Source organism: Candidatus Sarcina troglodytae (assembly GCF_015708635.1).
GTDB classification, from domain to species: Bacteria; Bacillota; Clostridia; order Clostridiales; family Clostridiaceae; genus Sarcina; species Sarcina ventriculi.
In genome coordinates this window covers 403,700-461,370 of record NZ_CP051754.1, presented here as the reverse complement: position 1 = coordinate 461,370, position 57,671 = coordinate 403,700, and the positions used below count along the sequence as shown (strand labels likewise).

General features: G+C 25.8%; 49 protein-coding genes (1 of these 49 cut by a window edge). 9 read left to right on the top strand and 40 right to left on the bottom strand.

Features of this window, described 5'->3' with window-relative positions:
- Positions 1-216: 216 nt before the first annotated feature.
- The 17 genes from HH195_RS12510 to HH195_RS01955 form a co-directional block, all read right to left on the bottom strand.
- Positions 217-366, bottom strand: a complete 150-nt coding sequence (locus HH195_RS12510; protein WP_243278531.1) for a hypothetical protein — start codon at positions 364-366, stop codon at positions 217-219.
- A gap of 149 nt (positions 367-515) precedes the next feature.
- Positions 516-689, bottom strand: a complete 174-nt coding sequence (locus tag HH195_RS12505; RefSeq protein WP_243278530.1) for a hypothetical protein — start codon at positions 687-689, stop codon at positions 516-518.
- 446 nt (positions 690-1,135) lie between these two features.
- Positions 1,136-3,604: a heparinase II/III domain-containing protein gene (locus HH195_RS02025; protein WP_196371392.1), complete on the bottom strand. Its 2,469-nt coding sequence runs from the start codon at positions 3,602-3,604 to the stop codon at positions 1,136-1,138.
- A 71-nt stretch (positions 3,605-3,675) separates the two neighbouring features.
- Positions 3,676-5,142 (bottom strand): lipopolysaccharide biosynthesis protein, encoded by a 1,467-nt coding sequence (locus HH195_RS02020; protein WP_243278529.1) that lies wholly within the window; start codon positions 5,140-5,142, stop codon positions 3,676-3,678.
- A gap of 11 nt (positions 5,143-5,153) precedes the next feature.
- On the bottom strand, positions 5,154-6,365 hold the full coding sequence (locus HH195_RS02015; RefSeq protein WP_196371391.1) for a glycosyltransferase family 4 protein: 1,212 nt from the start codon (positions 6,363-6,365) through the stop codon (positions 5,154-5,156).
- Between the two features lie 8 nt (positions 6,366-6,373).
- Positions 6,374-7,675: an O-antigen ligase family protein gene (locus HH195_RS02010; RefSeq protein ID WP_207750876.1), complete on the bottom strand. Its 1,302-nt coding sequence runs from the start codon at positions 7,673-7,675 to the stop codon at positions 6,374-6,376.
- 29 nt (positions 7,676-7,704) lie between these two features.
- Complete coding sequence (locus tag HH195_RS02005; protein ID WP_196371389.1) at positions 7,705-8,610, bottom strand: glycosyltransferase family 2 protein; 906 nt, start codon at positions 8,608-8,610, stop codon at positions 7,705-7,707.
- Between the two features lie 15 nt (positions 8,611-8,625).
- Positions 8,626-9,561 (bottom strand): glycosyltransferase, encoded by a 936-nt coding sequence (locus HH195_RS02000; RefSeq protein ID WP_196371388.1) that lies wholly within the window; start codon positions 9,559-9,561, stop codon positions 8,626-8,628.
- 37 nt (positions 9,562-9,598) lie between these two features.
- Complete coding sequence (locus HH195_RS01995; protein WP_196371387.1) at positions 9,599-10,666, bottom strand: glycosyltransferase family 4 protein; 1,068 nt, start codon at positions 10,664-10,666, stop codon at positions 9,599-9,601.
- A 12-nt stretch (positions 10,667-10,678) separates the two neighbouring features.
- Entirely contained in the window at positions 10,679-11,158 is a 480-nt protein-coding gene (pssE, locus tag HH195_RS01990) for a PssE/Cps14G family polysaccharide biosynthesis glycosyltransferase (protein WP_196371386.1), read from the bottom strand.
- Positions 11,155-11,616: a PssD/Cps14F family polysaccharide biosynthesis glycosyltransferase gene (pssD, locus tag HH195_RS01985; protein ID WP_196371385.1), complete on the bottom strand. Its 462-nt coding sequence runs from the start codon at positions 11,614-11,616 to the stop codon at positions 11,155-11,157. Before pssD ends, pssE begins: the two co-directional genes overlap by 4 nt.
- Before the next feature lie 15 nt (positions 11,617-11,631).
- Entirely contained in the window at positions 11,632-12,984 is a 1,353-nt protein-coding gene (locus HH195_RS01980) for a UDP-glucose dehydrogenase family protein (protein WP_196371384.1), read from the bottom strand.
- 10 nt (positions 12,985-12,994) lie between these two features.
- Entirely contained in the window at positions 12,995-13,654 is a 660-nt protein-coding gene (locus tag HH195_RS01975; RefSeq protein WP_371811684.1) for a sugar transferase, read from the bottom strand.
- Positions 13,655-13,815: 161 nt separating this feature from the next.
- Positions 13,816-14,529 carry a CpsD/CapB family tyrosine-protein kinase gene (locus HH195_RS01970; RefSeq protein ID WP_196371382.1) on the bottom strand — a complete coding sequence of 238 codons (714 nt, stop codon included), beginning with the start codon at positions 14,527-14,529 and terminating at the stop codon, positions 13,816-13,818.
- 19 nt (positions 14,530-14,548) lie between these two features.
- Positions 14,549-15,229: a YveK family protein gene (locus HH195_RS01965; RefSeq protein ID WP_196371381.1), complete on the bottom strand. Its 681-nt coding sequence runs from the start codon at positions 15,227-15,229 to the stop codon at positions 14,549-14,551.
- A gap of 481 nt (positions 15,230-15,710) precedes the next feature.
- Complete coding sequence (locus HH195_RS01960; protein ID WP_196371380.1) at positions 15,711-16,691, bottom strand: LCP family protein; 981 nt, start codon at positions 16,689-16,691, stop codon at positions 15,711-15,713.
- A gap of 19 nt (positions 16,692-16,710) precedes the next feature.
- Positions 16,711-18,099 carry a lipopolysaccharide biosynthesis protein gene (locus tag HH195_RS01955; RefSeq protein WP_196371379.1) on the bottom strand — a complete coding sequence of 463 codons (1,389 nt, stop codon included), beginning with the start codon at positions 18,097-18,099 and terminating at the stop codon, positions 16,711-16,713.
- A 211-nt stretch (positions 18,100-18,310) separates the two neighbouring features.
- On the opposite strand from HH195_RS01955, the gene HH195_RS01950 reads away from it, so the two are divergent.
- The gene (locus tag HH195_RS01950) at positions 18,311-19,330 is read left to right on the top strand and encodes an LCP family protein (RefSeq protein WP_196371378.1); all 1,020 of its coding nucleotides are present in this window, start codon (positions 18,311-18,313) and stop codon (positions 19,328-19,330) included.
- 87 nt (positions 19,331-19,417) lie between these two features.
- Here HH195_RS01950 and secA read toward each other — a convergent pair whose 3' ends face one another.
- Positions 19,418-21,778 (bottom strand): preprotein translocase subunit SecA, encoded by a 2,361-nt coding sequence (gene secA / locus HH195_RS01945; RefSeq protein ID WP_196371377.1) that lies wholly within the window; start codon positions 21,776-21,778, stop codon positions 19,418-19,420.
- Positions 21,779-22,056: 278 nt separating this feature from the next.
- Between secA and HH195_RS01940 the strand changes: the two genes are divergently transcribed.
- A complete protein-coding gene (locus HH195_RS01940; protein WP_243278553.1) occupies positions 22,057-23,334 on the top strand; it encodes an MBOAT family O-acyltransferase in 1,278 nt (425 codons plus the stop codon).
- Between the two features lie 31 nt (positions 23,335-23,365).
- Complete coding sequence (locus HH195_RS01935; RefSeq protein ID WP_196371375.1) at positions 23,366-24,856, top strand: alginate O-acetyltransferase AlgX-related protein; 1,491 nt, start codon at positions 23,366-23,368, stop codon at positions 24,854-24,856.
- Positions 24,857-24,920: 64 nt separating this feature from the next.
- Here HH195_RS01935 and HH195_RS01930 read toward each other — a convergent pair whose 3' ends face one another.
- The 18 genes from HH195_RS01930 to yidA all read right to left on the bottom strand — a co-directional run bounded on the left by HH195_RS01930 (position 24,921) and on the right by yidA (position 44,589).
- The gene (locus HH195_RS01930) at positions 24,921-25,730 is read right to left on the bottom strand and encodes an SLAP domain-containing protein (RefSeq protein ID WP_196371374.1); all 810 of its coding nucleotides are present in this window, start codon (positions 25,728-25,730) and stop codon (positions 24,921-24,923) included.
- 14 nt (positions 25,731-25,744) lie between these two features.
- Positions 25,745-26,716 (bottom strand): hypothetical protein, encoded by a 972-nt coding sequence (locus tag HH195_RS01925; RefSeq protein WP_196371373.1) that lies wholly within the window; start codon positions 26,714-26,716, stop codon positions 25,745-25,747.
- Between the two features lie 126 nt (positions 26,717-26,842).
- Entirely contained in the window at positions 26,843-28,903 is a 2,061-nt protein-coding gene (locus HH195_RS01920) for a hypothetical protein (protein ID WP_196371372.1), read from the bottom strand.
- A gap of 169 nt (positions 28,904-29,072) precedes the next feature.
- On the bottom strand, positions 29,073-29,948 hold the full coding sequence (locus HH195_RS01915) for a glycosyltransferase family 2 protein (protein ID WP_196371371.1): 876 nt from the start codon (positions 29,946-29,948) through the stop codon (positions 29,073-29,075).
- Positions 29,945-31,303, bottom strand: a complete 1,359-nt coding sequence (locus HH195_RS01910; protein ID WP_196371370.1) for an O-antigen polymerase — start codon at positions 31,301-31,303, stop codon at positions 29,945-29,947. The genes HH195_RS01915 and HH195_RS01910 overlap by 4 nt, the downstream gene beginning before the upstream one ends.
- Positions 31,303-32,394 carry a glycosyltransferase family 4 protein gene (locus HH195_RS01905; RefSeq protein WP_196371369.1) on the bottom strand — a complete coding sequence of 364 codons (1,092 nt, stop codon included), beginning with the start codon at positions 32,392-32,394 and terminating at the stop codon, positions 31,303-31,305. The genes HH195_RS01910 and HH195_RS01905 overlap by 1 nt, the downstream gene beginning before the upstream one ends.
- 30 nt (positions 32,395-32,424) lie before the next feature.
- Positions 32,425-33,489 (bottom strand): acyltransferase family protein, encoded by a 1,065-nt coding sequence (locus HH195_RS01900; RefSeq protein WP_196371368.1) that lies wholly within the window; start codon positions 33,487-33,489, stop codon positions 32,425-32,427.
- Between the two features lie 28 nt (positions 33,490-33,517).
- A complete protein-coding gene (locus tag HH195_RS01895; RefSeq protein WP_196371367.1) occupies positions 33,518-35,236 on the bottom strand; it encodes an O-antigen ligase family protein in 1,719 nt (572 codons plus the stop codon).
- 10 nt (positions 35,237-35,246) lie between these two features.
- A complete protein-coding gene (locus tag HH195_RS01890) occupies positions 35,247-36,158 on the bottom strand; it encodes a glycosyltransferase family 2 protein (RefSeq protein WP_196371366.1) in 912 nt (303 codons plus the stop codon).
- Between the two features lie 23 nt (positions 36,159-36,181).
- Complete coding sequence (locus HH195_RS01885; protein WP_243278528.1) at positions 36,182-37,036, bottom strand: glycosyltransferase family 2 protein; 855 nt, start codon at positions 37,034-37,036, stop codon at positions 36,182-36,184.
- Positions 37,037-37,065: 29 nt separating this feature from the next.
- Entirely contained in the window at positions 37,066-38,118 is a 1,053-nt protein-coding gene (gene rfbB / locus HH195_RS01880; protein ID WP_196371365.1) for a dTDP-glucose 4,6-dehydratase, read from the bottom strand.
- Between the two features lie 73 nt (positions 38,119-38,191).
- The gene (gene rfbD, locus HH195_RS01875) at positions 38,192-39,070 is read right to left on the bottom strand and encodes a dTDP-4-dehydrorhamnose reductase (RefSeq protein ID WP_196371364.1); all 879 of its coding nucleotides are present in this window, start codon (positions 39,068-39,070) and stop codon (positions 38,192-38,194) included.
- Positions 39,071-39,156: 86 nt separating this feature from the next.
- The gene (rfbC, locus tag HH195_RS01870) at positions 39,157-39,720 is read right to left on the bottom strand and encodes a dTDP-4-dehydrorhamnose 3,5-epimerase (protein WP_195923957.1); all 564 of its coding nucleotides are present in this window, start codon (positions 39,718-39,720) and stop codon (positions 39,157-39,159) included.
- 17 nt (positions 39,721-39,737) lie between these two features.
- Positions 39,738-40,649 carry a glucose-1-phosphate thymidylyltransferase RfbA gene (gene rfbA, locus HH195_RS01865; RefSeq protein ID WP_055258171.1) on the bottom strand — a complete coding sequence of 304 codons (912 nt, stop codon included), beginning with the start codon at positions 40,647-40,649 and terminating at the stop codon, positions 39,738-39,740.
- Positions 40,650-40,668: 19 nt separating this feature from the next.
- The gene (locus HH195_RS01860; RefSeq protein ID WP_196371363.1) at positions 40,669-41,586 is read right to left on the bottom strand and encodes a glycosyltransferase family 2 protein; all 918 of its coding nucleotides are present in this window, start codon (positions 41,584-41,586) and stop codon (positions 40,669-40,671) included.
- A gap of 6 nt (positions 41,587-41,592) precedes the next feature.
- Positions 41,593-42,633, bottom strand: a complete 1,041-nt coding sequence (locus tag HH195_RS01855) for a mannose-1-phosphate guanylyltransferase (protein ID WP_196371362.1) — start codon at positions 42,631-42,633, stop codon at positions 41,593-41,595.
- 12 nt (positions 42,634-42,645) lie between these two features.
- The gene (locus HH195_RS01850) at positions 42,646-43,305 is read right to left on the bottom strand and encodes a sugar transferase (RefSeq protein WP_196371361.1); all 660 of its coding nucleotides are present in this window, start codon (positions 43,303-43,305) and stop codon (positions 42,646-42,648) included.
- Positions 43,306-43,788: 483 nt separating this feature from the next.
- A complete protein-coding gene (gene yidA / locus HH195_RS01845) occupies positions 43,789-44,589 on the bottom strand; it encodes a sugar-phosphatase (protein ID WP_196371360.1) in 801 nt (266 codons plus the stop codon).
- A 218-nt stretch (positions 44,590-44,807) separates the two neighbouring features.
- Between yidA and HH195_RS01840 the strand changes: the two genes are divergently transcribed.
- The 4 genes from HH195_RS01840 (at position 44,808) to HH195_RS01825 (ending at position 50,836) form a co-directional block, all read left to right on the top strand.
- Complete coding sequence (locus HH195_RS01840; protein WP_196371359.1) at positions 44,808-45,653, top strand: PRD domain-containing protein; 846 nt, start codon at positions 44,808-44,810, stop codon at positions 45,651-45,653.
- A 227-nt stretch (positions 45,654-45,880) separates the two neighbouring features.
- Positions 45,881-47,563: a PTS transporter subunit EIIC gene (locus HH195_RS01835; RefSeq protein ID WP_196371358.1), complete on the top strand. Its 1,683-nt coding sequence runs from the start codon at positions 45,881-45,883 to the stop codon at positions 47,561-47,563.
- A 187-nt stretch (positions 47,564-47,750) separates the two neighbouring features.
- A complete protein-coding gene (locus HH195_RS01830; protein ID WP_196371357.1) occupies positions 47,751-49,061 on the top strand; it encodes a hypothetical protein in 1,311 nt (436 codons plus the stop codon).
- Positions 49,062-49,243: 182 nt separating this feature from the next.
- Positions 49,244-50,836 (top strand): peptide chain release factor 3, encoded by a 1,593-nt coding sequence (locus HH195_RS01825; RefSeq protein WP_055258155.1) that lies wholly within the window; start codon positions 49,244-49,246, stop codon positions 50,834-50,836.
- A 100-nt stretch (positions 50,837-50,936) separates the two neighbouring features.
- Here the strand turns inward: HH195_RS01825 and HH195_RS01820 are convergent, their stop codons facing one another.
- Positions 50,937-51,770: a Cof-type HAD-IIB family hydrolase gene (locus HH195_RS01820; protein WP_196371356.1), complete on the bottom strand. Its 834-nt coding sequence runs from the start codon at positions 51,768-51,770 to the stop codon at positions 50,937-50,939.
- Between the two features lie 196 nt (positions 51,771-51,966).
- Here HH195_RS01820 and HH195_RS01815 point away from each other — a divergent pair, with 196 nt between their 5' ends.
- Positions 51,967-52,188 carry a hypothetical protein gene (locus tag HH195_RS01815; protein WP_058992740.1) on the top strand — a complete coding sequence of 74 codons (222 nt, stop codon included), beginning with the start codon at positions 51,967-51,969 and terminating at the stop codon, positions 52,186-52,188.
- A gap of 88 nt (positions 52,189-52,276) precedes the next feature.
- On the opposite strand, the gene HH195_RS01810 is transcribed toward HH195_RS01815, so the two are convergent.
- Together HH195_RS01810 and HH195_RS01805 are read right to left on the bottom strand one after the other, a co-directional pair.
- Positions 52,277-53,578, bottom strand: coding sequence for a M18 family aminopeptidase (locus tag HH195_RS01810; RefSeq protein ID WP_196371355.1), 1,302 nt, complete (start codon positions 53,576-53,578; stop codon positions 52,277-52,279).
- Between the two features lie 90 nt (positions 53,579-53,668).
- On the bottom strand, positions 53,669-54,913 hold the full coding sequence (locus HH195_RS01805; RefSeq protein WP_196371354.1) for an SH3 domain-containing protein: 1,245 nt from the start codon (positions 54,911-54,913) through the stop codon (positions 53,669-53,671).
- 319 nt (positions 54,914-55,232) lie between these two features.
- Between HH195_RS01805 and HH195_RS01800 the strand changes: the two genes are divergently transcribed.
- Entirely contained in the window at positions 55,233-56,411 is a 1,179-nt protein-coding gene (locus HH195_RS01800; protein ID WP_055258144.1) for a cation diffusion facilitator family transporter, read from the top strand.
- Between the two features lie 117 nt (positions 56,412-56,528).
- Here HH195_RS01800 and HH195_RS01795 read toward each other — a convergent pair whose 3' ends face one another.
- Positions 56,529-57,671, bottom strand: partial view of a YfhO family protein gene (locus HH195_RS01795; RefSeq protein WP_196371353.1) — the 3' portion only. The gene runs 1,464 nt beyond the window's last position; the window shows 1,143 of its 2,607 coding nt (coding positions 1,465-2,607); its start codon lies beyond the right edge, outside the window; it ends in the stop codon at positions 56,529-56,531.

The following is a 57,671-nucleotide window of genomic DNA, read 5'->3' as shown; positions in this document are numbered from 1 at the left end:
CTCCTTTTCCCTATACATTATTTTATTAATTTATATGTACTACTCTTTTCTTTAATTCAAATATAAATGATTCTACTAAGTTATTTTTTTAATTATCTTCATTTCAAACTATTTATTACCTAAAAACACAATACAACTCACAACAAAACATAATAAATCATAAAATCCACATATAAAACAAAAAGACTCTAGGTAACATACCTAAAGTCTTAAAACTTATCTCTCATAAAACACATAATACTTTTTATTCTTTCCCTCAATGACTTTTGGATTATTATTTTCTTTAAACCAAAACTTAATTTTATCGACAACATTTAAATTATATTTATTAACAGTTCCACTCCAAGCCCCATTGCTTTCCCACACAACTTTAAAATCATCTTTAACTAAACTATAAGAACCTGTTTTTCTAATCTCAGGAATAACCTCAAGTCTAATCCACTTTTTAAATCTAACACCAATAGGCTTATCCGTGTATTGAAGAAAACCATATAAACCATCTTCATAGAAAATAGCTACGGTTCTAGTTTTTTACTAATTATATTATTTACCGCTACATCTGTGGTAATGGGAAATTCTTTCAATTTATATCCCTTTAATACTTCATATTCAAAACCCAATTCAAAATCTGCTCTTTTAATACAATCTTGAATAGTTTTAGTTGAATCAGCATATTCAAGAACCTTCACAACTTAATTAGCAATAAAGCAAATTCTATCATTCCATAAAAAGTATGTATATCTTTTCCTTAAAAATTCTTAATAAATAAATCATTCATTCTATGACAATCCTCTAAACATTTTTCTTTAAACTTATTTTGAATATCTTCATCAACAGTGGTTGTAAATTATTTTTTTGACATAATACTCACCTTCCATAAATTATATATGTAAATATACAGCTATCTATACATTTTACATATTAAATTTATATAATCCTAATATATATTTAATATGTAAGAATATCTAAAACTTAAAAACAAAATTTGCCACTCCCTTAGATATGGTAGAGACATTTGTATAATAATTATCTCTACTCATAAAAATTTATATATCTTTATAATAAAATTAATTATACATAATAGACGATAAACTCCCTATTGTAGCTAAAATATTAAAATCTTCTTAATTTTATATTACCATTCACTAAGTTCCTTTATTCCTGGAATGCTATTCGGAATTTTATCATTATTCTCTAAGGGAACCATCCATATATTTATAGTTCCTGATTTACTATTTCCCTTAGTTACTAACTTCTTAACACCTGTATTTACAGTCTCACCTAAATTTATTTCATTAAAATAACTTTCAGCCTCTACAACTTCTAAACTCATATCTTCATCAGTTATAAGTTTCACATAAAATTTCTTATTATCTTGATACAACACAGCAGCTTTCCCATCACCAATTATCTCAATTTCTGCTTCAGTATGCATCTGCCATACTACTTCACTTTCCTCACTAAGTTCATACTCATCCCTTATTAATAATTCTTTTCTATTGTTTAATAGTTTAAATCCTCTATTAATATTTATAGCTTCATTATATGCTGACGTAATATCAACTATTGCAAAGGGCTCATCTTTTTCATTTAAATTTTTATCAATAATAGTAGCTTTAGCTTCTACAAATTGATCTGCTAACGAATTTGGATTAACTAAAAGTGTATTATGCCCTTCTGCTTTTTTTCTATAATAATTCCATCTTAATCCATTATTACTCATATCCCAATACCCTGGTAAATTATAGTTCTCACTTCCTAAATCAATAGCCCATCTAACTCCTAAAGCCTCAAAAACAAAACTTCCTATATCTAAATCTCCATGAGGCGATCCATTTTCGCCTCCCTTCAAGCCTAAAAATAGTCCATTCTTATCATTCCAACTACTTCTCATTGTTACTAATGATTGCTTTTCATAATACTTGTCTAGATTATCCAATTCTTCTCCTTTATAATATTTTTTATCGTACCAAAGTAAATCATATACTGATACCTTTCCTACCTCTTGCATATAGTATTTATGATACCAAGTCAAATCGCTATTTTTAAACCTCTTAGCAAACCAAAGATTCATATATCCATATGGTAAACTAATATTATTATCAGAAAAATTGAAAGTCCCTTTGTTTCCTGTCATGTATATTGGAAATTCACCTGTTTCTCTTAACCCGTAAAATTCTGTAAAATTAAATTTATTTTTAACAGCACTATCTAGCATAGCAAAATAATATACTAAATATCTAGTTCCATAATTCCAATAAGATAGTCCTTCGATATATGCACCATCTGAATAATATTGTATTAAACCATTTTTTACTGATTTTAAAGATTCCTTAACAACATCTAAAGCTAAATCACCAAATTGTGAATCTGATAATGCTAGGGCCAATGCCGTAAATCCTCCGTTACACACAGAATTCCAATTAAACTCATTTTCAACAAAAGAATGAGATGAATTTTGATACATCGGTAAAACAATATCTAATGCTTTTCCTTTAGCTGCAATTTCTATAATGCCCCTTTGCTCATTACTTAAATAATGATATAGCCAATCATACCCTATAGCAATTCCAAAAGATATATTTGCAGTATCTAGAAGATGGTCATCACTCCAATCTTTATAATTTAAACAAATATTTTCAATCTCTTTCCATGCCCTTTCTGCATATATCGTATCTTTAGTTATTTTATACATAAAACTTAAATCTATGATATATTCAGCAGCTAAAGTTTTTAATCTTACTCCATCTGGCTTTTCATAAGCAATAATATCCTTTTTTAATATTTTATCAGCTTCTTCTTTAAATGTCTCAAACCAACTTATTAAATTCTCATCTGTCTTGATATTTTTCTTTAGCTTATTAAACTCGCTTTCTGTTGCTAAAAGTTTTGGGTGAGCTTCTTCCACCCTAATTTCTATATCATCCTCTACACCTATTGATGATAAGACATCTAAATCACCATCTTCTTTAGCATTTTCATATGGATTTATTATAATATCATCTATCCACACATCACCACTTGCATTATCATAAAGATATTCAAAGTGCAGATTACTTAACTCTTGTTGTGGTAACTCTAGTATATATTCATATTTAATCCAATCTTGATTTTTCGAAATTGGAATATTTACTACTGGATAATTTTCAATTTTATTTCCTTCAGCATCATTATATTGAAGCCTTATCTTTAATCCATCTCCAATAAAATTTTCACTTTTTATCCATTGCGTAATCCTTAGTGCTTTTCCTTGAATATAAGTTGGTATTTTAGTAATACTTTGACTTAGAGTTCCCCTTGAGTTTTCACTTTCTTTATTACTAAATAATTTTATCGAATTTTTTCCTAACTTTGATATCGAACTATCTATAATAGCAATAAATTCTCCATTACTATTCCAAATTCCCCACTTAAAAGGCTTATCATTGGTATTTCCCTCTTCAAAACTTAAATTTTCAAATAAGCTATTATCATTTTTCCAAATCTTTTCATCTTTAAGTTCTAAAATCACTTGTTTTGAATCTTTAATTATAAAAACTCTTATTACTCCAACTAACAATATCACTAATAAAACTATATATTTATAAATTACCTTCAACTTCATACCGATATCCTCTATATTTATCATTTAATAATATTATTGCTTTTTATCATTTTATTTAGTATTTCTAATAGTTAAGACACTTTTTCAATATCTCTCACATCAATACCTTTTCTTTTAAATATTATATTTTTAACTAGCAAATATTCTTTTGTAATGACTAATCCTATTAGATAACATATAATACCTACTGATAGTTTTATTATTACACTTAATAATATATTTGAAATACTAAAATTATTTAATAATAAATATCCTAATATCATAATACCTCCTATAATAGGGATATTTTTCAATTCAATTAGAAATTCTACAAAATTCCTATTAAATACTTTAGTTATAAGTACATAAAAACACTGAATAAAATTAAATAAAAATGAAATTGATACTCCTATTGCTAAACTTACAATATCACCTTTTATTATTCCAAACATTATTGCAGATACTGTAAATATAGAAGATATAACTCCAGTTGAAAATAATTTATCCACTTCTCCTGTTGCCTGAAATATTGATCCTATACTAGATAAAATCATTTGTACCACTATAGATAATGATAATATTTTAAAAATTGGAATTGCTATATCCCAATTAGAACCATACATTATTCTTATTATCTCTTTTGAGGAAAAAAAGCAAAATACTGATATAAAAATTCCTATATAAGCTAAAATTTTCACTACTTTCATATATGATTCATATATTATTTCTCTATTATTCTGATATTCTGATAATACTGGATGTAATACAGGTGTAATAACATGGGTTAAATTTTGTATTGGATATAACATAAGTTTATATGCTTTATCATAATAAGCTAGACTATTAGCTCCTAAAAATTTTCCTGTTAATATATTATCTAAATTTCTAGTAAAATAATTTATAAAATTAAACGAAAATTGATAAGTTGAATAACTTTTTATTTTTTTTATGGAATCAATTTCAAATCCTTTCTCAATTTTAAGGCCACAGAAAATTAGAGAAATAATAAATATAAAGCAGCTTTTCAACACAGAATCAACAACTAAAGCATAATATGATAATCCGTAAAATGCTAGTGCAATAGTTATAATTCCAACTATTATATTTACACTAATATTTATAATTCCTGCTAATTTAAAATTCTTATTTTTAAGTATTACGGCATTTGGAACTATTTTTAATATATTAAACATTACAGAAAATGCAAGCATAAATCCTAACGTAACATAAATTTTATTGGAATAAAAAAACGATATAAAATAAGAAAAAATATAAAATAGAATTCCTATTATTACCGAAGCAATTATAGAAAATTTAAATATATTTGATATATCTTTATTTTCTAATGTTTTATCTTGAATTATTGCTGGTCCTATTCCCATATCACCTAAAATTGTGAAAAATGTTGTAAAAACTGTTATTACAGCTACTACACCAAATTCCTCTGGGCCTAATAATCTTGCTAATATTGAATTTATTATTAACTGAACTATTATATTACTATATTTGGATATGAATGTTATAAACATTCCTCTTCTTAAGTTAACATCACTAGTCAAAATTATCCTCCTTAAACTATTAAATGATTCTTTGAATCAATAATGTTTTCTTCTAAAATATTTCTCCATTTATTTACTATATTATCTATATCAAAATTTTTTGCTCTCTCTATTGCTTCCTTAGACATTTTCAATCTTATTTGTTCATTATCAATTAAATATATTATCTTTTCTGATAATTGATTTATATCTTCTTTAGAAACTAATACTCCATTGACTCCATTTTTATTTATAATTTCCTTGGGTCCTGAATTTTCAAAAGCAACTACTGGTAAACCACATTCCATAGCTTCAGTTATAACTAATCCAAATCCTTCCCATCTAGAGGTAGATACAAATATTGATGATTCCAAATAATAGCTTTTAATATTTGTAGTAAAATTTTTTAACTTAACTACATCATTCAAATTTTCTTCTCTAATTAATTCAACTAGCTTGTCTTTATCTTTACCTTCTCCAACTATAGTTAATGTCCAATCCTTTCTTTTTATGGATACTTTTTTAAATGCTTTTATTAATAAATCTAACCCCTTTTGCTGCTCAAGCAATCTTCCAACAAATAATATATTCTTTTTTAAACAATTAGATTTTTCCTTTGATTGAAAGCTTAAAGGATTATATATGGTATTACACTCTATACCCATACTATTTTTATATTCAAACTTATCTTGATTTGTAAGAACTACACATTGATTTAATTTAGGTATATACTCTTTAAATAGCTTGTCTTGTTTCCAGTAATATTTATTTATATTATTAAAATAGGCATCATAAGAATTGTGTTGCCATCCTATAGTTTTGGCATTTATCCTATCTGATATAATTGCTAATAAAAGACTATACCTTCCTTCAACCCCTATTACATAATTATACTTATTTAAATTTATATAGTTTGTCAAACTTTCTTGTAATTCCTCTGGATAATACACATTTTTCAAAATATTAGGTGAAATTTTATGATTTATTATATTACTTTTCTCATTTAACTTCTTTATAACCTTAGAATATAACTTATCACTAATAGTTTTTTTATTAGTTTTTAGCCCAAGTTGAACGTGTATATCTTCATTTAAACTATATAAATTTCTATTTAAATTAACTTCCTTATTAATACATAATATATCAACTTCACAATATCTATTTAATTCATTAGCAAGTACTGATACAACCCTTTGAACTCCTCCCAAATTAAATATTGTTGACGTAATAAAACAAATTTTCATAATTATCCTCAATTTAAACAGCAATTCTTCAGCTGTATATTTTTATTTTTATAAATAATTAAATAAATTAATAAATAATAAAATATATTATTTATCAAGTAATATTGATTTGGATTATAATTACAACAAACAAAGTTTGCTAAAAATAATCCAATCACAAATGATTTTTCTATATTTTCTTCAACACACTTCAATGCCTTTAATAATAAAAATATATTTAATATTAAGAATAAAATAAATATAAACACTCCTTGTTCAGCTAAAATATTTATATATTGAGAATGTATATCTATATCTTTATATCCTAAATTATAATATGCATAATATTTATATTGCCCTGGTCCTATTCCTATAAAAAAAGTATTATTAGGAATAATTTTTTCAAAAATATTATTAAATTGTATATCTCTCCACATTGAAGTATTTCCTCTTTTAATAAAAAGAATATTATATATTTGTTGTCCAAATGAAATTATAACCAATAATGATATGAAAATACTTATTATTAATATTCGTACTTTTTTCAAAATATATTTTATAGTGTTCCATTTAGTGAATAACAAATATACTAATAATTCTATAAATATAGTTAAATACCCTATTCTTGTTAATGTTAATATGGAAAATATAACTGTAAATATTAGAGCTATCAGATCAATTTTTTTTCTATTCTTTATATAATTAAAAAATACTATTGAAAATAATATAGCGGAAAAATTCCCTCCTGAATTATTAGTACCGGCAAAACCTACTATTCTCTTTACTATATTAGATCCATTTCCATAATATATACTTTGACTAAACATTCCAGGCAAAAGCTTCTTTCCAGTAATATACTGAACTATACTTAAGCTCCCATTAAAAATGGCTATATAATTAATAAAATTTCTTATATTATCAAAATCAATATATCTTAAACTTTTATATGTTTTAGATATTAAATATATACTAAAATACATGATAAAAATATTTAAAAACTTAGCAACATCATATATTTGTTCTTTTGTCCAATAAATTAATGTATTTGCTAGTATAATTAATAATATCAATTCATCAAATGTTAATTTAAATGATTGAATATTTGATATAGATATAACTATAGTAATCATTATAAAGAATACTAATGGTATATATACATAACTTACTTCTTCTATAATAAGCTGGCTACTATTCATATATATTGATATATTACTACATATACCTAACATTATAAGTATTATATTTATATACTTATATTTATTTTTCAAAAAAAACATATTCATTATTAGAACTAGAAAACAACTTATTAATACAATTAAATAACTTTTCAATTCATATCCCCACCATATTTCATTCGTAATTAACGTAAATTATTATATATTTTTTCACCCACTTTCATAGCAAAAAAATTCTTATATGCTTCTTTATTCATTGGATTATTAATAAATGCTTTACTATAAAATTCTTTTGCTTGATTAAATTGATTGAATCTTCTATAAATCCTAGCAATATTTAAATTTTGATAACAAACTATTTTATTTTTATATTTTCTATATTTAATATCTTGACTCAATATATTATTAACCTTATCTATTATATATTTATGACCTTCCAATACTCTTTCCATATTTCCTGAAATACTTTCTGAATGAATATAATATTTTAAAAGGGGCTCATCAATCTTTGCTATTTTATGCTTTTGAGCTACATTTATATAAAAATCCCAATCCTGACAACTCACTAATCCTTCCTTAAACATTCCTACATCATCAAATATTTCTTTTTTAACAATAATAAGGGACGTACTTCCTATTATATTTTCACATAATAATCCATAATAATTATCTCTATACTTTTTTGACTTGTGAATTTTAGATTTTCCAGTTTTACAATCAATCAAATACATATTTGAATAAACTATTCCTATACTTTTCTCTTTTTCAAAAATTAGTGTACTTTTCTCCAATTTATTTTCTGTCCATTCATCATCACTATCTAGGAATGCTATATAATATCCCTTTGCAACTTTTATTCCTGTATTTCTAGCTACACAGGCTCCTTTATTTACCGAATGTTTAATATACTTTATAAATGAATATTTTTCCATGTATGATTTTATTACTTTATACGTATTATCTGTAGAATTATCATCAACTATTATTATTTCTATATTTTTATATGTCTGGTTTAATACACTGTCTATAGATCTTTGTATTAATTTTTCTCTATTGTATGTTGGTATAATTATACTAACCAATTTATTCATATAACCCCCACTAATTTATCGTAATAAACATATTGATTTCATAATATAGTTATATACTTGAATTCTTTTAAATTTAGACTTAATTAATATATTTATTGCATTAACAGTTCCTCTAATTATTTTTTTAGATTTTATCTGTTTTTTTGCTACTTGAAATCTTTCATGATTTAATAAAAATTCTTCTATAGATTTTTTTTTAATTTTTTTAATATCTTGTTTTACATTGTATTTTTTTGAATCTTTTAAAGCTTTCTTATAATTCTTACTTATAATTTGAGAATTGATTTCTTGATATGCTCTTTTTGATTTTGTTATTCCACTTTTTCTTACTCTATATTTAACTAAATAGTCATCCATATATTTCACTTTATATCCATTTATAATTGCTCTACATAAAAAATCATAGTCTTCAGCATAACTTACATCATTATATTTTACTAATTGGTTAAGAATTTCTCTCTTAAACATCCATGTTGGATGAATAGATACATTCCCATACTTTAAGCATTGTTTTAACATACAATCATCTTTTAATACACTGCTTTTTTTATTGGTAATATCCAAACCATTTTCATCAATAAAATTTACTCTTCCCATAACAAAATCTACATTAGTATTTTTTATATAGTTAACTTGCTTTTCTATTCTATCTCCATAACTTATATCATCAGCGTCCATTCTAGCTATATAGTTTCCTTTACTGTTTTTCAAACCTATATTCAATGACTTTGTTAATCCAATATTTTTATTATTAAATATAATTTTTACTTTAGAATTATGTTTATATTTACATAGTAAATTCACCAATTCAATATTATTAGGATTATCACAAATTATAATAAACTCTATATTTTTGTAACTTTGATTTAATATCGAGTCTATACATAATCTTATCCATTCGCTTTTTTCATTATAACAGGACATTATTACAGATACTAAAGGTAAACTCATATAAATTCCCCCTTATGTCACTACTCATAAAGAAAAATTATATTTTATATAATTTTTTATGATTTTCTATATAATTTTCTTTATTAAACATATTTAAATAAGTTTTATTTGCATTTCTTTTTAATCTATTTAATAGTACTTTATCTTCATAAATCCTAATTATATTACTACTAAATCCATCAATATCTTTAACATCTACTAAAAAGCCATTATATCCATTTTTAATTTCTTCATTAGTTCCATCAATATTTGTACCAACAACTGGTATACCCTGTGAAAATGCCTCAATTGGAGCTAATGGAAGACCTTCAATATAAGAACATAATAATAATAAATCTATATATTTTAAATGGTCTATTACATTATTTTTACTTCCTAATAAATAAACATAATTATTTAATCCTTCTTTTCCTATATAAGCTTCTAGATTACTTCTTTCAGGACCATCTCCAATTAAAACAAACCTTATATTTTTATTACTCTTTATTGTTTTTTTAGCAATCTTAACAAAATCATACACACCTTTATAATTAATTACCCTGCTAACTTGAGCTACTACAAAGTATCCTTTTTTCTTTAAATCTAACAATCTATAATCTATGTTCCCTAACCCTCCTTCCACATCTACTGTATTATATATTGTAGTTATTTTTGTTTCGTCTAACTTTGATTTTTTTACTAATATTAACTTTGCACTTTCGCTTACCGCTATTATTTTAATATTTTTTAATGCTATATTAGTAAGTTTAAACTTATTTTCTATACATAAATGTTGCGTATGAATAACCTTAACTCCTGTTATTATACTTACTATTTTTGCTAACAATGCTGTCATTCTATGATGACTATGAATTATATTAATATTCTCTTTTTTTACTATATCCAATATTTTTTTTATGTTAAATATAATATTATGTGGAAGTTTGTTTTCCATATTATATAGGGTGTAGTATTTTACATTTAATTTTTCAAATTCCCCTAAAAGTTCACCTCCACTACTTGCTATTACTATTTTATTATCTCCCCTTAGTTCCTTAGTTAGTTTTAATATACATTTTGTAACACCACCAACACTCATAACATTATTTAAGTATAATATATTCATCTTTTTCTCCTATCAGGCAAGTATATAATTTTCAATTGAACTTATTATATTAGTTGTATTTGAAACATACTTCTTAAATTCAATTTTTTGTATTTCTCTAATAGCTAATTCTAAATTTTCTATATTAATTACTGATTTTATAAATTGCATATTTTCAAACTGCCGAACTATTTGTAATTGATGATTATCAACATGTTCATTAAATTCTTCTAATCTAGGAACCGCTATTACTTTTTTTCCCTTCTTAACAGCCCCAACTATAGCACCAGTTCCACCATGAGTTATTACTATATTACTGTTATCCATCATTCTTTTAAATTCATCTCTATCTAAAAAATTTTTATATTCATAATTTTTAGGTATATAATCACTATATCCTATTTGTGCAAAAACTTCTTTTTTTGTTATCATGCCTTTTTCTATTAAACTATCTACTTCCCTTAATAGTCTATTAAATTGAAACTTTTGAGAACCTAAAGTTATAAATATCAATATATCCCACCTTCATATAATGCATTAGGATAAAATTCTTTCATTTCTTCCCATTGAACATAAAATCTATCTGCAAATTTATAAACTAATTTTCCTGTTAAAGTTGGCGAATTCACCTTAGCAAAAGATTCTATAAATATAATTTTTCTTTTAAATATTTTTGAAATTAAGCATATTGGTATTGTAGCTAATGCTCCTGTTGATATTACTACTTCTGGTTTTTCTTTTATAAATATAATTATTGATTTAAATGAATTTATAATCATATTAAATAAAAATTTAAACTCTCTTCTATTAACCTGTTTCAAATAATAAGTATTAAACTTACTATTTGAAACAGAATATTTAGTTTTTTCAGTTACTATAAAACTATCATGCTTCTCCATAAGAGGTTTTAACATCATAAGCTGTTCAAAATGACCACCACTTGAAGCAATAAAACACACCTTTTTTTTCATCTTTAATTCCCTATCTTATATTATTGTTGCTGCAACTTCTTCTAAGACTATTCTATCTATTAAATTGATTACTGCTTGTCTTCCAACTGAATAATAATCTAAAGTTCTATTCTTTATATCATCTATGCTATAACAATTTCTACCGTCAAATATTATTGGTGTATTCATAAGTTCAACATATTTATCTAAACTTAAATTTTTTATTTCATCCCATTCTGTAAATATAAATACCATATCTGCATTATCTATTGCTTCTTCTGGAGTTTCTTTATAGTCAACTTCTGTTGGAAATAGTTTTTTAAAATTATTTACTCCAACTGGATCATAAGCTATTATCTCTGCACCCTCATCTAAAAGTCTTCTTATATTAGATATTGATGGAGCTTCTCTTAAATCATCAGTTCCTGGTTTAAATGTTAATCCTAAAACAGCTACTCTCATACCTTTTAAACTACCAAATCTTTGTTTAGCTTTTCTAAATAGCTTGTACTTTTGATTTTCATTAACTTCAATAGTTGCTTTTATAGTTTTAAGTTCATATCCATTATCATTTGCTAACCAATGAAGTGCTTTTGTATCTTTTGGAAAACATGAGCCTCCATATCCAAGACCTGCATTTAAAAATTTATCTCCTATTCTCTTATCATAGCTCATTCCTTTTGCTACATCCTCAACGTTAGCTCCAACTAACTCACAAAAGTTTGCTATTTCATTCATAAATGAAATCTTAAGAGCTAAAAAATCATTTGAAGCATACTTTATCATTTCTGCTGATCTTCTATTTGTTACAATTATTGGCTGATTAAATGGTTCGTATATACTTCTTAATATCTTTTTAGCATTTTTAGATTCAACACCAATAGCTATTCTACTTGCCTTTAATGTATCTCTAACTGCTGTTCCTTGTGCTAAAAACTCTGGATTTGAAGCAACTTCTATATTTATATCATTTACTTTATGCTCTTTTAAAAAAGCTTCAACTTTATCATTTGTTCCTATTGGAACTGTTGATTTTACAACAACTAAACAATCCTTCTCTGCATTTTCAGCTATTTGTTTGCAAACCTGAAACACATAATCTAAATTAGCCGAACCATCTGCCCGCTCCGGCGTTCCAACTCCTATAAATACAACATCTGCGTCTTTATATGCATTTTTATAATCAGTTGTAAAATCTAATCTCTTAGCTTTATAATTCTTTTCTAAAAGTTCATCAAGTCCTGGTTCATATATAGGAGACATCCCCTTTTTCATAATCTCCACCTTTTTTTCATCTATATCTACACAAGTTACATTATGTCCAACCTCTGAAAGACAAGCACCTGTAACTAAGCCAACATATCCTGTTCCTGCTACCACTAATTTCATGTTTTCCCCCTTAACTTGCACTTTTATCACCCAAAAGTACAAAAACTGTTTTAAATATAAGTTTTATATCGATAATTAAATTTCTCTCTTCCACATATTTAATATCAAGATTCATCCAATCTTCAAATCCAATATTATTTCTTCCATAAACTTGCCAATAACATGTAAGTCCCGGCTTAACACTTAATCTCTTTAGCATCCATGGCTTAAACTGTTCAACTTCTTTTGGTAAACTTGGCCTTGGTCCAACCAAACTCATCTCACCCTTTAAAACATTTATAAGTTGTGGAAGTTCGTCTAAACTTGTTTTTCTTATAAACTTTCCAACCTTAGTTACTCTAGGGTCATTTTTCATTTTAAACATTGGGCCTGATCTTTCATTCTGTTTCAACAAATTTTCTTTAAGCTCTTCAGCATTGTGAACCATACTTCTAAATTTATACATTTTAAACTCTTTTCCATTTTGCCCAACTCTTTTTTGTGAAAAGAATATACTTCCCTTTGAATCTTCTATTTTTATAAGAATAGCCACAATTATTAATATTGGACTTAAAACTATTATTCCAACAATTGCTCCAACTATATCAATAAATCTTTTTAAAATTAAATACCACTTTGATATATTTGAATCTTCAAAATTACTCTCTAATTGAATACTTGAATTATCCAATACTATACTTGCTGCTATTTCATCTTTAGCATCTTCACTAATATGCTCTTGCACCTTTTATCCCCCTTACTTAAACCCACTCCTTATATTTTCACTTTTGTTTACTAATTTTAAGGTACAATAACTTTTAATATCCCCTTAAATTCAAATTAATTAAAATTTTACCCTAAAGCCTTTCCTAAAGACATTACTTTCTTTTTCTTACTCTTTTTATGTTTTTTATTTTCATTTTCATGGTAATGAAAATAATTATTTTTGCTTTCTTCTACCCCATTAAAAACTGTTCCTATAACATTTGCCTTTACTTTATCCAAAAGCTTTTTAGCATTTATGACATTATCTTTTTTAGTTTTTTTTGCTTTAACCACAAGTATCGTGCCATCTACTTTGGTTGAAAGAATTTGTGCATCAGTAACTGCTAAAACTGGAGGCGTATCAAAAATTATATAATCATAAATTGGCCTAAGCTGTTTTATTAAACTTTTCATATTCTTTGATCCCAACATTTCAGATGGATTAGGTGGCAAATTTCCTGTTGTTATAACATCTAAATTTTTAGAAATATTTCTTATAACACTATCTATTGAAGCCTTTCCCACTATTACTTCAGAAACTCCCATTCCATTTGATATTACAAAACGTTTATGAATAGATCCTCTTCTCAAATCACAATCCATAAGTAATACTTTCTTTTCATTTTGTGCTAAAGAAAGTGCTAAATTCCCTGCCGTTGTTGTTTTTCCTTCTCCAGGCTCTGAACTTGTTACAACTATAGTTTTTAGACTTTCATTAAAAGCTGAATACTCAATATTGGTTCTAAGTGTTCTATAACTCTCCGCCGCCATTGACATTGGCTTTTTTTCAACTATAAACATATTTTCCTCCCTAAATTAATTATTTTGTTTCTGTAAGTGGAATATTTCCTAGCACAGGAATATCTAATGTTTTTTCCAAATCATCTTTATCTTTAAATGAATTATCTAAATATTCAAGTAAAAATACCACTCCAATACTTACCATAAGACCTAAAACAAAAGCTATTGCAATGTTCATTTTTTTATTTGGCGAAACTGGTGTTTGAGATACTTGAGATGCTTCTACAATCTGTATCTTTCCATTTGGTATAAGCATTTTAGCTTCTTGTATAAAAGCAGTTGCTATTACTTGAAGCACATTATTAACTTGATATGGGTCATTTCCCTTGTAACTTATTTTAATTATCTGAGTATCATTATTTGAACTTACGGTTAAATTATTAATTACTTCTTCTGAAGTTAAATATATTCCATTTGCCCCTAGTGCATTAGCTATCAAATCATTAGTTTTAACAAGTTCAACATAAGTTTTTACAAGTTTTTGATACATCTGTATATCGTTATTACTATAATCTCCATTAGCTTCTGTCTGTTCTTTTCCTATGAAAAGCTTAGTTGATGATTCATATTCCGGTTCAATAATATAAAAAGTAAAAAAAGCTGCAACCACTGTTGTAAGTGTCGTTATTACAACTATCATTTTCCATTTATCTTTTAAAACACGTACTATATCATCTACCCTTATCACTTCTTCTTCCATTTTATTATCTCCTAATTGAAAAATTTGCATTTTAATATTTTTATTTGCATTATTATATTTAAATAATTATTAATATAAATAAATTTTTTAAATAAAAATTATAAATATTCAAATTTCATTCACCATTTCACCCCTCTAAATTACATTTATAATAAAATTATACTATTAATACATATTTTTTCTACTTTTATAATTTGACAAAATACTTGTTTTTGTTTTATTATTTTTTCCTTATTTAGTATTATTTTTCCAAATTATTTAATTTAAATTATTTTTTAACTTTTTTTTATATTTTTTAGTTTTTTATTTAAAATAAATTTGTAATTAAATCTATATTTTTATAATTTATTGAAATTATTGTAATATAAAGTTTTGTTAACTTTTTATTAATTTCTATTAACTCAAAAAAAGGCCTTAGAAAAATATATCTAAGACCTTTAAAACTTATTTTGTATATGAAATTTTGCATAAATATCAATTATTATTCCCAACTTCTTATATCTTTAAATATATAATCATGCAAGCTTGTAACTGTCGTTTCTTCATCAAAATCCAAATAATAAACTCCATCTATCATTGTGCCATGACAATCTTTATCCATTGGAAATCTTTCTTGCTCTATATTTACATTTCCCATTTTCGCTACTGCCGTTCCAATACTTAATATTTCTGTTGCATCCATGTTAGTTTCGATTAATGGCAATATTTCATTTAGAAGATTAGGCCATTCTTTTACTGATGTATCTTTTATTTTTTCAAAAACTTTAGTTAAAACAATTCTTTGTCTCTCTGTTCTTTTATAATCATTACCTTCAGTATATCTGATTCTAGTATACGCTAAAGCTTGAGTTCCATTTAAATTATATATTCCTGGTACTTTTATAGTTTCTGCTTTTTCATTAGTAAAACTATTTATGCTGTTTATATAGTTTGCTAAGTACGGAATTTCATCTTGCGTTATACTAACTTCAACTCCACCTAAAATATCTATAATTTTTTGAAGACCACTAAAATTTACACTTGCAAAGTCTTTAATGTTTAAATCAAAATTATTATTTAAAGTTTGTATTGCAAGTTGCGGACCACCATATGCATATGCATGATTTAGTTTATCCTTACTTTTACCTATTATATTTACATAGGAATCTCTCATAATAGATGTAAGCTTTATTTTACTATTATTTCTATCAATAGTTAATATCATAATAGAATCTGATCTTCCATCATCCCCCTTTACTGCATCAACTCCAAAAAGAGCTATATTTTGTATATTAGAATAACTACTAAGTTTTTTATCAGTTTCAGGATCTATTGCTAAATTATTAATATCAATATCTACAGTCTTTATTTTTTCAAAAAAAGAATACCCATATATTGCAGTTGCTCCAATTCCACACAAAATAATAAGCAAACATACCGAAAAACCTACAAAAATCCTATTTTTCTTTCTAGTTTTTTTCATTTAATATCCTCCTATGTTTCTAGAAAGCTTTTTGTTTTATTATTTTTACTTTCCCCTTAAATATCTTTAAAAGTTCCTTTATTTCCTTATTAAAAGTAATAAAATTCAAAATTATAAGAATGGTTAAATAAGCAAGTCCCCCAACTAACCAACTAAAATTATTAGATAGAGTTAAAAAGCTTACAATTAAAACCAAAAGATAAATAAATTCTTTTTTAGTTATGGTTAAATATCCAAAATCTTTAATAGAATAAATATACCATGTTATAAACGCAAGAGTTGTTGCAACTGCAATAGCTTCTGGTGTTTTTGATATAAACATAGCAACTGTATTATATATTGCTGAAATTAGAACCATAAAAAACACTACTTTAACATATCTTTTTTCATTTTTTCTAGCCTTATATAAATTTACATAAAGTGCATTTATAACAATCATATAAGGATATGCTGCAAAAGATATTGCTATTATATTAAGAGCTGGTATATATTTTTTTATCATAATAGACACAATAGCTGCAAAAGCAAAATATCCAAGACTTGCAAATCCACCTAAAATTAAAAAAGCATTTTTAAGTTTTTTAACTTCCTCCTCTTTTTCTCCCTTGGATAGATAATTATAAAATGTTACAGACACCGCACTAACCAAAAGATTTATTATGTTTAACATAGATATTGCAAAAGAATAATAAGCAAAAGAATCTACATCAAAAAATAATTTTATAAACCATCTATCAATAGCATAAAACATCATAACCGATAGATTTCCTAAAAGAATGAAGAATCCCACCTTAACATTTTTTAATGCCTTCAAATCATATTTAGCTTTTATTCCCCTTGTTGATTTATAAAATCTATATTCTAAAAATAAAAAAGCCATTCCATTAGCCACTAAAGTTGTTAAACAATAAAAAATCTTATTTTCACTTCTAAAAATTAAAGCTAAGAATATATTTAATAAAAGGTACATCAAAGTATAAACATAAGAAACCTTGGCATAGTCTTTAAATTGTCCTGTAGCTTGATAATATAATTGATGAAAAGAATATGTGTTAACAGGAATTATACTAAGAGCTATTAAAAACATTATTAAATCACTATTAACAAAAGCAAAAATTAAAAATATAGCTGTTACTATTGCTTGCATAAGCAAAAATACTTTATGCTCTCCTTTAAGTTCTGCTTTATCAATTTCATTTGAACTCTTTCCTCCATATTTTATATACATTCCATCTACGAAACCAAAATGCAAAAAACCTATATAAGATATATAAAAAGCATATGTTTTCACAAAAGAATAAGATTCCACAGATAATATAGCTGGTACAACAAACCCTATTATTATTCCTGAAATCATACTTAAAAAATTTGCAGAAAATATCCTAAGAATACTATTTTTCAGACTCATAAATTCTCCTTTTAATACCATTTTTTAATTTGTAAACTTTTTATTTTAAACATATTTAATATTTTTATACATATAATTACTTTAAATCATTTTTTTATATTATTCAACAAATATATTTAAAAAAGTTTTATTAATAATATTATGTTAAACTTTACATAAGTATGTCAAAATGTTACAATTTATGTGTTATTACGAAAGGAAGTGCAGTTAAATGGTCAATAATTCAAAAGAAAAAAACGTCACCAAGAAAAAAAAAATGTCCATAGGTAAAAAAATTTTAATAGTTTTTAGTGTTATTTGTCTTTTTGGTGTAAGTGTTTTAGGTGGAATCCTTGCTTATTCTTATGGTTTACTTGATAAAATGGAACAAGTAGAATTGGATAAAAATGATTTATCATTAAACACATACGTATCTAATGACAATATTGTAAATATTGCTTTATTTGGAGTTGATGGTATGAATGGCGAAGGTGGACGCTCTGATTCTATATTAATTTTAACTATTGATAAAATTAATAATAAATTAAAGATAAGTTCAATAATGAGAGATGCTTACGTTAATATCCCTGGTCATAACAAGGATAAAATAACTCATGCTTATGCCTATGGTGGTCCTCAACTTGCTGTAAAAACATTAAATGAAAACTTCGATTTAGATATACAAGAATTTTTAACGGTAAATTTTGAATCATTTCCTGAAATAATAGATGCTTTAGGTGGAATTGATTTAGAAATTACACAAGAAGAAATAAACGCTTCTATAAATATAAATAGCCATATACAACACTTAAATTCATTAAATGGAACTAACTCTCCATATATAACTACTCCAGGACTTCAACATGTTGATGGAACACAAGCTTTAGCTTATGCTAGAATAAGATATACAGATGGCGGAGATGCTGCAAGAACTCAAAGACAACAAATTGTTCTTAATGCTTTAATTGAAAAAATAAAAGAAACCCCAGTAAGTAAATATAATGCTCTTTTAAATAAATTTTTACCTGTAATTAAGACAAGCTTAACTTCTAATGAAATGTTAGGTGTTGCTGGAGATGTTTTGAAACTTAGCAATTATCCAGTAGAAAATAAAACTTTTCCTCTTTTAGAAAATAGTAAGGACTCTATGATTAATGGAACTTATTATCTAACCTTTAATGAAGATACAACTATTAAAGAAATTCATGAATTTATATATGGAACTAACGACACAAAATCTTCCTCTAATTAATATAAAAATCTTTAAAATAATATTAATACTCTGCAAAAATTAAATAATAAAAAAGGATAGATTCATTATAGTCTATCCTTTTAATTTTTAAACCAATTCAGAAACCTTATTATTCTTATAAATATACTCTAATAAATTTTTTGCCGTTGCTAATTTTATATTTCTACTCATATTATTAAACATTTCACTTGATTCTATTTGAAATTCTTGAACAGGATCTACCTGCTTATACGATCTTAAATTTATCCCTTGCCTTAAATATTCCAAATCTTTTATATATTCTATCCAAAAACTATCAACAGTATCTAAAAGAATTTCTTTTTCAAAATTTTCTTCGTTATTATTCTTAAACAGTAAATATTTCTTTATTATAACTTTTTCTATTTCTACTGATAAATACTTAAACTTGCTTCCAATTATTAAACTATCTATATCCTCAGCACTAAAATAAAAGTTTTCTGCTAAATTTTTATTTATTTCTTTTACATCATCTTGAGTTATTTCCTTATCTTTGTTAAAATTACTCAATAAATCATTGACTAAATAACTTATCATATTTATTATATCATCTTCTATGTCATCTGAATCTAAGACTTTATTCCTTTGTTCATATATCACTTTTCTTTGCTTGTTTATAACATCATCAAATCCAATTATATCTTTTCTTGCTGCAAAACTATCCCCTTCAACAGCTCTTTGTGCATTTTCTACTGAAATTATTGCTGATTTATGCTTAATTTCTCCATCTTCACTCTTATTTAAACTTTCTATTATCTTCTTATACTTGCTAGACATATAATTTTTAATTATGTCATCTTCTAAAGAAACATAAAATACACTCTCTCCTACATCTCCTTGTCTTCCTGACCTTCCCCTTAATTGATTATCTACACGCCTTGAATCATGCTTTTCTGTCCCAATTACCTTTAAACCACCTAAACCATAAACTTCTTCAGTAAGTTTTATATCTGTTCCTCTTCCAGCCATATTAGTTGCTATTGTAATTGCCCCTTTTTCTCCAGCCTTTGCAACTATTTTAGCTTCCATTTCATGATTTTTAGCGTTCAAAACATTATGGGGTATATTTTTTCTCTTCAATATCGCTGATATATCTTCAGATTTTTGTATACTAGAAGTACCAACTAATATCGGTTGTCCTGTTTTATTAGTCTTTATTATATCTTCAACAACAGCATAATATTTACTCTTTATATCAATATAAACCTTATCTTTATTATCTATTCTTTGCACAGGTTTATTTGTTGGAACTACTATAACATCTAAAGAATAGATATCCCTAAATTCTTTTTCTTCGGTATTTACAGTTCCACTCATTCCAGATAATTTTTTATAAAGTTTAAAAAAGTTTTGAAGTGTTATAGTTGCCATAGTTTCAGATTCTTCTTGGATATCTACACCTTCTTTAGCTTCTATTGCTTGATGAAGACCATCTGAAAAACGCCTTCCTTCCATTATCCTTCCTGTTCCTGTATCAACTATCAAAATTTCATCATTCTTATTAACTATATAATCTATATCTTTAATCATAGTATAGTTAGCCCTCATAGCTTGCACTATATGGTGCTGAAGATTTATATTTTTTAAATCTCCATAGTTATCTATTTTAAAATATTCTTCTATTTTTTCTATTCCCATTTCAGTCAAAGTCACTGCTTTTTTCTTATCATCTACTTCAAAATCTCTATCTTTTTTTAAAGTCTTAACAAACTCATCAATATCTATATAATATTCAGTAGGCTCTGCCCCATCTCCCGATATTATAAGCGGAGTTCTCGCTTCATCTATCAAAATTGAATCTATTTCATCTATAATTACATAATTAAGTTCTCTTTGAACTCTATGTTCTTTACACTTAACCATATTATCCTTTAAATAATCAAAACCTATTTCACTATTTATTCCATAAACTATATCTTTATTGTAAATTTCTCTTCTTTCATCACCTTTCATATCATGAAGAATTACGCCTGTTGTTAATCCCAAAAATTCATGTATTTTCCCTATTTCTTCACAATCCCTTTTAGCTAGATACTCATTTGATGTAATAACATGAACACCCTTACCTGTTAAAGCATTTAAAAACGCTGGTAATGCTGAAACTAACGTTTTTCCTTCACCAGTTTTCATTTCTGCAACTCTTCCTTGATGAAGAATAATTCCACCAAGTATTTGAACATCATAATGCTTCATGCCCAAAACTCTAAAAGAAGCTTCTCTAACTAAAGCAAAAGCCTCAACTAGCACATCATCTAAAGATTCACCATTTTTTATTCTTTCTTTTAATTCTTCTGTTATTTCCCTTAGCCTTTCATCCTTAATTTTTCCCATTTCATTATCTAAAGCTTTTATTTTTTCTACAATTGGCATTATTCTCTTTATCTCTCTTGAACTATAATCTCCAATAAATCCGTTAATTATCTTTTTCAAAATTACCCCTCTTTTATCTATATTATTTTAATTATACAAATATAATAAACTCCAATTTAATATCTATATTTGAAATTATAACTTTTTATATCATTTTTATCAATAATTTTACAAAAAGTATTTTAATGGTATAATATATTTATTATTTTTTAAGGAGATGATTATTATTGTCGTTTAATTCATTAATATTTATATTGTTTTTTTTACCATTAATACTTTTTTTATATTATATTATTAAAGATAAATACAAAAACTTAGTACTTTTATTGGGTAGTATAGTGTTTTATTCCTTTTCTTCAACAAAAACTTTACTAATAATTTTTATAAGTATTCTAGTAAATTATTTTATAGGCATCACTATAAATAAAAGCAAATATAAAAAACATATATTATTTATTGGTGTTTTGTTTAATATTTCAATTTTAATTTACTACAAATATGTAAATTTTTTTGTTTCGTCTTTCAATAATTTTTTAGGACAATATATAAATATTAAATTTTCTCCACTTAGCTTATTAATACCTCTTGGTTTATCTTATATAACATTTCAACAAATTAGCTATATAGTAGATATTTATAGAGATAGTGAAACTAACATTAACTTTTTAGATTATTGCTTATATATACTATTTTTTCCAAAAATAATTTCTGGTCCTATAATTCAATTTAAAGATGTTAAATCTAACTTTAAATTCAGAAAATATACTGATGATTCTATGAATGATGGAATTTATAGATTTGCCACAGGTCTTGGAAAAAAAATAATAATAGCTAGTACACTTCAAAATGTTGTAGATAAAATATTTGCTTTAGACCCAAACACACTTCCTATGTCATTAGCTTGGCTTGGAATAATAGCATACACTATGCAAATATATTTTGATTTTTCAGGTTATACAGATATGGCGATAGGTATTGCTAAAATGTTCTGTTTTAATTTTCCTGAAAACTTTAATAAGCCATATCTTTCAAAAAGTATAGGAGAATTTTGGAGAAGATGGCATATCACCCTTTCTAATTTTTTAAGAGATTATATATATATTCCTCTTGGTGGTAATAAAGTTTCTAGAAGTAGAATGCTTATAAATACAATGATAGTTTTCTCTTTAAGCGGTCTTTGGCATGGAGCCAATTTTACATTTATAATTTGGGGATTTTATCATGGATTTTGGGTTATTATTGAAAAACTTGGCTTTAAAAAATTTTTAAACAAATTGCCTAATGCTTTATCTCAAAGTATTACCTTTATCATAGTATCAATTGGCTGGGTATTTTTTAGATCTGACAATGTTAAATATGCAGTAAAATATATTAAAACTTTATTTAACCCTTTTGCTATAAATAGAGTTTTAGATACATCTTTTTTAGGATTAAATAAAAAATTCTTTTTAATATTATTAATTGCACTTTTAATAACTTTAATTCCTAAAATAAAAATTATTAAAAGCAATATTAACACATTTGCTAACAAGTGTTTTTCTCTTATCATTCTTGTTTACTCTATCGCTATAGTAACCACAGGAAGTTTTAAGCCATTTATATATTTTAAGTTTTAAATATATTAATTGTAGAAAGGGGAAAAACTCTATGAAAAAAGATATTATTAAACCTAAGAAAAATATAAAGATTATAAATTTTATAAAAAGAAAATGGTATTTATGTGGATTTTTAATTATAATATATCTTCCCTTAATTCAAATGAATTTAAATATTTTTAATACTTCTACAATAAATGAAAAGAGGGAAAAAGCACAAAAACCTGTATTTAATAAAAATGAAGACATTTCAATTTATCTACAAAATTATGAAACTTATTTTAATGATAATTTTGGATTTAGAGAAAATTTTATAAAACTTGCCAATACAATAGATGTTAAGGTATTTAATATTTCATCAAACTCTAATGTTATTTTAGGTAAAAATAATTACTTATATTCTTCTGAGGAAACTAACGATTATAATAAAATAAATACTTTAACTGATGAACAAATAAATACTATTTTAAATAAGTTATCTTATTTTCAAAAAAAGCTAGCTGAAAGAGGTATCGATTTTGTGTTTACTGTTGCTCCTAATAAAAGCACCATTTACCCTGAATTTATGCCCTATGAAAGTTTAAATAAAAATGGTCAAAATAATCTTGATAAAATAAATAACACTATAAATAATTATTCTATAAATTATATAAACTATAAAGATCTTATGATAAATAATAAAAAGAATTATGAACTTTATTATAAAAGAGATACTCATTGGAATACGGTTGCGTCTACTTTAGCCTCTAATGAACTTTTAAATTATTTTTCAACTAAATATAATTCTGATTTTGGCTCAGTTTCTCCTATAAATATCAGAAAAGACTATAGGCAAGGAGATTTAGACGATCTACTAGGTATTAAAACAGATATACTTGAAACTACATGTGATATTAATACAATAGAAACTGATAATAAACTTCCAAAAACTCTTGTTTATATGGATTCTTTCTATAATGATGTTTTACCATGTGTAAATAACTTTTTTATTCAACGAATTGATATGCATAATCTAAATTCACCGGTTCATAGTAATTTTTCTATTTATTCACCAAATTCAAAAATAGTCATTTTTGAAATTGTTGAAAGATATATACCAGAACTATTAAACTATGATTTTAGTGTATTTGATGATTATATGGATGATTTTGAGTCTGATTTATCAAAAAATACATTAGACCTAAATTCAGGAATTTTTAAGAACGTAGCAAAATTTACAGATATATCACCGTTTAGATTTTCTTCACTATCTAAAGACTCATATATAACATGGAATACAAACATTAAAACTTTGGATTATATATACTTAGATTTAAATAATGTAGATGAATATAAAATAATTACTCTATATTGGGCAAAAGAAAATGAAGATTTTACAGATGAAAGTTCTATTGATGTATTGTTGAAACCTGGAAAATATAAATATCAAATTCCTGTTATTAACAATAATACAAACATAGATAAAATAAGATTAGCATTTAATAATACACCTAATGTTGACTTAAATATTAACTCTATTGATCTTTATACTAAAAATAATTAAATGTTAACAATATAAAATTAATTATAAAGCCTTGAAAATATTACTTCAAGGCTTTCATATAGTATTATAGATTTTTAAACAATATCTTAAAATCCATCCCATCATGTTTAGGTAGCAACAAAATTTCTTTAAATGGTATCAGTATATTTTTCATTACTACTCTATTAGCAGGTATAAAACAACTATTATTTTCAAATTTAATCACACTTTCATATATTATAAGATTATTTGAAGTTGTAATAACAATAGGTAATGTTGCTATACTTAAATCTTTTACAAAAGAATTTCTAATAATCAAACTTATAAAATACCCATCTTCAATATACATCTTTTTAAATATATTAATAGTTAAACTATTTTTATTTATTCTTGGTAAATTTGCAATAAATTTATTAAACTCTCGTTTAATAATATACCCTTTAAATTTAGGCTCTATATTAAATTCCAATTCTATTGGTTCATACTTTTCTAAATTATTTAAATTACCTATATTTATTTCAAATGAATTTAAATCATAAAATTCTTCTAATAAGATTTTCTTGATTCTCAATTCTTTAAAAACTGCCTGTGCCATTTTTATCTCTTCTTCTACATGTAAAACCTTATTTATTTTATTTTCACCACAGGTAATCACCAAAGGCAAAGATTTTACTAAAATATCTTTTTTAGAAGTATTAATTATATAAATTCCAATTTCTATATATTCCTCTTTCTCGTATATATATGATTTATAAACATACAAATTATTACTTCTTAATTCTTCATTTTTTAACACATTAAAAAGTTCTTCTTTTAAAAATTCTTTTAAAAATTCACTCTCATGAATTTTGCTTTTCATTTCCACATTATTAAAATCTAGTTTTCTAATTTCCATAATTTTATCCACCTTTAAGTGTTAATTATAATAGCATTTAATCTGTTTTGTTTTCTTATAAATTCCAAAATTTTATTTACATCATCATAAAAATCATTCATTTCATAATATTTTTTTTCATTTTCCAAAATATTTTCTATTATAATATCCCTATATATTTTAGGAACATTAATTAAATTTCCTATTAATAATTTTAACAAAATATCTCTTTTTTCTTTATAACTCTCCAAACTGTTATACCTATATATTAAATAATACTTATCCACCAATAAACTAAACTCTTTATAATCACCTATAATATTCTTATTTAATAAAGATTTAAATTCGCTACTCTCATAAAAATCATTATCATATTTATCTTTAAAAATATTTTTAATATCTTTAAATTTACATTTATTTAAGTTTTTTATTTTTCCATTAATTTTTTCTTCAAAAAAAACATAAATATCATCTAAAAATTCATAGTTTTTATAATTAAAATCCTTTAAAAACCTTTCTATTACTTCCAAATCTTCTATTGAAGGATTATAATTTTGATATAAATTTTTATCTAGTAACTCTTCAATTTTCACATTATCTCTTATTGCCTTTATTTCTTCTATAAGTGGTGTATTTTCATCATCATATTCAAAAGTAATTTGACTACTTAAAAAATTAAAAAAACCTCTTATTTTGAGCAAAATATTCATAGAATCTATAATATTCTTACAATCCATATTTTTATAAAAAAGAATTATTTCTTTAATTTTAAATAAAATAGTTGCATCACTAAATCTTTTATCACCATACTCTGTTAACTCTTTTAAAACAAGCAAAATCTCACTAGCTTCTTCTAAATCGCATTTATTTAAAGCTTTTTTATAATTAGCTAAACAACTATTAATATCTAAATCTAACGAATTAAGATTACAAATATCACCAATGTTTATAACAAAATCATTACTATCGTTATTTTCCCTTATATCTATAACATATTTTTTATCCATAAATTCCTCTTGTAAAATTTAATTTTTGTAAAACAACAAGAGTTACCTCTTAAAGAAGTAATTTAAACTTATTCTTGAGATAACTCTTAAAATCAATCTATTAATATATTAAATTTAAAACATATATTATTTGTTAAGTGCAGTTCTTATATCTGTGTAATTAGAATATTCAACCAATTCTCCTTTTGAATCAAAAGAGTTATTATAAAATTTATCTGCCTTTTCTACGCTAACTTCTTGTCCTATAATTTCTTTTAATGCATTACGTAATGGAAGTGTTAAGTCATCAGCTTTCTTTTCTTTTCTTTCTTTCTTTAACTTATCTAAAGCAACATTTAAATTTTCTAACTTACCTTCAATATCTTTATTAATTTTTACAATTTCTTTCTCTAAATCACCAATACTATATTGTTTTTCTTGAGATGAAATATTTCTTAGCAATTCTTCAGCTGTATCTTGTTTTTTTACTGTTGATAAATTATTAAAATCTCCAAAATTTCTTGTTTGTGAAAATTTACCTAAAGCTTTTATCATATTCTCAAGAGTATTTGCATTAACCACATCTGCTTTTTCATTTATCATATTTAAATATTCATTTACTTTTTCTAAGCCAGTATGCTTTTCAAGTTTATGTTTAATATTCTCTTTATCCAAAACATAATGATCTATATTCTCAGCTTTTACATTATCTAAACCTAAAAGTGAATTTTGTAATGCCTCTAATATAGCCTTTTTATCACTTTCCTCTAAAGCAGTTTTTAAGTCAGTTTTAGCTTTGTTTATAGCTTCTTCATTCTTTTGATCTGCTTCTTTTTGCTTTCCATCATTTACACTCTTAATTTGAGTTTGAATGTTTGCAATTTCTTTAATATCTTCACTATTCTTTTCTATTTCTTTCTTATAATCTTCCATATAATCTGGGTTTACATCTTTAATATACTTTGCTTCAACACCTTCATTTAATACATTATTAAATTGTTCTTGAGTTCCATTTTTTGATACTTTCTTTAATAAATCTATATATTTATTTAACTCTGCATTACTACTTTCTTCTTTATCAAGTTTAGCATCAACTTTATCTATTATATCTTGAATATCCTTAACTTCTTTTAATTCAGTTTTTTGCAATTCCTCTACATAGTTTGCTAGCCTATCTTTATTGTAAGTTACTAAATCCTTATATTCCTCTTTAGCTAAAACTTTTCCTAATTTTTCATCATTACTAGCATCTTTAACTTCTTTAACAAAAGCTTTTTCTGTCAAGTTAAATTTTTCCCCATTTATAGTCCAAACTCCTGTTGGTTTTTCTGGTAAATAATTGTTAAATTCAAATTTTGCCTCTGTAGCACCTTTTTTTATTATAGCTACTGATTTTACTTTAACCTCATTTCCATTGTTATCTACAACAGTTAAAGTAACATCATCTAGACTTTTTTCTAAAGCATCAAAAGTTACTTTTATTTGTTTTCTATTAACTTCTACGTCAGTTATTTTTAAATCATAAGCTTCCTGATCTATTAAGCAATCATCATCACCAGTTCCGTCTTGGATTTCATCATCTATTAAATAATCATCATCACCAGTTCCATCTCCAACTATGTTATCTAATTTTGCTTCAAATATTTTAGCCCATTCAACCATAGCTTCACTATTAGCAGTTAAAACTTCATTCACTAATTCTCTTGCATCTTTTATACTTTCTTCAGTTTTATCTGCTTCAGCTTTTTCAACTGCTTTAACTAATTCATCTTGTAATTTTTGTTGAACTAAATCTATTGCAGATGTATAAGAACTTCTCCAAACCGCTGGTAATTCAGGTTCTATTGTAGCAAACGCCTCATTTATATCAGCTTGTCTACCAGTTTCTTGAGCCTTAGTTATAGCTGTAACTATTTTAACTAATTTAGGATGTTGAACCTCATCAACTAAACTTGACCAAGTACAAGCAGCATTTATTAAATTTTCATCTTTTCTTTCATCTCCCACATGTCTTAATTCCCATATAAGGTCCATAGCTGCATTTATATCAGTTTGTTTTTCTGTTTCTTGAGCTTTTCTCATAGCATCATATGCATTTTTATATAAAGTATCTATATCCACTGTTGTTGCCATTACTGGTGTTGCAATACTCATTACAGACATTGTAGCCAAAGCCCCTGCTAATGTTTTTTGTAAATTTTTACTCATTAATTTTTCCCCCTAATTTATCTATTCCTTTAATTTGTTTTATTTTACAATAAATATTTTATCATATATTTTTTTCTTTTTCTACCTTTATATGTAATAATATGTTTTTTATTGTTAATATTTTGTGAATATATAATTAATTAGATAAAAAATAATAGGATAAATTTATTTATCCTATTACTCCTCTTCTTAGTGATTTTATCTTATCTATTCTTTTTTCTTTTAAATATTTAGTACATTTTAATAATCTAGTTGTATAAAAAAATATTGGGAAAACTCCTTTTATTTTATTGCTTCCTAAATCTTTATACTTTTTATAAAACTTCATTCTATTTCTTGTATTCCACTCTATTGCAAAAGGAGATTCCTCTTCTCCTGATGATGCACTCACCTTATGATATATTTTACTTTTTGAATTATATATAATTTTATATCCATTATTTTTTACCATAACGCAAAAATCTACATCTTCATAATACATAAAATATTCTTCTGGAAGCAACCCCACCGTTTCAAAAACTTCTTTTCTAATTAACATTAAACATCCAGTAGCAAAAGTTATTTCTTTGATTTCTTCTACCGTGCTAAAATTTCCTCTTTCATTCAAATGATATCCATAAAATTTATTCCAATCTATTTCTCCACCATTGTACCAAATCTTATTTCTATCATAATAATTCATTATAAGCCCAGTTGTTATACCAATATTTTTGTCTTTTTCAGCAGTTTCAACTAATATATCTAAAAAATTTTCCTCAACTGTTGTATCATTATTTATTAATAAAATATAATCTGCTCCATTCTCTAATGCATACTTTATGCCAACATTATTTCCATATGCAAAACCACCATTTTTATTAGACTCTAAAACTATATGCTTGTCTTTAAAATAGCTTCTTAAAATTTCAATAGATTCATCTCTCGAATCATTATCCACAATAATTATTTCAAAATTTTTATACTTTATTTTTTCTAAACTCTCTACACATTCTATTGTATCTTTAGAATTTTTATAATTTAAAATAATTATAGCTACTTTCTTCAACTTATCACATCCTTAGTTTTTAAATTCTTTCTAATGTCTATAATTTTAGCGTCTTTATTTATGCTTATCTTTAAAACTTTAGCCCTATAAATTTCAATAACTAAACATAATAATATATTTAATATAAGTATTGGGATTTTTAAAGAATTATCAAAAACGCTCCAAAGTAAAATATTTATAACGTTTATAGAAATCATAATTGAACCTAAAGCTGATATTTTTATTTTTCTCTTTATAAGCCTTATTGAAAAATATGCAATTCCAACGTATATAAATACATATACTATAAGACCAATATACCCTAAATCTTGCATAGCTTGTGGAATAAAAGATGATACATTTAATCCTACACTATCTTGTAAATATGGAGTATATCCAACTCTCCCCATAATCCATGCCTTATAAGATGCACCAAGACCTAAAATATTAGCACCAAGTTTTATAAATGGATATAATAAATTATTAAAAAATGTAAAATCAACACTTTGATTTATTATAGAATGTGATGCATTTTCAAGTGGACTTGTTAAATAAATATAACTCCACAAAGAACCAGAACTCATCCAATCAGGTGCTTGATAATGTTCATTTATAGTTTTATGAAAAATGTTTTCTAACACATATTTCATTCTAAGATCACCTATATACCCAAAAAATTCTAAGAATATTATAAGTAATATAACTAAAGCTACTATCATTGCAATAAACTTTTTATTAGATATATTTTTTCTTACATTTATAAGATTATATATTTCGTATATATATATAGCTGCTACTATAAATGCTATAGGTCCTCTATTTAATGTTAAAACCAATGTACCAATACTTATTAAAAAAAGTAACAAATCAATTTTCTTTTTATTAATTCTAAATAAAATATACTTTAATTGAGCACAAAAGGCTAACATATATATAATATAAGCTGAATAATGCCCAAGTTGTTGTTTATTTATTTTATTTTCACTTAATATTGCTAATCCATTTTTATATACACTAACTAAAAACAATAATAATGCAATTACTATTATTACATTCGTAAAATTTGAATAAATTTCAATACTTTTCTTATCATCTTTTAAATCTCTAACAATATTTATAACATCTTTTTCTGTTATATAACTTTTAAAGCCAACTATTAAAAATACAATGCATATTGTCATAACAACTAAATTTATTTGCCAAGTTGGATTATAAAGTCCACTAAGTTGCATATTATACATACCAATATTGAATAACCAAAGCATAGCCATTATTTTTACTGCATCGGTAACTATTGCCAATCCTTGTTTTTTATACCCAACAAAGAGTACACTTCCAAAGATTAAAAGCTGTAAAACCCCTATAAAATAAAACACTAATTCTCCCCCTTATTTATCACATTGTATATTTCTCTTGCTGTTTTATTCCATGAAAATCTGTTTATATTCTTTTCAGACTTTCTTAAAAGTTCATTACGTAACTCATTATCCTTTATAGCTAATTCTATTTTTTTCCTTACATCATTTACATCATTCAAATCTAAAACTAATGCACTATCTCCATAAACCTCAGGAAGTGATGAATTATTTCCACACAAAACTAAAGCACCACAAGCCATAGCTTCTAAAATTGGAAGTCCAAATCCTTCATATAAAGTTGTATATAAGAAACCTTTAGAACATCCATAAAGTGTTGGTAAATCTTCATCTGGAACATATCCTACAAACTTAACTTTTTCTTCTATATTAAGTTTCTTTACTAAAGCTTTTAATTTTAATATATAAGATGAATCTTTACCTACAATTATTAATTTACAATTATCTATCTCTTCAAAAGCTTTTATAGCAACTTCTATATTTTTATGTGGATATGATGCACCAACCATAACCATATAATCATAATCTATATGATATTTATTTAATATTTTTCTATTTATATTTTTTTTGTTAAATAAATTTTTATCATATCCATTATAAATTACAGATATTTTATTTTCTTGTATCTGATAAATATCTACTAAATCATTTTTTGTACTTTCAGAAATACAAATTATTTTATCTGATTTCTTTATTAAAATAGGCATAAGATACTTATAATAAATATACTGATGCTTAGCCACTTTAGGATAACGCATTGGAATCAAATCATGAATGGTCATTATTTGTTTGGCTGGTGATAAAATGCTTATATATTGAAAAGGATGATATATTATATCATTTTTTCCCCCTTTAAAAGGCAATACAAATTGTGTCCATAAAAACCTAGCTAATCCCCCTACTTTTTTATAACTTGGCTTTACATACTTATTTATAATTTTGGTATTAACCCCATCTATCTCTACTGGAGATAATACCTCCACATTGTTTTCAATATTATTTATCTCATGCACTACATTCTTTGCATACACACCAAGCCCTGTGGGTTTTTCATGCAATATACTACAATTTATAATAACCTTATTTCTCATTTAATGTCCTCCTAATGTTCACTACAATAATCAATTCTTATTTATTAATACAACTAACTTTTCTTTAATCTTTATTGTCTTTGCGTATTTAATATATTTTTTTAATTGCTTTAATAAAAATATTATGAGAGCTATAATCATAATTTGTAGGATAGGTACTAAAATTACACCATTAAAAATACTATTCACATTCAAAGACAAACTAAAAAATGTTAAGAATGCTTTCTTTATAAAATCTAATACTCTAATATGAAGAGCAAGTATTATAATAGTGTTAATGCCTACAAATTTTATAATCCTTTTTTGTTTTATTAACTTAGATGCTATTATTATTATATATATACCTAAAAAAGAGTTGCTTATGAACAAAAGAATATTATTATATTGACTAGAATACATATCAACTCTTCCATTTAATTGGTTAAAAATTATAAGTAACACTAAACTTATAAGTATACATATAAAATCTACTATTTGAGGTTTATATGTATTTAACTTATTTTTTAATAAAAAACCAGTTCCATAAAATAATACTCCTACTAGTGCTACATCAAAACTCCATAAAAAATTAATTCTCAAAATATCATTTAACAAAAAACCAACGCTAGATACTGCTATTATTGATATCAATATAAAAACTTTTTTCTTTATTTTACTTATAAAGTAAAATATTATTGATGTAATAAATAAACATGGTAAAAACCAAAGTTGTAACCCCCATGCCATACTATCTGCACCTTGACAATAGAATATTCCAATAAAATTTTTAAGTATATCATTCTTATATAAAACTATTCCTTGAAAATTCATTAATAATATCCAAAGAAAATATAAAAATAAAGATAATTTTAAATATGGAATTACAATATTTCTAAATCTTTTTTTAATAACTTCTTTTAAAGAAGCAGAATTACCTTTATAAGTAAGTCCAGATATAAAAAAGAACAATGGTATATGAAATGAATATATATAATTAGTTAAAATAGTATCATTGTGACCTATTAATACTAAAATCATTGCTATTCCTCTTAATATGTCTATATATTCTATTCTCTTATTATCTATTTCACCACTTTTTTCTAATTGAAATCCCATACCTCTCCTTTTACTTCTTTAGCTACCTTTAAATACTATTTATTATTTCTATAAAATAATTTTTCCATTGTTGTGGTAACGCCTCTGGCATATAATTTATAGCTTTCTCTTTATCATCTAATTTTTTCGTTTCACTATATATATTTATCTTTTCTTGTATCCTATCTAATATTTCTTGTTGTTTTCCATCTAATAAAACACCCCAAGGTATAACATCATTATCTACATTATTGTCATCATTAATATCTAAATAAAATTCTTTATATTGTTTAATGGCTTGTCGTGCCTCATTTATTTTTACTTGTATTGTCTCATCATCCAAATTTACACTATCTAGAACCGTCATCGTCGCCTTATAAGCTTCTTTGTGAAAATCATATAATTGTCTTTTTACGATTATAGATTCATTACTTTCAATATTAACTTCATTAACAGGTTCTTTTTGCCCACTTACAAATACACTACCTAATATAAATACTGCAAAAAGCGTAACTATACCTGTATATCTATTTTTATTTATTTTTTTATTTTTTTTGTTTAATTCCTTGCTCTCATTCGCTTTTGCAACAATTAATATTAAAATAAACATAATAACTAAATCATTATCAAATCCTAAATATTGAAGTGATGTAGTTATAATAAATGGAATTACTATTAAAAAAATAAATTTTATCATTTCATTACTTTTTATATTTTCCTTTACGAAGAATACCAAAAATAATATATACGATAAAATGCCCACTATCCCTAACTCAAAAAATAGATTCATATAAACATTGTGTAGATTTGATTCTTGACGTTGCACGACTTGAGAAATAAATGTTTTGCTATAGCCAAGTCCATTTCCTATGATAAAGTGTGTATCCCCAATATTAGAAATTAATTTATTCCATATATATAATCTTGTAAATCCTCCATCTGTCATGTCAAAACTTATATGAAAAAACTTTTCTACTAATATTGCAATGCAAAATACAACTAAAACTGCACTTACTAAATAAACACCTATTTTATACTTTCTATTTATGTTTCTTATAAAATAAAATACTAAAAACACTAATGCTACAACCAAAGCTAATTGACTAGTTCTACTTAATATTAAAAATACAGTTAACACACCCAATATTCCATAAAATATATTTCTTTTCCTATATTCTTTAGGATATATGGTTATTGATGAATATAAATATACTATAAATAAAAGCAAAAATTTACTAGCCCATATATTCTTATTGCTAGAACCTATTACAATATTATATGTGCTAATTATATAAGCACTATCTGAACTTTTAGTCAACCAACCACCTAGTAAATCACCTATCAACCCCCCTGATAGATATATATATATTATTTGTATAAAATTACCTAATATTATTAATTCAATTATAATTAAAAATTTTTCTTTATTTATATTTATTATTGAATTACTTATCAACAAGCTTACTACAATTAAAAATATTAAATTAATATTTATCTTTAATAGCATGGACATATCTATCATTGTATGAAAAAATACTATGCTTATAATTGAATTTATTATCGACCAAATAACAAATACAGTTAAAGCTATTTGCCACTTATTAATTTTAATTCTAGGTTTATTATTTATAATCAATATTGCACCTAATAATATGCTTACACCAAATAAAGCAATATAAATTTTAAAACCAGATATAAATACAGACAAAATTGATAAATATAATAGATATACATATTTATTTTCAATTTTATTAATTAAACTTTTCATACTATCCCCTTTATCTATAAAAGCCTATTAATTTTTTATGAAATGCTCCCAAAATTCTATTAACATATACGATATGAAAAATATAATAATCAATTATTTTACATAAATTCTTAAGTTTAAAATCTAGGGATTTATTTCCTAAATACATATTTTCAAAAGCTAATATATTTATTCTTTTTTGTAATATTTTCTTTTCATCACTTTGAACTTTATTTATAAAATATTTTGATGTTTCTATAGCGCTACTATTAAGCTCTTTCCAATTATTACTATAATTGTTGCCATGAAGATTATAATAAAATAATTTTTTAGATATATAATCAATTTTTAAATTAGGATTATTTAAAAACATATTTATATATGCAGCCCAATCATCTGCTCCCTTAAATTCTTCTGAGCATCCTGTAAAAAAATTATTATTTATAATAGATTTAGAAAAAACAACTTGTCCTGGTGTACTTATCTTATTTGCTCTTAAAAAAGTTTTCCTTCTAAGTTTTGGTCTAACATAATAAAGAGGTGCTTTCTTTCCATTAACTTTATTACATATATATCCATTAACCAAAATTACTTTAGAATCCGCCTCTATATTATTCTTTATATACGTAAAATAATTTTCATCTAAATTATCATCTTGGTCTAAAAATATAACATAATCCCCTGTTGCTAACTTAATTGCTTTATTCCTAGACTTTGCAACCCCCAAATTTTCTTGGTTTTTTAATAATATTATTTTATCTTTATACTCATTTTTGAGTTTCTTAAATATTTTATCTCTATCCTCCATGCTATCTATTATCACTATATATTCTAAATTAATTTCATCTTTTACATTTTCATATGAATTAAAAACAGAATTTATAGTGTTAAATATAGTTTTTTCACCTCTATAATAAGGAGTTATAACTGTAACTTTTTTCATTTTATCCCCCTATCTTACCCCTATTAATAGCTAATTAAACCATTAACTCTACTTATAAATGATATATAGCTATTTTTACATTTATCAAATTTAAAAGTTAATAAATAATATAAAGTTTTTATCATATGATATCCTTGGGCTTTAACAAATAACATTATAGTATTTATATCTAAATTACTTTTTACAAATGCACCAAAACCCAAGCCATAACTATATATCTTTTCTCTACTCATATTTTCATTGCTATCATAATGTGGATGATATATCTTTATATCACTTTTATATAAAACTTTATTATTAGCCTTTAAATTTCTATATAAAATATCTGAATCTTCGCACGAACCAAATTTAGCACCTGCCCCTAAATTTTCATTAAATAATAGACTTGTATTTTCTTTTTTAAAAAACATTGTTACTGAAGAACACGATGTATAAAAATTGCTTTTATTAACCTCAAAATTTTCTTTTTTCCATATTCTTAAAGAATCACTTCCATCTCTTTCAATAATCCTTCCCATTACTATATTAGAATCTGATATGTTTAAATAATTATTTACCTTTATTAAAGTGTCACTAATGTATTCACAATCATCATCTGGAAAAGCTATTATATCCCCAGTTGCTTTGCTTAAACCTATATTTCTATTTCTAGCTAACCCCTTAACATTTGACTTAATATATATTATTTTAAAATCATTTTCATATTTTTTTATTATAGGTTTTAAATTTATTTTGTCATTTTGATCAACAATTATAACCTCTATTTTTTCTTTAGGATAATCGTTAATTTTCAATTTAGATAAAAACTCCCCTACTTCTTTTTCTCGCCCATAGGTTGCCATTATTAAAGAAAATTTTAATTTTTTTATTTTAACCACATCCCACTTTTGTATTCTTCAGTATAGTATTAGTTATACATCTTCTCATAATATTTTTTATATGCACCACTAGTTACATTTTCCATCCACTCTTTATTGTCTAAATACCATTTTATTGTTTTCTTTATTCCAACTTCAAATGTCGTTTCAGGAAACCAACCGAGTTCTTCCTTTATCTTAGTTGGATCAATTCCATATCTCCTATCATGACCTTTTCTATCTTCAACATACTTAATTAAGTTTTCCGTTACTTTACTATCTACATTTTCATTTATATAACCTATAACAGTTTTAACTATTTGAATATTTGTCCTTTCATTATGTCCACCGACATTATAAACTTCACCAACTCGTCCATTATTTATAACCATATCAATTGCCTTTGCATGATCTTCAACAAAAAGCCAATCCCTTATATTTAATCCATCACCATACACTGGCAAATCCTTAAGATTTAAACAATTATTTATAAGCAGTGGTATAAGTTTTTCTGGAAATTGGAATGGGCCGTAATTATTTGAACATCTAGTTATATTTATTGGCATTTTATAAGTATCATGATATGCTTTAACCATAAGGTCTGAACTTGCTTTACTTGATGAATATGGACTATGAGGATCTAAAGGTGTAGTTTCCATAAAGTATCCTGTATCACCTAATGAACCATAAACCTCATCAGTTGATACATGTAAAAACTTAACACCATCTTTCCATACACCCTCTTGATTTTCCCAAGCATCCTTTGCACAGTTTAAAAGATTAACTGTTCCCATAACATTAGTTTTAGCAAAAACTTCTGGTTCTCTTATACTTCTATCTACATGAGACTCTGCCGCAAAATGAGCTACATAATCTATTTCATATTTTTCAAAAAGACTTGAAACTAATCCCCTATCACATATATCACCTTGGACAAATATATGTCTTTTATCATTTTCCACTGATTTTAAATTTTCTAAATTTCCTGCATAAGTCAATTTATCTAAATTTATTATTCTTATATCATCATATTTTTGTAACATATATAAAACAAAATTTGATCCTATAAAACCTGCTCCACCTGTAACTAAATATGTCTTCATTTAAAATTCCCCCTTAGCTTTTATCATTAAAGTCTATATAATTTTAATAACTTCATTTATATTTAATACGTATTTACGGTATTGATTTTATAAAATTTTTAAGAGCTTCCTTCCACTCTCTCATATCGTCCCCAACTGTTGCTCTTAACATCATATTATCAAGTGATGAGTACTCTGGTCTTTTGGCTGGAGTTTTATATTCTTGTGAAGTACACGGATTAACTTTGCATTTTCTATTTGAAAGAGCCATTATCTCTTTAGCAAATTCATACCAACTACATTCACCCTTTCCTGTACAATGATAAACTCCATATTCTTCTGTTTCTATAAGTTTTAATATATGATAAGCTAAATCATTAGCATTAGTTGGATTTCCCCTTTGATCATTTACTACATTTAAGACTTCCTTTTCTTCACCAAGTTTCATCATTGTATAAACAAAATTTTTACCAACTTTTCCATAAAGCCAAGCCGTCCTAACTATAAAATACTTACTTGAAAAATCCCTTACATAACTTTCACCTAAAAGCTTAGTTTTTCCATAAACACTATAAGGAGCTGTTAAATCAAATTCAGTTAATGCCTTAATACCTTGTCCACTAAATACATAATCTGTGGAAACTTGAACAAGTTTAGCATCTATTTTTTCACAAATTATAGCTAAATTTCTAGGACCTAATGCATTTATCTTAAATGCTAAATCCACATTTGATTCACATCCATCAACATTTGTAGCTGCAGCACAATTTATAACAACATCTGGTTTTTCTTTTTCTAAAACCTTTTTTACACTTTCAAAGCTTGTTATATCCAAATCCTCAACATCTAAAGCTATAACTTCATACTCTTTCACTCTCTCAGGCATATTACAAATATCGCATTTACCGCTTTTTATTATGTCTTGTAACTCATTACCTAGCTGTCCCTTAGAACCAGTTATTAATATTTTCATAAACCTTTCTCCCTACTTGCATATTTATACTTATATTTTGTCTTCCCTAAACTTTTATTTAGACCAAGTTGTAATTATAAATTTATTTAATAAACAAATGGTATATCTAATTCTTTTAATGTTTTTTGATTTTTATCCTTCTCTGATAATAATATTTCTTCAATATTTTCTAATGGCCACTGTATATTTACATCTTTATCATTCCATAAAAGCCCACTATCATATTCTGGTGAATAAATATTGGTACATTTATAATTAAACACTGCTTCTTCTGATAAAACTAAGAATCCATGAGCAAATCCTTCTGGAACATAAAATTGTCTTTTATTTTCTTCACTTAAGCAAACACCTTCCCATTGTCCAAAAGTAGGTGACCCTTTTCTTAAATCTACTGCTACATCAAAAACTTCTCCTTTAGTTACCCTAACTAACTTTCCTTGAACATTTTTAGTTTGAAAGTGAAGCCCCCTTAAAACACCTTTTTTAGATTTTGACTCATTATCTTGTACAAACGTCATTGAAAATCCTGCCTCTTCAAAATCTTTTTTATTATAACTCTCCATAAAATAGCCCCTGCTATCTCCAAAAACTTTAGGTTCTATTATATATAAATCTTTTATCTTAGTTTCTATAAATTTAAAATTCCCCATTCATAGCTCCCCTTACATTAAAATTTAACTGTATCTAAATTTTCTACTATATCTTTAGGCTTAACTTCTTCTATAATATCCATTAAATATTTTCCATAGCCTGTTTTCATTAAAGATTTTGCTCTTTCTTCAACTTGATTCTTTGTTATCCATCCATTTCTATAAGCTATTTCCTCTAAACATGCTATATAAGTTCCTTGCGTATTTTGAACTGCCTCCACAAAATTTGATGCTTGAAGCATTGCTGTATGAGTTCCAGTATCAAGCCACGCCATACCACGCCCTAAAAGATTTACCCTTAAACTTTTCTCTTCCATATAAATTCTATTTAAATCAGTTATCTCAAGTTCTCCTCTTTCTGATGGCTTTAATGTTTTTGCCTTTTCAATTACAGAATTATCATAAAAATAAAGCCCTGGAACTGCATATTTTGATTTTGGTTTCTCTGGTTTTTCCTCTAAAGAAATAACATTTCCACAATCATCAAACTCTACAACTCCAAAAGCTTTTGGATTTTGAACATAATATCCAAAGACCATTGCTCCACTCTTTAAACTTGCAGCTTCTTTTAAATGACTTGTGAAACTTTGTCCATAAAATATGTTATCTCCAAGAATCATTGCTACATTATCATCGCCTATAAACTCTTCTCCTATGATAAATGCTTCTGCAAGACCATTTGGTTTTTCTTGAATTTTATACTCTATACTAAGCCCCAAATCACTTCCATCTTTAAAAAGCTCCTTAAAGATTGGTAAATCTCTTTCTGTTGATATTATTAATATTTCCTTTATTCCAGCAAGCATAAGTACAGACATTGGATAATATATCATTGGCTTATCATATATTGGCACCATCTGTTTTGACATTGCTTTTGTAACTGGGTATAGTCTTGTTCCTGACCCACCTGCTAATATAATTCCCTTCATAACTTTATCCCCCTTATAGTTAATTATATTTTCTATCCCAATAGTTTGAATTAGAAGAATATTTTTTTATTTTTTTCATTGAAAGTTTTTCATAATTTTGACCAAATTTATTACCTAAAAATCTAGCTCCAAAATTAGGAATAATGTTAAAAAATGCTTTATAATTATTTTCTTTTATAGACTCCTTAACAACAAATTTTAGCAATTCCATCGCACTATCATTTGCCTTATAGTCTAAAAAATACGAATTATCTTTCAAAAATACTCCTTGGTCAAAATATCTTTTAAATAATGTTTTAAACTTATAATCGTGAGAATGAATTACACAAGCCTCAGCATTATACATTATCTTATATCCATTATTTATAAGTTTATATGCTAGATACATATCTTCATTGGTTAAAAGGTCTAACCCATCATAACCATCTACCTTTTTATAAATATTCAAATTTACAGCTGACGCTGCATCTGAAAAGAAAAATGCTCTTATCCCAAGACTTTCTGTATCCTTTTTACTTGTTATTCTAGATTCTTTAGGATAATTTTTCATTCTAGTATATTTTTCAATTGATTTATTATCACAAATTTGCCTTGAAAACGCAGCATCACATTTACTTTCATATATAGGTTTTGTGAGCTTATATAACCATTTATCATCATTTATTAATATATCCTGAGTTATAAATACACATATATCAGCATCTGATTCCATAGCCGCTTTTTCTCTAGTTAAACTATGAGAAAAATCTTTTGCTGCAACTACCGTATACTTACATTTTTTAAGCTTTTTTAACTTTGCCTCAGTATCATCTTTAGTATCTGTAAGAATATATTTTACCTCTTTTATTTCTACATCCTTTTGAGCAATTATCGATTTATGCAAATTATCTATATAATTACTACCTTTATATAAAGGACATATTATAGTTATTGACATATAATCTTACCCCCTTAACAATTCTTTTGCTTTTTTAATATCTTGCTCTTGTTTTTTAGACGAAATCATAATATAATCATCAGTTTCCACAATTATCAAATTTTCAACATCATTTAAGAGTATATTTTTATGCGTTAACACTATATTGTTCTTACAATTGTATAAAGTCCCCTGTGCTTTAAAAACATTTCCAACATCATCTTTATCACTATATCTCTCAACACTAGTCCAGTTTCCAACATCATCCCATCCACACTCACAAGGAATCATATATATGTTTTTAGCTTTTTCTAAAATACCATAATCAATGGAAATTGCATCTGTGTTTTTATAATTTTTATTAACCTCACTGTAAATCTTATTATCTTCAACATGTAATAAAAAAGACAATGCATCATATGTTTTGGGTAAATGCTCTCTAACTAAAGATATTATGTTATCCACATTCCACAAAAACATTCCACTATTCCACAAATACTCATTGCTTTCAAAATATTCTCTTGCTTTATTAAAAGTAGGTTTTTCAATAAAAGATTGAACCTTCTTTACATTACCATCAAAAAACTCCTTGTCTATTTTTATATATCCATAACCTGTTTCAACTCTATTTGCCTTCATTCCTAAAGTTATAATTGCATTCTTGTTATTTTCTAAAAATTCATTAGCTTCTTTGATGTTTTGCAAAAATTTTTCTTCATCTCTTATTAAATGATCTGAAGGAAGTACTATCATGTTAGCATTTTTAAACCTTCTTTTTATCATTAAAGCAGATAGTGCAATACATGGAGCAGTATTTCTGCCTTCTGGCTCAACTATTATATTGTTAACATTAAGATTTGGAAGTTGATCTTTTACTAGCCCTACATAATTTTTTGTAGTGCACACAAAAATTCTACTTAATGGTATTTCCTTATTTATTCTATTTACTGTCATTTGAATCATTGTTTCCGAACCTAATAGTTTTAAAAATTGTTTTGGTTTATCAGCTGTAGAAAGGGGCCAAAATCTTGTCCCTTTTCCTCCAGCCATTATTAAAGCACATAACATATATTTTCCCCCCTAAACTGCTCCCTCTTTTCTTATTACAGATATAACGGTTTTTAATATTATCCTTATATCCAATAAAAAAGATCTATTGTCAATATAATACATGTCCATTTGTACTCGTTCCTCATAAGTCGTATCACTTCTTCCATTTGCTTGCCAAAATCCTGTAAGTCCTGGCTTTACACTAAATAGCTTGTCTGCACAAACTCCATACTTTTCTACCTCAGCTCTTACTATTGGTCTTGGCCCTACAACACTCATGTCGCCTTTTATTATATTTAGAAGTTGTGGTAACTCATCTAAGCTTGTTTTTCTTAAAAATCCCCCTATTTTTGTTATTCTTGGATCATCATCTAGTTTGAAATTTTTTTCAAACTCCTTTTTCTGTTCTTCTGTAAAATTTTTAAAAATCTCCTCAGAATTTGATACCATTGATCTAAATTTATAAATTCCAATTATTTTTCCGTTTTTCCCAATCCTTTTATGCGAGAAAAATATAGGTCCTTTAGAATCTAGTTTTACCAGAATTGCTAATACTATAAATAGTGGCAATAAAAACAAAATACCTATGCTTGCACTAATAATATCAAAACTTCTCTTGAAAAAATTATAAACCAAAAAGCTCTTATTGCTTATTTTAGAATTTAATTTAATCCCTTTTATATTCTGCATAAATCCTCCTAATTTAACTTTTCCCTTTAATTTATTTAAATTACATATAGAGTATTATTAACAAAATTAAATTATATATGTTAATTTTTATGATATAATTCTAACATTTTTTATTAAAAAACTTAACTTAAATGTTTCCTTATTATTCTACATATATGTAATTTTTTTCTTTTTTTATCAATACATAAAATATCATTGAGTAATATAATTAAATTAACAGATGATTAATTCTTGTACAGTAGCTAATTAATAATATATTAACATTTTCTTTAAATTGATTTAAAAACAAATAATTCTATTTTATGTATATAATATCATAAAATAGTATCTATTCACAACTATTACCATAAATTAAAAGAACAAGCTATTGTTAATAATATATAAACGTAAAATCATTTATATATTATTAATTCAATTTCTAACTTGTTCCTTTGCTTATTATATTAAACTTTTACTTATTTTTATCTTTTAAATATACTTTAATTACTTTATAAATTTATAAATTACATGTGCTATTCCATCTTCATTATTAGTCTTTGTTATATAATTTGCTATTTTCTTTGTCTCCTCTGTTCCATTTCCCATAGCAACACCCAGACCTGCATATTCTATCATATGGTGATCATTTTCAGCATCTCCACATGCTATTATTTCTTCTTGTTTTATATTCAAATATTCTGCTAATTTTCTTAAACCTTCACCTTTATTACACGATTTACTTAAAAATTCTAAAAAGTATGGTGTGCTTCTAACAACTGTATACTTATCATAAACCTCTTTTGGTAATCCCTTTACTGCTCTTTCTAAAATTTCTGGTTCATCAACCATCATAACCTTTATTATAGGTTCTTCTGAGTCAACTTCTTCAACCGCTTTTATAGCAATATTTATTTGATTTAATTTAGCTTCAACCTCACTATATTTACTCATCTTTGGAGTATGACACCCATACAAAGAAAATGCATGAATATTGACTCCTAAATCTTTGCTTATTTCATAAAGATATTTATAATCAGCACCCTTTATCGCATCTTTGCTTATAGCCTCTTTTGTTTTTGCATTTCTAACAAGTGCACCATTAAAACTTAATACATAATCATCTTCTGATATTAAATTTAATTCCTCTAAATATCTTTCTACCCCATCAATTGGTCTACCAGTTGCAATAACAACTCTAACCCCTTTATCTGTTGCATATTTTAAAGCTTCCTTTGTTTTATCTGAAACCTTTTTTTCACTATTTAATAAAGTTCCATCCATATCTAATGCTATTAACTTATACATATTATCCTCCACTATTATTCTAATAATCTCTAAATATTATATCACTTACATTTAATTATTAATATTTTAATTTAAGTAGTTATAATAAATTTAAAATGACCATAAGTAACTAAATCTATATTAAACAAGATAATAATTATGTAAAATATAGTGTTATATAATTGAAAATTTAAGAATAAATTGTTATAATTTATATATTTATTAGAAAAGGAGTCATTATGTTCAAAATAGTTAAGAGTTTCAATAATAATGTTATTCTCTGTACTGATATCTACAATAAAAATGAGTATATACTTTTGGGCAAAGGTATTGGTTTTAATGCAAAACCTGGTACATCATTTGAAGCTACAAACAAAATAGAGAAGACTTTTATAGTTCATAATGATAAAAAAGATAATCTTAAGGATCTTTATAATTCTTTAAATCCTAACTTTATAGGAGTCGCAACAGAAGCCTTATCGATACTAACTGAACATATAGATTGGAGCATAAATTCTAAGGCCTATATTGCTCTTTTAGATCATTTAGTTTTTGCTATTGAAAGATATTATGAAGATATTTTTCTTGAAAATCAATTTAAGCATGAACTTAAGACTTTATTTGATAATGAATGGCTTTTAGCTGAAAAAGCTATAAATTTTATAAATTCTTCTTTATCAATCCACTTAAAAGATGATGAAATTGCTTTTGTAACTATGCATATAAACGGAATATTAAACAAAACATCACCAATTGATGGTGGAAAAAATGCTATTATAATAAAAGATTCTATTAATTTTTTAGAAAATAATCTTAAAATTGAACTAGATAAAAGTTCTATTTATTATAATAGATTAGCTATCCACATTAAACTTGCTTTAAATAGAGCAATTAAAAATTCTCATGAAAGCAATCCTCTTCTTGATAACATAAAAGAAAAGCTACCTGAATCATACAATCTAGCTAAATTCTTAGGATCTTATATTTTTAAAAATTATGAAATAAACTTAACTGATGAAGAAATTGGATTTATAGCACTTCATATTGATAGATTAATAAAAAATTCAATTAATTATGAAAAATAAATTATAAATATTTGCATTTACAAGTTATTTTTTATATGTTATTATCTTGTTAAGATGATATGACGTGTTACTGATAATGCAGGCATGGGTCAAAATATTCACTTTACTTATAGTTAAAGTGAACGTTTTGACCCATTTTTTATTTTTTGGGAATTATTTTAGTAATAAATTAAAAACCCTGTATTTAGTCACAATAATACTCATCAAAATTTAAGGGGGAAATTTTTATGCTACAATATTTACAACGAATTGGTAAAGCAATTATGCTTCCAATTGCTGCACTTCCAATTGCAGGTATACTTTTAGGTGTTGGTGGTGCCTTTTTAAGTATTGCATCTTTAACTGATGCTCCAGCTGTTTATCAACCATTAATAGCTTTTGTTAATATTCCTGTTGTAACCATAATTCTACAAGTTATGAATGATGTTGGTAACATAGTTTTTGGTAATTTACCTATTTTATTTGCAGTAGGTGTTGCTGTTGGTCTTGCAAATAGAGAAAAAGGAACTTCAGCTTTAGCTGCTATATTTGGCTTTTTAATAATGAACCAAGTTATAAGCACATTGCTTGGTCTTGGTGTAACTAGTCTTGGAGTTTTAACTCCAGATAATATTACTGCTGGATATGAAAATTACGTTACTACATCTTTAGGTATATTTACTCTTAATATGTCAGTGTTTGGCGGTATTATAACTGGTGTTGTAACTGCACTACTTCATAATAAATTTTATGACATTCAATTACCTCCTGTTATAGGATTTTTCTCTGGAACTAGATTTGTTCCTATAGTTGTTTCACTTGCTATGGCTGTTGTTGGTGCTATTTTAGCATTCGCTTGGCCTTTTGTTCAAGATGGTATAGCTTTAATTGCACTTGGTGTTAATAATGCTGGAAGTATTGGAACATTCCTATATGGATTAATTGAAAGAGCATTAATTCCTTTTGGTCTTCACCACATATTCTATACTCCATTTTGGTATAGTTCTTTTGTTGAAGGAAATGTTATTATTAACGGTTCTCAAACAGTTGTTGCTGGAGCAAACTACGCATACTTTGCTCAACTTGGAAGTATGCAAGATTTAGTTGGTGCATCATCTGCTACTATGGCAACTATCGTTAATGGTACTACAAGATTTATGGCTGGTAAGTTCCCATTTATGATGTTTGGTCTTCCTGCAGCTGCTTTTGCAATGTACAAAACAGCTTCTCCTACTAAGAAAAAAGTTGTTGGTTCACTTTTAGCATCTGCTGCTATAACTTCATTTTTAACTGGTATAACTGAACCTTTAGAATTTACATTCTTATTTGTTGCTCCAGTTTTATATGCAGTTCACTGTGTACTTGCAGGATTATCATTCTTCCTAATGGATATACTTCATGTATTTGTAGGTATGACTTTCTCTGGTGGATTTATTGATTTTGCTTTATTTGGATTACTTCCAGCTGGTGCAGGGGTTGCTACTAATTGGTACATGATACTTGCAGTTGGGGCAGTTTACGCAGTAGTTTACTATTTCTTATTTAAATTCTTAATAGTTAAGTTTAACTTAAAAACTCCTGGTAGAGATGAAAATGAAGAAACTAAACTTTACACTAAAGCTGATTTCCAAGCTGCTAAAGGACAAGCTGCTGCAAGTAAATCTAATATTGCATCTGGAAATAATGAAATAGTTGAAAAAGCTCCTTCTGTTTTAGAAGCATTAGGTGGAGAATCTAATATAGTAAGTGTTGATGCTTGTATAACTAGATTAAGAGTTGAGGTTAAAGACAAATCTAAAGTTGATAAGGATAAACTTAAATCTTTAGGTGCTGCTGGTGTTATAGAAGTAGGCAAAGGAGTTCAAGCTATTTTCGGTGCTAAAGCTGATGGTTATAAAAATGAAATTAAAAAAATTATGAATATAGACTAATTCAAATAAAATGTTAGAAATAGTTTTAACTATTTCTAACATTTTTTATCTTATACTAATTTAAAAATAATTATTATAATATAATAATTATAAGCTATTGAAAATGATTTTCATTGATGGTAATATGGATATATAATTATATTAATAAAATTAATCATAGAAGATATTATTTGAAAGCGGTGAAACTTTGGACTTAAATGAAACTAAACGAATAGATAAAAATGCTCTTTTATTCACCTTATCATTTGGTGTTATGGGAGGTATTTTTGGATTAATAAATGATGCTTTTAGATCATATATAAGAATTGTTAATTCTGATGTATCTAAAAATTTTACTATTTATATAGGAATAGCAATGATTATACTTACTTTAGTTATAATTTCCATAAATAAATTTGGCTTTAAAAAAATATTGATTTTTTTAGAACTGTTAATTATGGTAGCATTTTTTACAGCTATAACTATTCCAAACTCATACATATTACCTCTTGACATAATAGCACTACAACTTGGATATAAAGCATTTAATTTTATAATAATACTAGTTATGGTATCTTATAGCTCTATAGGAAATAGAATATTTAGATTTGCAAGAGCTCTATTATTGTATGTTTTTATTGAAGCTATTGTATCAATGTTTGATGGTAAATTAGTTATCTACATATTCAAAAACTTCTTAAATATTACATATACAAAAGCAAATCTTTTATCAAAAAATATTGATAAATTATCTAGCTTACAATTACATAGTTACTTAATTTCTTATAAAATAGTAATAATTTTAGGTATACTTCTTACTATTTTTAGTCTATCTTTTTTATTATTCATAAAAGAAAAAGAAAGTGACTTCAGAGACCCAATACAATTTAATAATTGGAAAGAAAAAATAAGTGCATACATAGATTTTGGAATTTTTAAAGATAAATATGTTATTATATGGATAATATACTCTACTCTTATGAGCTTGGATTCTACTCTAATTGCTCCTAATTTAGCAGTATATTTGAGTAATTACCTACATATTGAAAGAGGTGTTGTTTCAACATTAATATCAGCTAAAAGTTTTGGTGAAGTTTTCCTTTTACTTGTAACACCTTTCCTAGTTAAAAAATTAGGTGCTATAAAAGCTTTCTCATTACTTTTACTTTTCTCAGCACCGTTAATGCTACTTTTAACCTTTGGTACTTCATTTGGTACATCTACAATACTTGTAATAGGTATTGCACTGTTTTTTAGATATGGGTTTACTATGGCTACACATCCAATACAAAACAGTTTAGAACTACTTCTTGTTAAGAAAAATTTAAGAGCCTTTTTAGTGGCATCAACAGTAGCACTTGATGGAATTATATCATCTTTTGTAGGCTTTTATGGAAAGAAAGCTTTTTTCTATAGTGCATCTGGATATCAAAGTTTATTTATGATATTTACTATTGTATTTGTCATAAGTGCTATATTAATTTACTTTGGTTATAGAAAAAGATTTAAAACACTTTAATTTATATAAAAATATCACAAACCTTATAGCTATAAGCTTTGTGATATTTTTATTTTTTGTGTTATAATAATCTTTGCTATTAGAAATAATCTATAATAATATATATCTTAAAGTAGATATTTTACTGTAAATAATTAATTTTTATATAAATTACTAAAATTTTATAATTAGGAGGAAAAGTTTTGAGTTTAATAGATGAAATAAAAAAAAGAAGAACCTTTGCTATAATCTCTCACCCTGATGCTGGTAAAACCACACTTACTGAAAAGTTCCTGTTATATGGAGGAGCTATAAGAATGGCTGGTTCTGTTAAGGCTAGAAAAGCTGCTACTCATGCAGTATCTGACTGGATGGAAATTGAAAAACAAAGAGGTATTTCTGTTACATCTTCTGTTATGCAATTTAACTATGATGGATATTGTATAAATATATTAGATACACCAGGACACCAAGACTTCTCAGAAGATACTTATAGAACGCTTATAGCAGCTGATTCTGCTGTAATGGTTATTGATGGTGCTAAGGGTGTCGAAGATCAAACAAGAAAATTATTCCATGTTTGTTCTTTAAGAGAAATTCCTATATTTACATTCATAAACAAAATGGATAGAGAAACTAGAGATCCTTTTGAACTTCTTGAAGATATTGAATCAGAACTTGGTATAAAATCTTACCCTATGAATTGGCCAATTGGTGTTGGTAAAGATTTTAAAGGCGTTTACGACCGTAAAGAAGAAAAAGTTATTATTTTTGAAGGTGGAAATCATGGTCAAAATGAAGTTAAAGAAACTATCATTGATATAAATGATGAAAACATTCAAAATGTATTAGGGGAAAACCTTTATGAAAAACTTATGGAAGATATTGAACTTTTAGATATAGCTGGTGATGATTTTTCTGAAGAAAAGGTTAGAGTTGGAGAACTTACCCCAGTATTTTTCGGTTCTGCTTTAACAAACTTTGGTGTTGAACCATTTTTAAAGGAATTTTTAAACCTTACATCATCTCCTCTTCCTAGAAATTCTAGCATAGGAGAAATTGATACCTTTGAAGAACCTTTCTCTGCTTTTGTATTTAAAATACAAGCTAATATGAATAAAGCTCATAGAGATAGACTTGCATTTATGAGAATTTGTTCAGGTAAATTTGAAAAAGGTTTAGAAGTTAACCATGTTCAAGGTGGAAAAAAAGTTAAACTTACTCAACCTCAACAATTTTTAGCTCAAGATAGAGAAATCGTTGAGGAGGCTTATGCGGGAGACATAATTGGTGTATTTGACCCAGGAATATTTTCAATTGGAGATACTTTATGTGTAAACCCTAAAAAATTCAAATTTGACGGTATTCCAACATTTGCACCTGAACATTTCGCAAGGGTTAAACCTGTGGATACAATGAAAAGAAAGCAATTTATAAAAGGTGTAACTCAAATAGCACAAGAAGGTGCAATTCAAGTCTTTAAAGAACTTCATATAGGAATGGAAGAAATTATAGTTGGAGTTGTCGGCGTTCTTCAATTTGAAGTTTTAGAATTTAGGCTTAAAAGTGAATATAACGTTGATATAAAAATGGATAGATTACCATTTAGATATGTTCGTTGGATAGAAAATGATAATGTTGATGTTGATAAATTAAACCTTACATCAGATACTAAAAAAGTTAAGGACCTTAGAGATAGAAATCTTTTAATATTCCAAAATGATTGGGGTATTAGTTGGGCACTTGAACATAATTCTGGACTTATCCTGTCTGATGTAGGAAAAGTTACTGATTAATCTAAGCTTTATATAAATTTAAACAAAAAAACAAATTACTAAATCTGCAAAATTTTAATTATGTAGATTTATGTAACTTGTTTTTTATTTTAAGTCTGCATTATATTCCTAAAACAATTTTCTCTATTGCTTTTCCAACTCCGTCGCATTCATTATTATCTGTTATATACTTTGCGGCTTCTTTAACATCTTTCCTTGCATTACCCATAGCAATTCCAAAACCTGCATTTTGTATCATTGATAAATCATTTTCACTATCTCCAATACAAATTATTTCATTTTCTTTTATTCCTAATATCTTTGCAAGTTGCTTTATTCCACTCCATTTGCATGTACCCTTTGGCATAACTTCAAAATTATTTGACCAAGAACTTACAACCTCTAAACCTTCTATTTCTCTCAATTCTTTTTTTGCTCTATTCAAAGCATCAATATTTTCATTTTCTATACATATAGCTTTCAAAATATCTCCTTCATTTTCTTTAAAAGCTATATCTACATCCACATTTTCAAGTATTGTTATTTTATCTTCATTTCTTTTAGCTTTTCTGTTTGTTTGCTTATAGGCATGATTTTCATTTAATGTTTTTTCTAAGATTATTCCATTATATAAATTATAATAAACATTTAAATTATGTTTTTTAATAACAGAATCTATTACTTTAAGCTGGTCATAAGTTAATGCAGATTTATATATAATCTCTTCTTTATCTTGCTCTTTTATAAATCCTCCATTTGATGCAACTATTGGGGTTTCTATTCCAAGTAAATCTGCATAAATTTTAGCCGATTTAAATATTCTTCCTGTGGTTATAGCAACCACTATTCCCTGTTTTATTGCTTCTTTTATTGCTTTTTTATTTCTCTCACTTACTTCATGCTTGCTATTTAAAAGAGTTCCATCCATATCTATACAAATCATTTTATATTCCATAATTAAATTTATTGCTGTATTTTAGCAATGTCCTCCTTTATTACAATATTTATTTTTTACTTTTATATAATTTGAATAATTAAAAATTAATATTACATATGTACTAACCTTATATTATCCAATTATTTATTAAATACATAATCATATTTTTTCTGTGGAATAATATTATTAAAATAATTGAAGGGAGGTCTTTTTAATGCAAAAAAATAAAGTTACAGAAAATACCAAAGTAAAGCATAATACCTATGCTCCAGATATGAGAAATTTTTTGGAACCAGCTCCTGAGGATTTAATTTCTGGAGAAGGTAAAACTAAAACAACTTTACCAGATCACACTAAAGACCCAATAGTATGTAACAATATTGCTTCTCAAGAATTTGATTATACTGACAATTTAATCGATAGTGGAAAGCTATAATATTACACAAACTAACTTTACTGTAAAGTAAATTAAACCACATTTGTACTAAAAGAGGCTGTATTATAAATAATACAGCTTCTTTTTATTAAATTTTATAAAATTCTTCAAAAGATTTTATACAATCACTATGATCCTTAACTGCCGCAAGTTCTCTTATTGAATGCATTGAAAGTATTGGAGTTCCCATATCAACTATTCTTATTGGAAGATGTGTTGAAGATATTGGTCCTATTGTTGAACCTCCTCTTAAATCTGACCTGTTAACAAATCTTTGAACATTAACTCCAGCCTTTCTACATATCAATTCATAAACAGTTGCTGTGTCACTATCAGTTGCATAACTTTGAGATGCTGCAATCTTTATGACAGGTCCACCATTTAAAACTGGTCTTACAGTTGGATCATGTTTTTCAGGTACATTTGGATGAACTGCATGAGCTAAATCTGCTGATATTAAGAATGATTTAGAAACAGCTCTTAAAAAATCTTCTCTTCCCTTTCCAAGACCTAAAACTATTCTCTCTAAAATCATTGATAACATTTCAGAATCTCCGCCTTGTTTTGTAGAGCTTCCAACCTCTTCATTATCAGTAGCAATCATTATATTAGTAGCTAAATTTACATCAGTGCTAATTAAAGCCTCAATTCCAGCATGAACCATAGCTAAATCATCTAATCTTCCAGAAGATATAAATTCTTCATTTAATCCCATTAAACATCCCTTTTCATATTCATAAGGGTAAAGTTCAAAATCTATAATGGCTTCCTTTGAAACATTTAATTCTTTCGCTAAAAGTTCTAAAAGATAATTTCCTTTTTCTAATTTTTCATTTATTAAAGATAGAAGTGGAAGAGTATCTTTTTGTCTATTTATCTTAAATCCATCATTAACTTCTCTGTTCATATGAATTGCAAGATTTGGAATTACAAGAATTGGTCTTTTTATGTTCACAAGTTTACTAACTGGATATAGAGGATTATCTCCTTCTAAAGTAACTCTACCAGCTAAAGCTAATGGTCTGTCAAACCATGTATTTAATATTGGTCCTCCATAAACTTCTGTATTTAACTTAATATAAGCATTTTCAACTACAATATCTGGATTTGGTTTAATCCTAAACCCTGGTGAATCAGTATGAGCACCTACAAGTTTAAAACCATGCTCCGCCACATCACCATTTCCTACTTTAAAAGCTACAATAGCAGAATTATTTTTAGTTACATAATATTTTCCTTTAGGAACTAAACTCCATTTGTTCTCTTCTTTTAATTCTATAAATCCTTCTTTATTTAATCTATCTTTTACATTTTCTACAGCATGAAAAGCTGTTGGACTATTATAAGCAAAATCTATTAAATCAAGGGCAATTTCTCTTGAGTTATTCATAAAAAATCTCCTTTCAAGTTTAATTAATCTATCTATACTTTAACACATATATCCTTTTTAGTGAACTAACTATCCTATCTCTCTGTAATATTAACCAATCTTTACATAAGATGAACTTACATACCCTTCTATTCTCTTTCCATTAATATAATAAGCTATTCTTAACCATTTTCCATCTTCATTTAATATAATAACTTGTGATTTAGGTTTCAATGTTCCAATTACAGCATAATTAGTTCCCGCCCCTTTTCTTACATTTAAATTTGCAGTTGTATTTGTCGTAACACCTGTTTTATAAGTTATCGTAGAACCCGAATTATTATTTGTATTATTGTTTGAAGAATTTCCCAAAATAGTTACATAAGACTTCGATACATACCCTTCTCTTCCATCATATTGAACTTTGTAAAAACTATTTTCTTCGCCCATTATAGTTACTTGCTTTCCATTATAAAGTCTATCTACTACCGAATAATTAGTTCCTGGACCTTTTCTTACATTTAATGATGTATCAACCTTTACAACTCCTACTTTAGTAGTCGCTTCTGTATTATTACCATTATTTACATTGTTATCTTCATATCCATTATAAGCCTTCGCTTCTGTAATCAAATTATAAATTCGTTGTCCATAAGTATCATTGTTTTTAGCAGCATCAACTAATGAACTGTATTGGCTTGTACTATATCCTGGAACAGCCCATTTCCCTGAAAGTTCTTCAACAGACTGTGCACTTCCTCTTGTTACATACTTAAATCTTGGATCAACTAAATCTAAAACCAAAGAATCTTTTGAAGCATAAGCTTTTAAATGTTGCACTTGTGCTCTTAATCCAAGTCTTGGAGTTTTAAATTTTTCCTTAACTCCAGCTGCTCCTGTTGCTCCAAGTCCAGCATAATTATTATCATTAGCATCAACTATTCCACCATATTGAAAATACCCTGTTTCCCAAATTGCTTGAGCTATAACTATATCTGGTCTAACCTTTTCGATATTAGCCTCTTCATAAGCTAAATCCACAAATTCATCTATGCTACAATTTAATTTATATACATAGCCTTTTTTTTCTGCTATTTCATTAAAATATTTTTTAAATTCCTCCTTGCTAACCTCTGCATTCCCAATTATACTGTGAGTTTGAGAATATATTTGAATTGATTCTTCTAATGAATCATCAATTGCTGGTCCATCTATATACATAGCATCATTATTATCTTTTATATCAATAATTTTTTCTTCTAAATTATCCTCTGCTAAAACACATGTATTATTTACAAAAATGCCTGTTCCTAAACCTAATATCATCATAAAACTACACAATTTTTTTCTTTTCATTGAATTTCCCCCTAATATTCAATTTTTAATATTTATATTGGTAAATTTAAATAATAGCATAAAATTTTATTAATATCCTTATAATATATTGTACCACAATTTGTATTAATTAAATTAATTTTGTAATATTTATGTATTATTTGATTATTTAAACAATTTATTTTCTATATTTATATGTAAATAAACATGATTATTAAAATCATTCTTATTTAAGTAAATTTTTTCTAATTTTTTTATTTTTTTTTTAAATTTTAGTGTTTTATTTCATATATTAATGTTATAATAATGCTCATGTAGTTTAGGAAAGGGAGGAAATGACATGCTTTCAAAGCTATTAATTAAAATTTTTATTAAAAATTCTGAAAACATACAAGATAATTCTGTAAGAGATAAGTATGGATATTTTGCTGGAATAGTCGGTATTGTATTTAATCTTCTACTTTTTTTTATAAAATTATTTGTAGGAATCATCACTGGAAGTATTGCTGTTACAGCTGATGCATTTAACAATTTATCAGACACTATATCATCTATAATAACAATACTTGGATTTAGATTATCTAATCTTCCACCTGATAAAGAACATCCATTTGGACACGGTAGATCAGAATACATAGCATCACTTATTATGTCTTTCATAATACTTATGGTTGGTTTAGATTTCGCAAAATCATCAATTACAAGAATACTAAACCCTACACCTGTTCATTTTGACATACTTGCATTTATTTTATTACTTATAACAATAATAGTTAAAATTTGGCTTAGTCTTTTTAATAGATTCGTTGGTAAAAAGATTAATTCAAAAGCTCTTGAGATATCAGCTTTTGATTCTCTAGGAGATGTTTTTGCTTCAAGTATAGTTTTAATTTCATTCGTTGTTGCAAGATTCACATCAATTCCTTTAGATGGATATGTTGGACTTTTTGTATCATTGTTCATACTTTATGCTGGATACAAACTTTTAAGAGAAACAATAAGCCCGCTTTTGGGGGAATCACCAGATCCAAAACTTGTAGATAGTATAAAAGATGAATTGCTATCTTATGATTATATAACTGGTGTTCATGATTTAATAATTCACAATTATGGAGTTGGAAAATTTATGGCATCAATTCATGCTGAAATACCTGCTAATATAGATATAATGACAATTCATAATGTCATAGATTTAGCAGAACGTGAAATATCAGAAAAACTTAAGATAGTTTTAGTGATTCATATGGATCCTATATCTATTGAGGAAAATGAAGTTAAATCAGCTAAAGAACTTATAGAAAAAATAATCAGCAAAAAACCTATAATAACATCTATTCATGATTTTAGGATTATTGGAAAAGGTGAAAAGAAAAGTTTAATTTTTGACGTTGTTATTAGACCAGATGATGCTCATAAAAAAATTTCAGATGATGAAATTATTCAATTTATATCTGAAGAAACAAAAAAAATACATAAAAATTATAAATGTATTATTACAGTTGATAGAGAGTTTATTTAATAGTCCTCTTTTTATTAAATTGTGATTCTATAAAAATTTAAAAATCAATATTTGTAATAAAATTTGTGTAAAATAAAATTCTAAGAATAAACATCTTAGAATTTTATTTTATCTTAATTAATTATTTTTATATTTTTTTCTTTCACTAATTATAATTAACATAAGTATACAAACACCTATTATTGTTAAGCCTGCGCCTTTATAAATACCATCTGGAATAAATACAAGTTTTATGTTTTGAGTTCCTTGATTTAATTTTATCTCCATGAAGTTATATTTAGAAAGAATCTTAACTTTTTTACCATTTATATAAGCGCTCCAACCACTATCATATGGTATTGATAAGAACAATATATTGTTATTTCCTTGTGCTGTTACAGTACCTGTTATTTGTGTATTTGTAACCTGTAAATCTTTTATCGAATTATTCTTCAATGTATCAATGCTTTTTGCAAATGTACTAACATTTAATCCATAAAATTGAATATGACTTATTACAAAATCATTATCAACTAATTCTAATTGAACTGTTACATTTTCTCCAGCCTTAAAATAACCTAAGCTTATTATTCCATTGTTCCATGAACCACCATAGGTGCTCATTTTTTTACCATTTACATAAAGATAAACCGCTCTTTGAATTCCATCATTTAAATCCATATAAAGCTCTTGATTCTTCGCATTCATAATATTAAACGTTAGAACTCCAGTCTCCTTATCATTTATTTTCTCCACAGCCAGCTTACTCTCTCCATCAGCAACTATCTGAGCATTACGTAGGCTTATTGTATAATCTGAATCAGCTGGTTCTAAATACTCCTTATAATTTGTAGTATTAATTTCATTTCCAAGCATACTATTTAAAAATAAATTATTATTTACAAACATGTTTGATGTAAAATCTATATTTTTATCCATAAAACCATTGTTTACAACATAACCTATTGGAAGAGAATACTTATATTCATTAATTACTTTTCCATATCCTTCAGCAACTTCAGTATATAAATCACCTAAATAATTATTAGCCATTACATATTTTACTCCAAGTAACGAATTTAAAATAGCAGTAGTACCTGAATACGTAGTTGCTAAATTAACTCCTGCATTACCAAGTCCCAAATCATAATGCAAAAACTCTCCTAAAGGTTGATATGTAAATGAAGTAAACGATGCTATGTTATTATAATCTAAAGCCATCCCTCTATTATATCTTCCATCAACTTCAGCCATTCTATAAAAGCTAGTATCTTTTTCTTT

Bases quoted from the DNA above. Each gene is read 5' to 3' on its own strand.
- HH195_RS02015 (WP_196371391.1), bottom strand. From the start codon at position 6,365: ATGAAAATTTGTTTTATTACGTCAACAATATTTAATTTGGGAGGAGTT.
- HH195_RS01855 (WP_196371362.1), bottom strand. From the start codon at position 42,633: ATGTTATGTGCTTTAATAATGGCTGGAGGAAAAGGGACAAGATTTTGG.
- HH195_RS02005 (WP_196371389.1), bottom strand. From the start codon at position 8,610: ATGAATAAATTGGTTAGTATAATTATACCAACATACAATAGAGAAAAA.
- HH195_RS01955 (WP_196371379.1), bottom strand. From the start codon at position 18,099: ATGAGTCTGAAAAATAGTATTCTTAGGATATTTTCTGCAAATTTTTTA.
- HH195_RS01930 (WP_196371374.1), bottom strand. From the start codon at position 25,730: ATGGAAATTAGAAAACTAGATTTTAATAATGTGGAAATGAAAAGCAAA.
- HH195_RS01995 (WP_196371387.1), bottom strand. From the start codon at position 10,666: ATGAATATATTATACTTAAATAATGTTATGAGTGTTGGTGGTGTTACA.
- HH195_RS01925 (WP_196371373.1), bottom strand. From the start codon at position 26,716: ATGGATAAAAAATATGTTATAGATATAAGGGAAAATAACGATAGTAAT.
- HH195_RS01800 (WP_055258144.1), top strand. From the start codon at position 55,233: ATGCTTTCAAAGCTATTAATTAAAATTTTTATTAAAAATTCTGAAAAC.
- HH195_RS01895 (WP_196371367.1), bottom strand. From the start codon at position 35,236: ATGAAAAGTTTAATTAATAAAATTGAAAATAAATATGTATATCTATTA.
- HH195_RS01860 (WP_196371363.1), bottom strand. From the start codon at position 41,586: ATGTCAATAACTATAATATGTCCTTTATATAAAGGTAGTAATTATATA.
- rfbA (WP_055258171.1), bottom strand. From the start codon at position 40,649: ATGAAGGGAATTATATTAGCAGGTGGGTCAGGAACAAGACTATACCCA.
- HH195_RS01920 (WP_196371372.1), bottom strand. From the start codon at position 28,903: ATGAGTAAAAATTTACAAAAAACATTAGCAGGGGCTTTGGCTACAATG.
- HH195_RS01900 (WP_196371368.1), bottom strand. From the start codon at position 33,489: ATGGGATTTCAATTAGAAAAAAGTGGTGAAATAGATAATAAGAGAATA.
- HH195_RS01805 (WP_196371354.1), bottom strand. From the start codon at position 54,913: ATGAAAAGAAAAAAATTGTGTAGTTTTATGATGATATTAGGTTTAGGA.
- HH195_RS01980 (WP_196371384.1), bottom strand. From the start codon at position 12,984: ATGAAATTAGTGGTAGCAGGAACAGGATATGTTGGCTTAGTTACAGGT.
- HH195_RS01970 (WP_196371382.1), bottom strand. From the start codon at position 14,529: ATGTTTATAGTTGAAAAAAAGCCAATGTCAATGGCGGCGGAGAGTTAT.
- HH195_RS01820 (WP_196371356.1), bottom strand. From the start codon at position 51,770: ATGGAATATAAAATGATTTGTATAGATATGGATGGAACTCTTTTAAAT.
- HH195_RS01835 (WP_196371358.1), top strand. From the start codon at position 45,881: ATGCTACAATATTTACAACGAATTGGTAAAGCAATTATGCTTCCAATT.
- HH195_RS01840 (WP_196371359.1), top strand. From the start codon at position 44,808: ATGTTCAAAATAGTTAAGAGTTTCAATAATAATGTTATTCTCTGTACT.
- HH195_RS01960 (WP_196371380.1), bottom strand. From the start codon at position 16,691: ATGAAAAAAACTAGAAAGAAAAATAGGATTTTTGTAGGTTTTTCGGTA.
- HH195_RS02000 (WP_196371388.1), bottom strand. From the start codon at position 9,561: ATGAGTTTACCTTTAGTATCTGTAATAATGTCCTGTTATAATGAAAAA.
- HH195_RS02025 (WP_196371392.1), bottom strand. From the start codon at position 3,604: ATGAAGTTGAAGGTAATTTATAAATATATAGTTTTATTAGTGATATTG.
- rfbB (WP_196371365.1), bottom strand. From the start codon at position 38,118: ATGAAGACATATTTAGTTACAGGTGGAGCAGGTTTTATAGGATCAAAT.
- HH195_RS01890 (WP_196371366.1), bottom strand. From the start codon at position 36,158: ATGAAAAAAGTTACAGTTATAACTCCTTATTATAGAGGTGAAAAAACT.
- pssD (WP_196371385.1), bottom strand. From the start codon at position 11,616: ATGAAAAAAAAGGTGTGTTTTATTGCTTCAAGTGGTGGTCATTTTGAA.
- HH195_RS01810 (WP_196371355.1), bottom strand. From the start codon at position 53,578: ATGAATAACTCAAGAGAAATTGCCCTTGATTTAATAGATTTTGCTTAT.
- rfbD (WP_196371364.1), bottom strand. From the start codon at position 39,070: ATGAAAATATTAATAACTGGTTCTAAGGGACAGCTAGGTAATGAGTTA.
- HH195_RS01935 (WP_196371375.1), top strand. From the start codon at position 23,366: ATGAAAAAAGATATTATTAAACCTAAGAAAAATATAAAGATTATAAAT.
- HH195_RS01850 (WP_196371361.1), bottom strand. From the start codon at position 43,305: ATGCAGAATATAAAAGGGATTAAATTAAATTCTAAAATAAGCAATAAG.
- HH195_RS01950 (WP_196371378.1), top strand. From the start codon at position 18,311: ATGGTCAATAATTCAAAAGAAAAAAACGTCACCAAGAAAAAAAAAATG.
- rfbC (WP_195923957.1), bottom strand. From the start codon at position 39,720: ATGGGGAATTTTAAATTTATAGAAACTAAGATAAAAGATTTATATATA.
- HH195_RS01905 (WP_196371369.1), bottom strand. From the start codon at position 32,394: ATGAGAAATAAGGTTATTATAAATTGTAGTATATTGCATGAAAAACCC.
- yidA (WP_196371360.1), bottom strand. From the start codon at position 44,589: ATGTATAAGTTAATAGCATTAGATATGGATGGAACTTTATTAAATAGT.
- HH195_RS01965 (WP_196371381.1), bottom strand. From the start codon at position 15,229: ATGGAAGAAGAAGTGATAAGGGTAGATGATATAGTACGTGTTTTAAAA.
- HH195_RS01815 (WP_058992740.1), top strand. From the start codon at position 51,967: ATGCAAAAAAATAAAGTTACAGAAAATACCAAAGTAAAGCATAATACC.